41 protein-coding genes (3 of these 41 running past the window's edge) are annotated in these 57,671 nt (G+C 72.9%); 28 read left to right on the top strand and 13 right to left on the bottom strand.

Annotated elements, in window-relative coordinates:
* Window positions 1-1,868 carry the 5' portion of an NPCBM/NEW2 domain-containing protein gene (locus tag BLA60_RS35745; protein ID WP_245812376.1) on the bottom strand. It extends 67 nt beyond the left edge of the window, so the window shows 1,868 of its 1,935 coding nt (coding positions 1-1,868); its start codon is at window positions 1,866-1,868; its stop codon lies beyond the left edge, outside the window.
* Between the two features lie 52 nt (window positions 1,869-1,920).
* On the opposite strand from BLA60_RS35745, the gene BLA60_RS35740 reads away from it, so the two are divergent.
* The 6 genes from BLA60_RS35740 (at window position 1,921) to BLA60_RS35715 (ending at window position 12,738) form a co-directional block, all read left to right on the top strand.
* Window positions 1,921-2,766, top strand: coding sequence for an NTP transferase domain-containing protein (locus tag BLA60_RS35740; RefSeq protein ID WP_211288958.1), 846 nt, complete (start codon window positions 1,921-1,923; stop codon window positions 2,764-2,766).
* A 17-nt stretch (window positions 2,767-2,783) separates the two neighbouring features.
* On the top strand, window positions 2,784-4,583 hold the full coding sequence (locus tag BLA60_RS35735) for an aldehyde ferredoxin oxidoreductase family protein (RefSeq protein WP_075137492.1): 1,800 nt from the start codon (window positions 2,784-2,786) through the stop codon (window positions 4,581-4,583).
* A gap of 48 nt (window positions 4,584-4,631) precedes the next feature.
* Entirely contained in the window at window positions 4,632-7,520 is a 2,889-nt protein-coding gene (gene fdhF / locus BLA60_RS35730; RefSeq protein ID WP_075137491.1) for a formate dehydrogenase subunit alpha, read from the top strand.
* Window positions 7,517-9,166 carry an NAD(P)H-dependent oxidoreductase subunit E gene (locus BLA60_RS35725; protein WP_075137490.1) on the top strand — a complete coding sequence of 550 codons (1,650 nt, stop codon included), beginning with the start codon at window positions 7,517-7,519 and terminating at the stop codon, window positions 9,164-9,166. The genes fdhF and BLA60_RS35725 overlap by 4 nt, the downstream gene beginning before the upstream one ends.
* Window positions 9,163-10,395: a molybdopterin molybdotransferase MoeA gene (locus tag BLA60_RS35720; RefSeq protein WP_075137489.1), complete on the top strand. Its 1,233-nt coding sequence runs from the start codon at window positions 9,163-9,165 to the stop codon at window positions 10,393-10,395. Before BLA60_RS35725 ends, BLA60_RS35720 begins: the two co-directional genes overlap by 4 nt.
* Before the next feature lie 435 nt (window positions 10,396-10,830).
* Window positions 10,831-12,738: a molybdopterin biosynthesis protein gene (locus BLA60_RS35715; protein WP_075137488.1), complete on the top strand. Its 1,908-nt coding sequence runs from the start codon at window positions 10,831-10,833 to the stop codon at window positions 12,736-12,738.
* Window positions 12,739-13,158: 420 nt separating this feature from the next.
* Here the strand turns inward: BLA60_RS35715 and BLA60_RS35710 are convergent, their stop codons facing one another.
* On the bottom strand, window positions 13,159-14,103 hold the full coding sequence (locus BLA60_RS35710) for a helix-turn-helix domain-containing protein (RefSeq protein ID WP_075137487.1): 945 nt from the start codon (window positions 14,101-14,103) through the stop codon (window positions 13,159-13,161).
* 77 nt (window positions 14,104-14,180) lie between these two features.
* On the opposite strand from BLA60_RS35710, the gene BLA60_RS35705 reads away from it, so the two are divergent.
* The 7 genes from BLA60_RS35705 (at window position 14,181) to BLA60_RS35675 (ending at window position 25,219) form a co-directional block, all read left to right on the top strand.
* A complete protein-coding gene (locus BLA60_RS35705) occupies window positions 14,181-17,444 on the top strand; it encodes a S8 family serine peptidase (RefSeq protein ID WP_075137486.1) in 3,264 nt (1,087 codons plus the stop codon).
* Between the two features lie 44 nt (window positions 17,445-17,488).
* On the top strand, window positions 17,489-17,968 hold the full coding sequence (locus BLA60_RS35700) for a nuclear transport factor 2 family protein (protein ID WP_075137485.1): 480 nt from the start codon (window positions 17,489-17,491) through the stop codon (window positions 17,966-17,968).
* Window positions 17,969-18,055: 87 nt separating this feature from the next.
* Entirely contained in the window at window positions 18,056-20,494 is a 2,439-nt protein-coding gene (locus tag BLA60_RS35695; RefSeq protein ID WP_075137484.1) for a polysaccharide lyase family 8 super-sandwich domain-containing protein, read from the top strand.
* 88 nt (window positions 20,495-20,582) lie between these two features.
* Entirely contained in the window at window positions 20,583-21,521 is a 939-nt protein-coding gene (locus tag BLA60_RS35690) for an asparaginase domain-containing protein (protein WP_075137483.1), read from the top strand.
* 37 nt (window positions 21,522-21,558) lie between these two features.
* On the top strand, window positions 21,559-22,797 hold the full coding sequence (locus BLA60_RS35685) for a protein kinase domain-containing protein (RefSeq protein WP_084735794.1): 1,239 nt from the start codon (window positions 21,559-21,561) through the stop codon (window positions 22,795-22,797).
* Between the two features lie 66 nt (window positions 22,798-22,863).
* A complete protein-coding gene (locus tag BLA60_RS35680) occupies window positions 22,864-23,049 on the top strand; it encodes a PspC domain-containing protein (protein ID WP_075137481.1) in 186 nt (61 codons plus the stop codon).
* A gap of 88 nt (window positions 23,050-23,137) precedes the next feature.
* A complete protein-coding gene (locus BLA60_RS35675; RefSeq protein WP_245812375.1) occupies window positions 23,138-25,219 on the top strand; it encodes an acyltransferase family protein in 2,082 nt (693 codons plus the stop codon).
* Here the strand turns inward: BLA60_RS35675 and BLA60_RS35670 are convergent.
* The 4 genes from BLA60_RS35670 to BLA60_RS43895 all read right to left on the bottom strand — a co-directional run bounded on the left by BLA60_RS35670 (window position 25,209) and on the right by BLA60_RS43895 (window position 33,877).
* Complete coding sequence (locus BLA60_RS35670) at window positions 25,209-26,891, bottom strand: coiled-coil domain-containing protein (protein WP_075137479.1); 1,683 nt, start codon at window positions 26,889-26,891, stop codon at window positions 25,209-25,211. The genes BLA60_RS35675 and BLA60_RS35670 overlap by 11 nt on opposite strands.
* A gap of 176 nt (window positions 26,892-27,067) precedes the next feature.
* Entirely contained in the window at window positions 27,068-29,815 is a 2,748-nt protein-coding gene (locus tag BLA60_RS35665) for an alpha-L-rhamnosidase (RefSeq protein ID WP_075137478.1), read from the bottom strand.
* A gap of 495 nt (window positions 29,816-30,310) precedes the next feature.
* Window positions 30,311-33,124, bottom strand: coding sequence for a helix-turn-helix transcriptional regulator (locus BLA60_RS35660; protein ID WP_075137477.1), 2,814 nt, complete (start codon window positions 33,122-33,124; stop codon window positions 30,311-30,313).
* A gap of 444 nt (window positions 33,125-33,568) precedes the next feature.
* Window positions 33,569-33,877, bottom strand: a complete 309-nt coding sequence (locus BLA60_RS43895; protein WP_154814827.1) for a hypothetical protein — start codon at window positions 33,875-33,877, stop codon at window positions 33,569-33,571.
* 216 nt (window positions 33,878-34,093) lie between these two features.
* On the opposite strand from BLA60_RS43895, the gene BLA60_RS35650 reads away from it, so the two are divergent.
* The 3 genes from BLA60_RS35650 to BLA60_RS35640 all read left to right on the top strand — a co-directional run bounded on the left by BLA60_RS35650 (window position 34,094) and on the right by BLA60_RS35640 (window position 35,898).
* Entirely contained in the window at window positions 34,094-35,071 is a 978-nt protein-coding gene (locus BLA60_RS35650; RefSeq protein WP_075137475.1) for a hypothetical protein, read from the top strand.
* 117 nt (window positions 35,072-35,188) lie between these two features.
* The gene (locus BLA60_RS35645; RefSeq protein WP_075137474.1) at window positions 35,189-35,551 is read left to right on the top strand and encodes an anti-sigma factor antagonist; all 363 of its coding nucleotides are present in this window, start codon (window positions 35,189-35,191) and stop codon (window positions 35,549-35,551) included.
* A gap of 134 nt (window positions 35,552-35,685) precedes the next feature.
* The gene (locus BLA60_RS35640) at window positions 35,686-35,898 is read left to right on the top strand and encodes a hypothetical protein (RefSeq protein WP_075137473.1); all 213 of its coding nucleotides are present in this window, start codon (window positions 35,686-35,688) and stop codon (window positions 35,896-35,898) included.
* Window positions 35,899-35,901: 3 nt separating this feature from the next.
* On the opposite strand, the gene BLA60_RS35635 is transcribed toward BLA60_RS35640, so the two are convergent.
* Window positions 35,902-36,567, bottom strand: coding sequence for a hypothetical protein (locus BLA60_RS35635; RefSeq protein ID WP_084735792.1), 666 nt, complete (start codon window positions 36,565-36,567; stop codon window positions 35,902-35,904).
* 110 nt (window positions 36,568-36,677) lie between these two features.
* Here BLA60_RS35635 and BLA60_RS35630 point away from each other — a divergent pair, with 110 nt between their 5' ends.
* A complete protein-coding gene (locus tag BLA60_RS35630) occupies window positions 36,678-39,476 on the top strand; it encodes an AfsR/SARP family transcriptional regulator (RefSeq protein WP_075137472.1) in 2,799 nt (932 codons plus the stop codon).
* Between the two features lie 86 nt (window positions 39,477-39,562).
* Here the strand turns inward: BLA60_RS35630 and BLA60_RS35625 are convergent, their stop codons facing one another.
* From BLA60_RS35625 to BLA60_RS35610, 4 genes are all read right to left on the bottom strand, one after another.
* Window positions 39,563-40,075 (bottom strand): GNAT family N-acetyltransferase, encoded by a 513-nt coding sequence (locus BLA60_RS35625; protein WP_075137471.1) that lies wholly within the window; start codon window positions 40,073-40,075, stop codon window positions 39,563-39,565.
* Window positions 40,076-40,205: 130 nt separating this feature from the next.
* On the bottom strand, window positions 40,206-41,288 hold the full coding sequence (gene rsgA / locus BLA60_RS35620) for a ribosome small subunit-dependent GTPase A (protein ID WP_075137470.1): 1,083 nt from the start codon (window positions 41,286-41,288) through the stop codon (window positions 40,206-40,208).
* A 294-nt stretch (window positions 41,289-41,582) separates the two neighbouring features.
* Window positions 41,583-42,749 carry a cytochrome P450 gene (locus BLA60_RS35615; RefSeq protein WP_075137469.1) on the bottom strand — a complete coding sequence of 389 codons (1,167 nt, stop codon included), beginning with the start codon at window positions 42,747-42,749 and terminating at the stop codon, window positions 41,583-41,585.
* Complete coding sequence (locus BLA60_RS35610) at window positions 42,746-43,315, bottom strand: TetR/AcrR family transcriptional regulator (protein WP_075137468.1); 570 nt, start codon at window positions 43,313-43,315, stop codon at window positions 42,746-42,748. Before BLA60_RS35610 ends, BLA60_RS35615 begins: the two co-directional genes overlap by 4 nt.
* Before the next feature lie 101 nt (window positions 43,316-43,416).
* Here BLA60_RS35610 and BLA60_RS35605 point away from each other — a divergent pair, with 101 nt between their 5' ends.
* Entirely contained in the window at window positions 43,417-44,241 is an 825-nt protein-coding gene (locus BLA60_RS35605; RefSeq protein ID WP_075137467.1) for an SDR family NAD(P)-dependent oxidoreductase, read from the top strand.
* Between the two features lie 162 nt (window positions 44,242-44,403).
* Window positions 44,404-46,314: a tetratricopeptide repeat protein gene (locus tag BLA60_RS35600; RefSeq protein WP_162293061.1), complete on the top strand. Its 1,911-nt coding sequence runs from the start codon at window positions 44,404-44,406 to the stop codon at window positions 46,312-46,314.
* A 1-nt stretch (window position 46,315) separates the two neighbouring features.
* Here the strand turns inward: BLA60_RS35600 and BLA60_RS35595 are convergent, their stop codons facing one another.
* Complete coding sequence (locus BLA60_RS35595; RefSeq protein ID WP_084735784.1) at window positions 46,316-47,914, bottom strand: hypothetical protein; 1,599 nt, start codon at window positions 47,912-47,914, stop codon at window positions 46,316-46,318.
* Between the two features lie 75 nt (window positions 47,915-47,989).
* Between BLA60_RS35595 and dhaK the strand changes: the two genes are divergently transcribed.
* Genes dhaK through BLA60_RS35570 form a run of 5 tightly spaced genes read left to right on the top strand, consistent with a single transcriptional unit; the run spans window position 47,990 to window position 53,159 of the window.
* Window positions 47,990-48,991: a dihydroxyacetone kinase subunit DhaK gene (gene dhaK / locus BLA60_RS35590; protein ID WP_075137465.1), complete on the top strand. Its 1,002-nt coding sequence runs from the start codon at window positions 47,990-47,992 to the stop codon at window positions 48,989-48,991.
* Window positions 48,991-49,617: a dihydroxyacetone kinase subunit DhaL gene (gene dhaL, locus BLA60_RS35585; RefSeq protein WP_075137513.1), complete on the top strand. Its 627-nt coding sequence runs from the start codon at window positions 48,991-48,993 to the stop codon at window positions 49,615-49,617. The genes dhaK and dhaL overlap by 1 nt, the downstream gene beginning before the upstream one ends.
* Window positions 49,614-50,285: a dihydroxyacetone kinase phosphoryl donor subunit DhaM gene (gene dhaM, locus BLA60_RS35580; RefSeq protein WP_075137464.1), complete on the top strand. Its 672-nt coding sequence runs from the start codon at window positions 49,614-49,616 to the stop codon at window positions 50,283-50,285. Before dhaL ends, dhaM begins: the two co-directional genes overlap by 4 nt.
* Before the next feature lie 36 nt (window positions 50,286-50,321).
* Entirely contained in the window at window positions 50,322-52,259 is a 1,938-nt protein-coding gene (locus BLA60_RS35575; RefSeq protein WP_075137463.1) for a Xaa-Pro dipeptidyl-peptidase, read from the top strand.
* 15 nt (window positions 52,260-52,274) lie between these two features.
* Window positions 52,275-53,159 carry a hypothetical protein gene (locus BLA60_RS35570; protein WP_245812373.1) on the top strand — a complete coding sequence of 295 codons (885 nt, stop codon included), beginning with the start codon at window positions 52,275-52,277 and terminating at the stop codon, window positions 53,157-53,159.
* A 5-nt stretch (window positions 53,160-53,164) separates the two neighbouring features.
* Here BLA60_RS35570 and BLA60_RS35565 read toward each other — a convergent pair whose 3' ends face one another.
* Entirely contained in the window at window positions 53,165-55,165 is a 2,001-nt protein-coding gene (locus BLA60_RS35565) for a hypothetical protein (protein ID WP_154814826.1), read from the bottom strand.
* A 158-nt stretch (window positions 55,166-55,323) separates the two neighbouring features.
* On the opposite strand from BLA60_RS35565, the gene BLA60_RS35560 reads away from it, so the two are divergent.
* Window positions 55,324-56,898, top strand: coding sequence for an ATP-binding protein (locus tag BLA60_RS35560; RefSeq protein ID WP_075137511.1), 1,575 nt, complete (start codon window positions 55,324-55,326; stop codon window positions 56,896-56,898).
* The gene (locus BLA60_RS35555) at window positions 56,895-57,296 is read left to right on the top strand and encodes a roadblock/LC7 domain-containing protein (RefSeq protein WP_075137461.1); all 402 of its coding nucleotides are present in this window, start codon (window positions 56,895-56,897) and stop codon (window positions 57,294-57,296) included. The genes BLA60_RS35560 and BLA60_RS35555 overlap by 4 nt, the downstream gene beginning before the upstream one ends.
* Before the next feature lie 5 nt (window positions 57,297-57,301).
* A protein-coding gene (locus BLA60_RS35550; RefSeq protein WP_075137460.1) for a DUF742 domain-containing protein crosses the window boundary here: on the top strand, window positions 57,302-57,671 show its 5' portion. Its footprint extends 17 nt past the window's final position; 370 of the gene's 387 nt are visible here — the first part of the coding sequence; the start codon lies at window positions 57,302-57,304; its stop codon lies beyond the right edge, outside the window.
* A protein-coding gene (locus BLA60_RS35545; protein WP_075137459.1) for a GTP-binding protein crosses the window boundary here: on the top strand, window positions 57,669-57,671 show its 5' end (the start). 606 nt of this gene lie beyond the right edge of the window; the window shows 3 of its 609 coding nt (coding positions 1-3); its start codon is at window positions 57,669-57,671; its stop codon lies off the right edge, out of view. The genes BLA60_RS35550 and BLA60_RS35545 overlap by 20 nt, the downstream gene beginning before the upstream one ends.

Below are 57,671 nucleotides of genomic sequence, written 5' to 3'. Positions count from 1 at the left end.
TCGTCGGTCAGCAGGACCAGCTCGGTGACGCCGGTGACGTCGACGTCCAGCGCCACCGGGCCGTCGGCGCCAGTGACCACTTCGGACTCCGCGAGGGTGACGCCGTCACCCCGCACGGTGAACGTCGACGAGCCCCGGTCGCCGACCTCGTCGTCGATGCCGGCCGCCGAGGTGAACCGGGTGCACGCCCCGCCCAGGTGGTAGCGCAGTTCCGACTCGGCGTGCGGGGCGACACCCCGGGCGTAGGTGAGGCCGCCGATGGTCAGCGGGTTGCCGTCGACGCTGCGGTCGACGCCCAGCTGGCCCCAGCCGACCTGGGTACTGACCGGGGGCAGGGCCGACAGCCACGGGCTGCCCGACGGGGTGGTCGCGATGATCACCGCGCCGTAGCCGGTCAGCCGGCGGACCAGCTGGCCCGCCCGGTAGTTGATCTCGGCGCTCAGGGCGTGCGTACCGGTCGGTTCGCCCGCCGGCACGGTCACCGTGAAGTCCACGGTGGACTCACCGCCTGGGCCGACCGCCGGCACGGTCGCGCCGCCGGCCGGGCTCACCAGCCACCCGGGCGGCGCGTCGAGCAGCACCCGCACGCCGCGCGCCGGGACCGGGCCGTCGTTGCTGACCCGCACGGTCGCGGTGAGCGTCTGCCCGGGGTCGGCGTAGCGGTCGGTGACGACCTCGGCCGACACCGCCGGCTCGCCCGAGCCGCCACCGGGCGCCACCACGTACATCCGGGCGCCGTGCGGCGGGACCGACGCGCGCACCGGGCCGTCGGTGACCACGATCGTGTTCGCCCACAGGTCACGCATCGTGTACGCGGGGGAGTCGGGCAGGCCAAGCGCCCCGGCCGTGGTCGACACCCGCGCGCCGGTGAGGCCCCGGTTGAACAGCACCACGGCCGCGCCGCCGTCGGAGGTCGGCTTGGCCCACACCTCCAGGTCGCCGTCGTCGGCGAGGCGGTGGCCCTGGACGCCGGCCCAGTCCTGGTTGACGGCGATCACGTCGGGGTCGGTGAGCAGGGCGCGGGTGGTGGGGTCCATGGCGCGCAGGTCGTTGCCGGCGATCAGCGGCGCGTTGAGCAGGCTCCACAGGCTCAGGTGCGCGCGGTACTCCTCGGTGGTCATGCCGCCGTTGCCGACCTCCAGCATGTCCGGGTCGTTCCACGCGTTGGGCCCGGAGAACGCCTCCAGGCCGACCTGCTGGTCCAGAATGGACATCACGCTGCCCCAGTTGTCGGCGATGTCGCCGGTGGTGCGCCAGTAGTGGCCGCCGACCCGCGCCGCCCACTCCCACGGGTCGTTGGCGCCCCACTCGCAGATCGAGTAGACGATCGGGCGGCCGGTGGCCTCCAGCGCGTCGGCCATCGCCGTGTACCGCTCCAGCGCCGGGCGGCCCTCGTTGTGGCAGTTGTCGTACTTGAGCAGGTCCACGCCCCACTCGGCGAAGGTCCGGGCGTCGGTCACCTCGTGGTCCAGGCTCGCCGGCAGACCCTGGCAGGTGTGGGTGCCGGCCGAGGAGTAGAGGCCGAGCTTGAGGCCCTTGGCGTGCACGTAGTCGGCCAGGGCGGCGATGCCGTTCGGGAAGCGCACCGGGTCGGGGGCGAGCCGACCGGCGGCGTCGCGGGTGGGCGCCATCCAGCAGTCGTCGATGTTGACGTACTCGTAGCCGGCGGCGGTCATCCCGGAGGTGACCATCGCGTCGGCGGTCTGTCTGATGAGGTTCTCGTCGATGTCGCAGCCGAACCGGTTCCAGCTGTTCCAGCCCATCGGCGGGGTGGGGGCCAGCGGGGGTTTCTCGGCGGTCGCCGGTGGTGCGAAACCGATCAGCAGGGTCAGAACGGTAACCAGAAGCGCACTCTTCGTAGTCGACACTCGTTCAGTCCAGCACAGCGACGGCGAAATTCCGATGGCTACGATCGAAACCGTGCGAACAGCGGCGGGAGTGGTGCTGGCCGGCGGGCGGTCCAGCCGCATGGGCGAGGCGAAGGCCGGTCTGGACTGGCACGGGTCGACGCTGCTGTACCGGGCGAGCGCGGTCCTGGCCAGGACGGTCGACGGGCCGGTGGTCGTGGTCGCCGCACCCGGCCAGGACCTGCCCGATCTGCCGGCCGGGGTCGCGGTCGTCGAGGACCCGGTCGAGGGTCTGGGGCCCATGCAGGGCCTGGCCGCCGGGCTGGCCTCGGTCGCCGACCGGGCCGGCGCGGCGTTCGTCTGCTCCACCGACCTGCCGTTCCTGCACCCCGCCTACGTCCGCCGGGTGCTGCGCGCGCTGACCGAGGGCGTCGACGTGGTGTTACCGCTGGCCAAGGGCTTCCGTCAGCCGCTGGCCGCCGCCTACCGCACGGGCCTGGCCGACCTGGTCGGCACGCTCATCGGCGAGGGCAACCTGCGGCCCGGGATGATCTTCGAGCACTGCGCGGTGACCAGGCTGACCGACGAGGACCTGCTGGCCGACACCGACCTCGCCCGGCACGACCCCGACCTGGACTCGGTGCTCAACGTCAACACGCCCGCCGACTACGCCGCCGCCCGCGACCGGCCGCCGCCGCTGGTGGCCGTCGAGTGTTTCGGGGCGCTGGCCAAGGGCGGCACGCACCGGCCGCGCGAGGTGCGGGCGGCGACCATCGGGGCCGCCGCGACCGCCGCCGGGCTGACCCTGGACCGGCACGTGGTGGCCGCCGTCAACGGCGACCAGGTGACCCGCGACGGCCGGCTGCCGCTGGTCGCGGGGGACACCGTGGCCTTCCTCTCGGCCGACGCCGGCGGATAGGGCATACAGTCGACACCATGGCCGGCGGACTTTTCGGGCAGGCGCTCGTGATCGACATCGAGGGTGACCGGGCTGCCGGCACACCGCTGCCCCTGGACGAGCGGGTGCTGCGCCGCTACCTCGGCGGCGTCGGTCTTGGCACCTGGCTGATGCACCGCCTCGCCCCACCCGGCGGTGACCCGCTCGCGCCGGCCGCGCCGCTGGCGTTCGTGTTCTCCTCGCTGGTCGGCACGCCGCTGACCACCAGCGCGAAGTTCGCGGTGGTCGCCAAGTCACCGCTGACCGGCCTGCTGACCGATGCGCTGGCCTCCAGCCAGTTCGCCATCGCCGGCAAGCTCACCGGGAACGACGCGCTGGTCCTGCGCGGGCGCGCCGACCGTCTCTCGGTCCTGCTGGTCGACGGTGACGGCCCGCGCCTCGAACCGGCCGACGACCTCGCCGGGCTGCCAGCCGCCGAGGCGGAAACCCTTGTCCGGCAACGGTTCGGCCGGGGCTGGCGGACCGCGGCGATCGGTCCGGCCGGTGAACGCGGCGTGCGGTACGCGACGATCAGCCACGACGGCCGGCACGCCGGGCGGGGCGGGCTGGGCGCGGTGCTCGGCGCGAAGAACATCAAGGCCGTGCTCGTCCGGGCGGCCACCAAGGTCGGGGTCGCCGACCAGGCGGGGGTGCTGGCCGCCGCCCGTGACCTGCGCGCCCGCAGCTTCGGCCCGGCGACCGCGAAGTACCGCGAGCTGGGCACGCTGGCGAACCTGCTGGCGTTCAACGCGGTCAGCACGCTGCCCACCCGCAACTTCACCGCCGCGACCTTCGACGGCGCGGCCAACCTGGCCGCCGAGGAGCTGCACGACCTGCGCGGGGTGGCCCGCAACAGCTGCGCGTCCTGCTCGATCGGCTGTGAGCACATCTACTCCCGCAAGGGCGGCGGCAGCCAGCGGATGGAGTACGAGAACGTGTTCGCGCTGGGTCCGCTGTGTGGGGTGTCCGACCCCGACGACGTGTTCGCGGCCAGCGCCCGCTGCGACGAGCTGGGCATCGACACGATCTCGGCCGGCGGCACGATCGCGTGGGCCATGGAGTGTGTCGAGCGCGGCCTGATCGACGAGCCGTGGCTGCGTTTCGGCGACGGCGCGGCGCTGCTGCGCGCGCTGGACGCGATCGGCGCCCGCACCCCGGGGCTGGGGGAGCTGCTGGCGCACGGGTCGCGGCACGCGGCCGCGCGCGTCGGTCACGGGTCGATCGAGTTCGCGCCGCAGGTCAAGGGCCTGGAGCTGCCCGGCTACGAGCCGCGCAGCCTGCAGGCGATGGCCCTGGGGCTCGCGGTGAACGCGCGCGGCGCCGACCACAACCGCTCCGGGGCCTACGAGGCCGACCTGTCCGGTGACCTCGACCGGTTCGACGGCGGCGCGGCGCACGTCGCGGCGGCCGTGGACACCGAGGACCGGGCCGCGGTGATGGACTCGATGATCCTGTGCAAGTTCCTGCGCGGGGTGTTCGAGGACCCGTTCACCGAGTGGGCGCGGCTGTTGGCCTTGGTCACCGGCTGGGACACCGACGCGGCCGAGCTGCGGGCGGCGGCCAGGCGGATCGTGGCGGCCAAGCGGGCGTTCAACACGCGCGAGGGCGCCACCCGGGCCGACGACACGCTGCCGCCCCGGATGCTCGCCACCCCTCTTGAGCTGGGTTCGGGGCGGACGGCGGCGTTGAGCGCGCAGCGGCTGGCGACCATGGTGACCGGCTACTACGCGGCTCGCGGGCTTGACGAACAGGGCAGGGTGACCTCGGATGACCTGGCGGATCTGCTGCTGGATGCCTAGCCTCAGCGGTAACGGTATGCTGTATGCAATGCCGAGGATGGAGCGACGATGACGACTCTCGAGGAGCGGACGGCGGTCCGCACGGTGACCGCGCGGATCGACGGCCACTCGGTGACCGTGCCCGACGGCACCTCGATCTACGACGCCGCCAAGCAGGCCGGCGTCGACATCCCCGTGCTGTGCCACAACGAGCGCTACGACCCGGTCGGCGTGTGCCGGATGTGCGTCGTCGACACCGGCGGCCGGACCTTCGCCGCCGCCTGCGTGCGCCCGTGCGAGGACGGCATGACCGTGAAGACCGACACGCCGGAACTCAACCGCAACCGCGCCACCCTCACCGAACTGCTGCTGTCCGACCAGCCGGCCCGCGCCGAGGACCCCAAACAGACCACCACCGGCGACAACCTGCTGCTCGAACTCGCCGACACCTTCGACGTCGCCCGCGAGACCACCGCCCTGCCCTGCGGCTCCGGCCGGGGCCAGGACTCGTCCAACCCGGTCATCGACGTCAACCACGACGCCTGCATCCTGTGCGACCGCTGCGTCCGGGCCTGCGACGACCTGCAGGGCAACGACGTCATCGGCCGCTCCGGCAAGGGCTACTCGACCAGGATCGCCTTCGACCTCGACGACCCGATGGGTCAGAGCTCGTGCGTGACCTGCGGCGAGTGCGTCCAGGCCTGCCCGACCGGCGCGCTGACCAACAAGTCGATCAACCTCATCCCCATCCAGCCCAAGGAGCGACTCGACGCCGTCGACAGCGTCTGCCCCTACTGCGGCGTCGGCTGCGCGCTGACCTACTACGTCGACCGCTCACGCGGAGCCATCGCCTATGCCGAAGGCCGTGACCAGCCCGGATCGCAGAGCCGGCTGTGCGTCAAGGGCCGCTACGGCTGGGACTACGCCGCCTCACCGCAGCGCCTGACCACCCCGCTGATCCGCGTCGACGCCGCCTACCCCAAGGGCCCGCTGTCGGCCGACGTGCGCGGGGACATGGCCAAGGACGGCGGTCGCCGCAAGGGCAAGGGCAAGGGCCGCCGGCCCGGCGGCCTGGTCGACTACGACGAGGTCATGCCGCACTTCCGCGAGGCCACCTGGGAGGAGGCGCTGGACCTGGTCGCCCGCCGCCTCAAGGAGATCCACGCCAAGGGCGGGCCGGGCGCGATCGCCGGCTTCGGCTCGGCGAAGTGCTCCAACGAGGAGGCCTACCTCTTCCAGAAGCTCATCCGCACCGGCTTCGGCACCAACAACGTCGACCACTGCACCCGCCTGTGCCACGCGTCCTCGGTCGCGGCGCTGTTCGAGGGCGTGGGTTCCGGCGCGGTCTCCACCACCTACGGCGACGTCGCCAACGCCGAGGTCGTGATCATCACCGGCTCCAACCCGACCGCCAACCACCCGGTCGCGAGTTCCTTCTTCAAGCAGGCCCGCCGGCGCGGCACGAAGATCGTCTACGTGGACCCCAGGGCCAGCACGGTCGCCGAGCACGCCGACTACCACTGCCAGGTCAAGCCCGGCACCGACGTGGCGTTCTACAACGCGATCATGCACGAGGTCATCCGCCTCGGACTGATCGACCGCGAGTTCATCGCCGCACGGGTGTCCAACTACGACGAACTCGCGCGCACAGTCGCCGAGTACCCGCCGGAGCGCGCCGCCCAGATCACCGGCGTGGACGCCGACCTGATCCGCGAGGTCGCCCGGGTCTGGGGCGAGGCCGGCTCCGGGGTCATCTACTGGGGGATGGGCATCTCCCAGCACACCACCGGCACCGACAACGCCCGCTGCCTGATCGCCCTGTGCTCGATCACCGGCAACGTCGGCCGGCCGGGCACCGGCCTGCACCCGTTGCGCGGCCAGAACAACGTGCAGGGCGCGTCCGACGCCGGCCTGATCCCGATGTTCTACCCCGACTACCAGGGCGTGGACCGCGACGGCACCCGCGAGCGGTTCGAGCGGGCCTGGGGCACCAAGCTCGACCCGAACCGGGGGCTGACCGTCACCGAGATCATCGGCTCGGTGCTCAAGCCAGGTGGCGTGCGCGGCATGTACATGCTCGGCGAGAACCCGTTCCTGTCCGACCCGAACATCAACAAGGTCCGCAAGGCACTGTCCCAGTTGGACTTCCTGGTCGTGCAGGACATCTTCCTCACCGAGACCGCCGAGTTCGCCGACGTGGTGCTGCCGGCGTCGTCGTACCTGGAGAAGGACGGCTCGTACACCAACACCGACCGGCGTGTCCAACTGGGACGCAAGGTCCTCGACCCGCCCGGCCAGGCGCGGGTGGACTGGGAGATCGTGCAGGACATCGCCCGGCGTGTCGGCCTGGACTGGAACTACTCCGGGCCGAGCGAGGTGTTCGACGAGATGGTCGCGCTGATGCCCTCCTACGCCAACCTGCGCCACGAGAACCTCGGCCTGACCGGCAAGCTCTACCCCAACGCCGACCCCGAGCACAGCGACGGCACCGTCGTGCTGTTCGACGAACGGTTCAACACCGACGACGGGCTCGCACACCTGGTGCCCGCGCAGTGGTTGCCCGCCAAGGAACTCCCGGACGCGGAGTACCCGCTGGTGCTCAACACCGGGCGGCTGCTCGAACACTGGCACACCGGCTCGATGACCAGGCGCTCCTACGCGCTGGACACGATCTCGCCGGAGGCCGAGGTGTACATGCACCCCAAGGACGCCGCCGACCGGGGCCTCGCGCACGGCGAGCTCGTGCAGGCGCGGTCGCGGCGCGGCGCGATCCGGCTACGGGTGCGGATCTCCCACCGCGAACAGCTGGGCAACTGCTTCATCCCGTTCCACTTCCGGGAGGCGGCGGCCAACCTGCTGACCATCGACGAGATCGACCCGTACGGCAAGATCCCCGAGTTCAAGTTCTGCGCGATCCAGGTCGAGTCGCTCGGCGCGGCGGTTGGAGTTGGCGAATGACGTCAGTGGTACCCGGTGTCGAGGCGCGGGCGGGCAAGTTCCCCGGGCCGTCGCTGATCCCGGCGCTCAACGCGATCCAGGCCCGGCTGGGCTGGCTGCCCCGCGAGGAACTGGAGGAGCTGGCCCGCGAGACCCGCCGGCCGCGCTACGAGATCGAGGGCCTGATCTCGTTCTACCCGCACTTCCGCACCACGCCGCCGGCGAAGGTCTCGCTGCACGTGTGCCACGACCTGTCGTGCTGGCTGCGCGGCGGCCAGGAGCGGATCGCCGAGGTGAAGAAGCGTTACGGCGCGGACACCGACGTCGAGCTGGTCGAGGTCTCCTGTCTCGGCCGCTGTGACGTCGCGCCGGCCGCCGACGTCAACGAGCACCCCGCGCCGGTGTCCGAAGTGGACGATCTGGTCGCGGCGGCGCGGGCCGGTGGCGTCGGCGAGGCGGGTGCGACCCGGCGCACCGAACCGTGGCCCAACGACCCCTACCCGGCCGGGTCCGGGGTGGGGCAGCGGTACCAGTCGCTGCGCGCGCTGCTGGCCGGCGAACTGGACCCGATCGAGATCGTCGGCACGCTGTCGGCCTCCGGTCTGCGCGGCATGGGCGGCGCCGGCTTCCCGACCGGCAAGAAGTGGGAGCTGGTGGCGGCGGCCCAGCCGGGCACGGTGAAGTACGCCATCTGCAACGCCGACGAGTCCGAGCCGGGCACGTTCAAGGACCGGCAGATCCTCGCCGACCAGCCGCACCTGGTGATCGAGGGCCTGCTGCTGGGCATGGCGGTGGTCGGCGCCGAGCAGGGCTGGGTGTTCATCCGCCACGAGTACGGCCCCGAGGAGCGCGTACTGCGCGCCGAGATCGACGCGCTGCGGGCCGCCGGGGTGATCGGCCCGGACGCCTGCGGCAGCGGCCGGCGGCTGGAGCTGGACATCTTCGTCTCACCCGGCGGGTACATCCTCGGCGAAGAGACAGCGTTGCTGGAGTGCATGGAGGGCCACCGCGGCGAGCCGCGCAACAAGCCGCCCTTCCCCGGCAACTACGGCCTGCACGGGCGGCCGACGCTGATCAACTCGGTGGAGACCTTCGCCGACGTGCCGGTCATCCTGCGACGCGGCGCCCAGTGGTGGGGCGAGCAGGGCCGGGGCGACTCGGTCGGCTGGAAGTTCTTCGCGGTGTCCGGCCACGTCGAGAACCCCGGCGTGTACTGCGTGCCGATGGGCACGACCGTGCGCGAACTGATCGACGAGGCCGGCGGCGTGCTCGACGGGGCGGCGGTCGGCGCCGTGCAGCCCGGCGGGGCGTCGTCCAACTTCATCGGCCCGGAGAACCTGGACCTGGCGCTGGACTTCGGCACCCTGGCCAAGGCCGGGACGATGCTCGGCTCCGGTGCGCTGGTGGTCCTGGCCGAGGGCACCGACCTGCTGGCGGCGGCGACGAACGTGCTGCGCTTCTTCCGCAACGAGTCCTGCGGCAAGTGCGTCCCGTGCCGGGTGGGCTCGACCAAGGCCCACGCCCTGCTCGACGGAGCGTCCACACTGGACGACGAGCAGCGGGCGCAGGTGCTGCGGCTGGAGGAGGCCATGCGCAAGACGTCGATCTGCGGCCTCGGGCAGGTGGCGCTCGGCCCGGTGGTGTCGGTACTCGGCCTGGAGAGGTGAGCGAGGCGACCGGTAGCCGCGAGTTCTTCACCGCCCGGACCGTCTCCGAGGCCCTGGCGGGTTTCCGTCCCGCGCGCCGCAGCGCCGTCGAGCGGGTGCCGTTGGCCGCCGCCCTGCACCGGGTCCCGGCCGCCGCCGTCGCCTCGCCGTCACCGCTGCCCGGCTTCGTCCGCTCCACGGTGGACGGCTACGCCGTGCGCGCGGCCGACACCTACGGCGCCTCCGAGGGCCTACCGTCCTACCTGGACCTGCGGGGCGCGGTCCGGATGGGCGCCGCCCCCGACGTCACGGTCACCCCCGGCGCGTGTGTCGCCATGCCCACCGGCGGCGTCCTGCCCGAGGGCGCCGACGCGGTGGTGATGGTCGAGTACACCGCCGCCACCATGCCCGGCACCATCGAGATCACCCGCCCGGTCGCCCCCGGCGGCGGCGTGGTCCGCGCCGACGAGGACGTGGCGGCCGGGGCGGCGCTGGTCCCCGCCGGCCGCCCGCTGCGCGCCCCCGACCTGGGCCTGCTCGCCGCCGCCGGTGTCACCGACGTCGCCGTCCACGCCCGCCCCCGGGTGGCCATCATCTCCACCGGCGACGAGGTCGTCCCGTCGTCCACAGTGGACCTGGGGCCTGGTCAGGTCCGCGACGCCACCGCCCCGGCGCTGGCCGCCCTCGTCCTCGACGCCGGCGGCGACCCCGTCCAGGCCGGCATCGTCGACGACGAACCCGGCGCGCTCACCGACCGCCTGAGCGAGGTCCTGGCGGACGCGGACCTGGTCGTGGTGTCCGCCGGCTCGTCGGTCGGGGCCCGCGACGAAACCGCCGGTGCCGTCGCGGCCGTGGGGGAGATCTGGTGCCACGGCCTGGCGATCAAACCGGGCAAACCGACGCTGCTGGCCGACTGTGGGGGAGTGCCGCTGATCGGCCTGCCCGGCAACCCGCTGTCGGCCCTGGTGGTCTTCGGCCAGATCGGCGTGCCGCTGCTGTGGCGACTGTCCGGTTGCGACACCCCACCGCCGCTGCCGGTGACCCGCGCGCGGCTCTCACGCGACCTGGCGTCGGCGGCCGGCCGGCTCGACGTCATCCAGGTGACCCTGGCCGACGGGGTCGCCGAGCCGCTGTTCGGCCCCTCGGCGCTGCTGTCGGTCCTGGCCAGGGCCGACGGGTACGTCGTCATCCCCGAACCGGCCACCGGTCTGCCGGCCGGCACCGAGGTGGACGTGATCGGCCACCGATGAGCCCTTCCTGGATCGACACCGTCGACCTGACCCGGCCCGGCACCGCCGGACCGGGCGTCGGTGGGGCGCGGCGTGCTGGTCCCGCGACGGGGTGCCGCGCGGGTTCGGGAACTCGCACGGGTCTGTCCGCCGGGGCTCCGCCGCGTGGTTCGTCGCGGGTACGGGCGTCGCGGCCCACCGCCGGAGCGTCCGGCGCGGACGGTGGGACGACTTCGTCGCCAGCGGAGATGACCACCCGGAGACGGGCACGGCCGGCGACGGCCGGCACGCCCGGATCGGCGCCGTTCGGCGGGCGGCCAGCGTGTGCCGTGTCTGGTGTGGATGGTCGTGGTCGGTCGTGTGCGCGGACCGCGTGCGACGGTCGGGTTCTCGCCGGGATGTCGGGGGTCACCGCGTTCGTGTCGGGTGGTGCGGTTGTGCGAGGGGTCGGTTCTGATGGGTAGTCCGTTCGTGTCCGATGTGCCGGCCGCGCAGGCGCTTGCCGCGTGGCGGGAGGCGCGGGTCGCCGCCGGGTGCCCGGGGCGGGTCGACGTGGTGCGGGTGCCGGTGGGCGAGGCGGTGGGGAGGGTGAGCGCCGAGCCGGTGTGGGCGGTGCGGTCCTCGCCGGCGTTCGACGCCTCGGCCATGGACGGGATCGCGGTGCGCAGCGCGGACACCGTCGGCGCGGCGGAAACCACGCCGGTGGTGTTGGGGTGCGACGATTTCGAGGTCGTGGACACCGGGGATCCGCTGCCGCCCGGCTGTGACGCGGTGGTGATGCGCGAACACGTGCACCGCACGGCCGACGGCGGGGCGGAGCTGCGGGCGGCCGTCCCGCCCTACCAGCACGTGCGGTCCATCGGTGAGGACATCAGTGCCACCGAGCTGCTGCTGCCGGAGGGGCACCGGCTGCGGCCGGTCGACGTCGCCGCCTGTGCGGCGGCGGGCGCGTTCGAGCTGGCGGTGCGGCGGGTCCCGCTGGTCGTGGTGGTGCCGACGGGCGACGAGATCCGGCCGCCCGCCGCCGACCTCGCGCCGGGCGACATCCCGGACACGAACTCGCTCATGCTCGCCGCGCAGGCCAGGGAGATCGGGTGCGCCGCGACCGTGACCGACATCGTGCCCGACGATCCCGAGCTGATCAGGGCGGTTCTCGACGAGGCGGCCGCACGCGCGGATCTCGTACTGCTGATCGCCGGGTCGAGCGCCGGCCGCGACGACCACACCGCGCGGGTCGTCGCGCGGGCCGGGTCGGTGGCGGTGCACGGGGTCGCGGTGCGGCCGGGACATCCGGTGGTCCTCGGGACGACCGGCGCCACGCCGGTGATCGGCGTGCCGGGGTATCCGGTGTCGGCCGCGTTGACGTTCGACATCTTCGCCGCGCCGCTGCTGGCCGAACTGGTCGGCGCCGCCCCGCCCGAGCGCCCCACCGCCACGGCCCGGCTGGCCCGCAAACTCCCGTCGGCGATCGGGATGGACGACTGGGTGCGGGTGCGGCTGGGCCGGGTCGGTGACCAGGTCGTCGCGACCCCGCTGCCGCGCGGCGCCGGCGTCCTCACCTCACTGGTCCGCGCCGACGGCCTGCTCGTCGTCCCGTCCGGAGTGGAGGGTCACCACGCTGGTGAGACCGTCCGGGTGGACCTGCTGCGTGGCCTGCGCGAGATCGACCGCACCATCGTGGCCATCGGTTCGCACGACCTTGTGCTGGACCTCGCCGCGTCCGCGCTGCGCGCCGCCGACCCGCTGTGCACCCTCGCCTCCTCGAACGTTGGCTCCCTCGGCGGCCTCGTGGCCCTGCGCGACGGCCTCTGTCACATCGCCGGCTCCCACCTGCTGGACCCGGCCACCGGCGAGTACACCCTGCCCTATGTGGACAGACTCCTCGGCGCCGACGTGGCCGTCGTGCGACTCGTCCACCGCACCCAGGGCCTGCTCGTCCGCCAGGGAAACCCGTTGGGGCTCAAGGACATCAGCGACCTGACCGGTGAGGGCGTGCGCTACGTCAACCGCCAGCGCGGTGCCGGCACCCGCGCCCTGCTCGACCACGAACTCGCCCGCGCCGCCATCGACCCCGACCGGATCCAGGGCTACGCCAGGGAGGAACACACCCACCTCGCCGTCGCCGCCGCCGTCGCGGCCGGCCGGGCCGACACCGGCCTGGGCATCCTGGCCGCCGCCCGCGCCTTCGACCTCGACTTCGTCCCGGTGGCCGAGGAACCCTACGACCTGGTCCTGCGCACCGAGGACCTCGACAACCCCCAACTGAGTCCACTGTGGACACTCCTGGACCGAGCCGACTTCCGCGTCCGCGTCGAGTCCCTCGGCGGCTACTCCTGCGCCGAAACCGGCAAACGCATCCGCTGACGACCACCGCCCACCGTGCGACGCGCGGCAGCGGACCGAAGCCGCGTCCTCCAGCAGCCGATCGTCGTGAACACCGCCGTGGCTTCGGTGCGGATGATCGCGTCAGCCGGCCGGACAGGACAAGGGCGATGCGCTACTCGCCGCGGAGCAGGTCCATCAACTCGTCGGTGGACATGGTGGTCGTCGCCTTGCCGCGCATGGATTCGACCAGCTGACGCCCCCGCGCGTCACTCTCACCCACTCGACCAACCCCCGCCCCGTCATCACCGCCGACACACTCCACCAATGCCGCCGCCTTACCCAGGTCACGTCCCCCACCCTCACCGGGGGCACCCCTCAGCGCCATTCTACCCGGGAGAAGGTGGGGGAAGGGGTTGTCGGGGTTTGCCTGTGGACAACTTGTCGCCTGTGGAGTGGGGGTCACCGGAGCCAGTTCTCGCGTTGGGCGAAGACGCCGGCCTGGAAGCGGGTTCGGGCACCCAGCTCGTCGAGGAGTTCGCCGACGCGGCGGGTGACGGTGCGGGAGCTGATGCCCAGTTCCCTGGCGATGGTCTCGTCCTTGGCGCCGGCGGCCAGCAGGGCCAGTAGTCCGGCGTCGGGCGGGACGGCCGTGCCCGGTTCGGGGATCAGCGGCGTTCCCTGGTCCCACAACAGTTCGAACAGCGCCACCAGGGCGTCGAGCAGCGCGCAGGGGCGGATCACCAGCGCGCTGGCGACCATGTCCTCCATGACCAGTGGCAGCAGCGCCGTCGAGCGGTCGGCGATGGCGAGTTTCATCGGGACGCGGGGGTGCATGCGGGACTGTTCGCCGTTGGCCACCGCCCTTTTCGCGGCGGCCAGGGCTCCGGGGTACTCCAGGGACTCCGGGGCGTAGAGGCCGCGCACGGTCAGGTGTTCGCGCAGTCGGCCGGACACCTCCTGCTCGGCCTGGGGGACGTCGGCGGCGTAGGGCGGGCGGTCGAAGACCATCAGCTCCCGCTGGCAGTGGGTCACCAGTTGGGTGAACCGGTCGGCGACGGCCTGTTGGCCGACGAGGATCTCGAACAGCTCGTCGGGTTGCTGGCGTTCGTCGGCCATCTCTCTGGCCAGCGCCCGGGCGTTGCGTTGCATGGCGTCGAGTTCGGAGCGGCGGCGGGCCACCAGCAGGTCGATGGCGGTGTCGGGGCGGGCGGCGGCGAGGCGCACGGGGCGGCCGGGCAGGCGGCTGGCCAGACCCAGGTGCTCCAGTTCGGCCACCGCGCGGCGGACGGCGCGTTCGGAACGGTCCAGGCGCCTGGTCAGCTCGGGTGTGGTACTGCCGGGCTCGGCCAGCAGCGACCGGTAGACGGTTTCGGCGAACTCGGTGATCCCCAGCGGCTCCAGCATGTCCGATTATGGACATGGCGACAATCCGACATCACACACCCGTTCCGCCGGCCTCGACCGTCCAGTAGGAACAGTCCATGCCAGCACGAGGTTTCCGCAGACGTTCCGCCGCGCTGTTCGGGTGTTTCGCGATCATCGCGGGCGGAATGCTGGCCGGGGCCGTGGCCGCGCCGCCTGCGGCCGCGGCCCCACCCTCCCCGGCGAGCCCGGCACCGGCCGGCGTCGTCACGCTGATCACCGGTGACGTGGTGACCGTCGCGGGGGACCGGGTGTCGGTGCGTCGGGTCGCCGGCACCCGCGAGGTCGTGACGCTGCGCATGGGCGCGGACGTCTACGTGGTGCCCGACCAGGTCGAACACCTGGTGCCCGACGTCCTGGACCTGGAGCTGTTCAACGTCACCGGTCTGGTCGGGATGGGTTACGCCGACGCCGAGCGCGACACCCTGCCGGTGATCGTGCGTGGCGCGGCGCCGCTGGCCAGGACCGCCGGCGCCCGCGCGCTGCCCAGCATCGGCGCCACCGCGCTCGACCTGCCCAAGGGCGCGACGCCGCTGCGCACGTTCGGCGCCACCGGCAAGGTCTGGCTCGACCGTCGGGTCGAGGCGTCCGAACTGGACTGGAACCTCACCGGCATCGGCGCGCCCGAGGTGTGGGCGGGCGGCCTGTCCGGCGCCGGCGTGGACGTCGCCGTGCTGGACACCGGGGTCGACGCCACCCACCCCGACCTGGCGGGGCGGATCGCCGCCGAGGCCGACTTCACCGGCGCCGGCGACCCGGTCGACGGCCACGGGCACGGCACGCACGTCGCGTCGATCGTCGGCGGCAGCGGGGCCGGGGCCGACGGCGCCCGCCGGGGCGTCGCGCACGGCGCGCGGCTGCTGTCGGGCAAGGTCCTCGACAACGAGGGCTCCGGCCAGCTGTCCTGGGTGATCGCCGGCATGGAGTGGGCCGCCGGGCAGGGCGCCGACATCGTCAACCTGAGCCTGGGTGCCCGCGCGACCGGCGCCGACGACCCGGTGACGCTGGCGCTGGACGCGCTCACCGAGTCGACCGGCACGCTGTTCGTGGTGGCCGCCGGCAACAGCGGGCCCGGCCAGCTGTCGATCGAGAGCCCTGGCACGGCCGCCAACGCGCTGACCGTCGGGGCCACCACCCGCGCTGGCAGGGTCGCGCGGTTCTCCTCGTGGGGGCCGACGGTCGACTCGTACCGGGCCAAGCCCGACCTCGGCGCGCCCGGCGACGGCATCGTCGGCGCCGCGCTGGGCGGCGGCTACACCGAGGCCAGCGGCACCTCCCAGGCGACCCCGCACGTGGCCGGCGCCGCCGCGCTGCTGCGCGAGCTGCACCCCGACTGGGACTGGCGGCGGATCAAGAGCGCGCTGGTGTCCACCGCCGACCCGAAGTGGGGTGAGCGCCCGATGATCGACGGCGAGGGCGCCGGCGTGCTCGACCTGCCGGGCGCCACCACCGAGACCCTGGCGCTGAGCGTGCCGTCGATCGACTTCGGCTACCTGCGCTACCCCGAGGGCCGCGAGCCGCGCAGCCTGGAGGTGACGCTGACCAACACCGGCACGACCGCCGAGTCGGTGACCGCCAGTGACTTCGCCTACGACGGCCTGGACACCCGCGCCCCCGACGACCTGGTGACGATCGTCCCGCCGACCCTGGACGTGGCGCCCGGCGCGTCGGCGACGTTCACCGTCACCGTCACCCCGCGCAACGCCGAGCCCGGCCGGTACGTCGGTGCGGTGACCCTCGACCGGGTCGACCGGGAACCGATGGTGATGCCGTTGGCGTTCTACGCGGAGGCCCCGCGGGCCGACCTGCGGCTGACCGTGCTCAACCGCCGGGGCGAGCCGGACGCCGGGGGCACGGTGTGGCTGGGCAACGTCGAGGAGATCCACCCGACGACCGGCGGCGGGTTCACCATCGTGCAACTGGACGAGAACGGTCAGGGCACCGCGAGGCTGGTGCCCGGCCCGATCAGCGTGCTGACCACGATCGAGACCCCGGCGGCCGGGGACGCGCCGGCGACGGTGACCCTGGCCGGCGAGCCGGAGGTCATGCTGACCCAGGACCGGGACTACACCGTCGACGCGCGCCGGGCCAAGAAGCTCGAACCGGCGACGGTGACCGGCAAGAGCACCACGGTCGCGGTGGCGGCGGTGCACTACGCCCACCACGACGAGGCGAACACCGGCTCGATCGGCGAGGCGTTCCCGGTCACCGCCGAGGAGATCGCGCAGGGCCGGGTGTTCCTCCAGCCGACGACGCGCAAGCCGAGGTACGGCCGCACCGCGCTGCACACCCAGTGGGAGCTCGACGGCACCGGCCGCGACCGGGGCGAGCGGTTCGAGCTGCTCCTTGGCCAGGACGTGGTGCCCGACCCGCCCGCCTACCGGACCTCCACGCGGGAACTCGCGCGGCTGGACTCCGACTTGCGCACCGCCGGCCCCGGCGAGCAGGAGTACGTCGGCTCGTGGGAGATGCTGGGCTCGCTCTACCCCGGTTTCGGCTTCTACCGGCCGGAAACCGCGCCGCAGCGGCGGACCGAGTGGGTCAGCGCCCGGCCGGACGCGCAGTGGACGCAGTGTGTCGCCGGGCCGCGCTGGCTGCTCACCCAGTGTTCGCCGCCGACCAGCTACCGCGCCGGGTCGCGACACGCGCCGGTGTGGTTCCGGGCGATGACCCCGGGGGTGTTCCAGGGCTCGCACGACCGCACCCGGATGGACCTGCTGGTCGGGCTGACCGACGGCGAGCACCGGGGCAACCCCGATCCGGCGGCGATGGGCGAGACCTCCCTGCGGCTGTTCCGCGACGGGGTCGAGCAGCCGGCGGCGTTCCCCGGCAGCTCCTGGTTCGACATCGACTCGCCGGAGCGGGCCGAGTTCCGCCTGGAGCACACCGCCCGGCCGACGGGCGCGCTGCGACTGGGCAGTCGGATCGACACGACGTGGACGTTCCCGTCGGCCGCGCCGACCAACCCCGACCAGTGGGCCACCGATCCGAAGCTGCTGGCGGTGCACCAGCAGCCGCCGACCGACGCGCAGGGCCGGCTGGCGGCGCGGGTGCCGCTGGTGATGGGCGCGCGGCTGATCAGCAACCACAACCCGCTGCTGCCGATCACCACCGAGCGCGGCTCGCTGCGGCTGTGGACCTCGACCGACCAGGGCCGGCGGTGGGAGCGCGCGCTGGTGCTGCCGATGCCGGACGGCACGTTCCTGGTCGCCGCGCTGATCTCGCCCCGGTCGGGGCAGGCGGTGTCGGTGCGGGTCGAGGGGTCGGGCGAGCAGGGCAGGTCGATCAGCCAGACGATCGTCGACGCCTACCCCGTTCGCTAGAACACGTTCTTGTTTTGTCGCGCTTTCCGGCGCAGGCTGGAGGAATGGACCTCGTCGCACTCGAAGAGATCAGGCGCCTGAAGTACCGCTACCTGCGCTGCGTGGACACCAAGGACTGGGCCGGGGTGGCGGCGACCCTCACCGCCGACGCGACCGCCGACTACGGCACCCCGGCCCTGGGGGAGCCGCTGGCGCTGTCCGGGCGGGAGGCCGTCGTCGGCTTCCTGCGCGACCACCTCGGCCAGGACATGATCACCACCCACAGTGCCGGCCAGCCCGAGATCGACGTCGACGGCGACACCGCCAGTGGGGTGTGGAGCTTCGAGGACACGGTGATCGCGACCCGCCACCAGGTGGTGATCGCCGGCGCGGCGTTCTACGAGGACCGCTACCAGCGCACCGACGGCGTCTGGCTGATCCGGCACACCGGCTACCAGCGCACCTACGAGTACCGCCTCTCGCTGGCCGACCTGCCGGGGTTCCGGCTGACGGCCAACCGGTGGGCAGCGCACTCCGCCGGCTGAACCTACCGGTGTGGACGATCGCTGCCTATCGTTGCCAGAGTGCGCATCACCCGGAGACAAGCCCTTTCCCTGGTCCCCGCAGCCGGTATGACGGCACTGTCGGTGCCGACGGCCACCGCCCAGCCAGCCCGGCCCACCCCGCGCGCCGACGCCGACCGCCTGTTGGCCAACACCGTGGCGATCGTCGCCGGCACACCGGAGTCCAACGCCCGCCAGGAGGTCGCCGGCAAGCTCGCGCTGATCACCGACACCGCCCGCGCCCGGCTCGCCGGCCTGGACGCCGCCGGTGACGGCGAGCTGTTCGCCGGCGTGCCGCTGGGCACCGACGACGCCAACCTCAACCGCAGCTTCCAGTACCTCTACGAGATCGCGCTCGCCACCCGCGCGCCCGGCAGTGCCCTGCTCGACGACGAGGCGGTCCAGGACCGGGTCCTCGACGGCCTGCGCTGGCTGCACGAGCGGTACTACGGCGACCAGTCCGCCGGCTACTACGGGAACTGGTTCCACTGGGAGATCGGCATCTCCGCGTCGGTCACCAGGACACTGGTCCTGCTCGCCGGCCGGACCGGCGACCTGACCACCACCTACGTCGCGTCGATGGACGCCTACCTGCGCAACGGCAAGGACGGCGACGTCGACCTCGACTCGCGCTTCCACACCGGCGCGAACCTGGCCGACATCACCACCAACCGCGTCCTGCAGGGCGCGCTGCTGGGCGAGGACGCGCGGATCACCAAGGCGCTGGCCGACCAGCGCACGGTGTTCGCCACGATCGACCCGTACCACCTCCAGCACGGCGTGACCGACGGCTACTACGCCGACGGCTCGTTCATCCAGCACCACTCGGTGGCCTACACCGGCTCCTACGGCAAGGGCCTGCTGACCAGGGTCGTGCAGACGATCAAGATCCTGGACGGCACCGCGCACGCCGGCGGCGGCGACCTGGTCGAGGTCGTGCGCGGCTGGGTGGTGAACGGGTTCGCGCCGCTGATCTTCGAGGGCTGGATGATGGAGGTGGTCAAGGGCCGCGCGGTGTCGCGGACCACCACCGGTTACACCGACGTCGCGGTCGTGCTGGAGGCGATCGTCGACCTGGCCGACCACGTGCCGGACGCCGCCGCGCTCAAGGGCTACGTCAAGCACCTGCGGGAGTCCTCGGCCGCGCCGCTGGACCCGACCGGGTTCGTCTCGCCGGGCAGCATCCAGCGTTACGCCGACATCATGGCCGACCCGTCGGTCCCGGCCGGTGACCTGAACCCGCCGGCGCGCACGGTCGCGTTCAACGCCATGGACCGCACCGTGCACCGCCGCCCCGGCTACGCCTTCGCCCTGGCCCGCAGCTCCGACCGGATCAGCCGCTACGAGTACATGAACGGCGAGAACCTGGTGCCCTGGTTCTCCGGCGACGGCGCCCACCACCTGTACCTGTCGGGGCAGGACCAGACGGCGGCGCACGGCGTGGACTTCCTGACCACCGTCTCGCCCTACCGGCTGCCGGGCACGACCGTGCCGGTCGAGGAGCGGTCGACGATTCCCGAGCTGTACGGGCGGTTCTGGTACGAGAACCCGGGGCATCCGCTGGGCTTCACGTCCTCCTCGGAGTCGCAGAACACCTACGTCTACTTCCCGCGCGCCACCAACACCCACTCCGGCGGTGTCACGCTCGGCGCGTACGGGGCGGCGTCGATGGTGCTGGCCGACGACGTGCCCTTCGTCGACAAGGCGGCCGGGATCCTGCCGGACGACTTCGTGGCCTACCGCAACGCGCGGGCGACGAAGTCCTGGTTCCTGCTCGACGACGAGATCGTGGTGCTCGCCGCCGGCATCCACGACCCGGACGGCCGGGCCGTCGTGACCACTGTGGACAGTCGGATCGCCGCGCCGGCCGACCGGGTGGTGCTCGGCGGCGCCGTCCCCGGTACCAGCCGGCCCCGCTGGCTGCGCTACGCCAACGAGACCGAGGGCACGGCCGTGGGCTACGTGTTCCCGGACCGGCCGCGGGTCACCGTGGAGCTGGCGCCGGTGACCCGTAGCCGGCGGGTGGTGCGCGCGGCCAACCCGGACACCGCGGTCACCAAGAACGTGTTCACGGTCACCGTGGCCGGGGCGGGGGAGCTGGCCTACCTGCTGGTTCCCGGCGCGACCGAGGCGGCGTTGCTGGCGTATGCCAGGGGGCCGGTGCGGGTGCTGGCCAACGACCGGCGCGTGCAGGCGATCACCCACACCGGCCTGGGGCTGGTCGCCGCGAACACCTTCGCCGACGGCTGGGCGCACACCGGCCGGTTGTCGGTGCACGGCCCGGCGTCGGTGATCACCCGGCGGCTGCCGGACCGGCGGGTCGCGGTCGCGGTGTCGGACCCGACGATGGGCCGCGACGAGATCACGGTCCTGCTGCGCGGTCAGCGGCTGCGCCCGCTGGCGGTCGACGAGGGCGTCGAGGTGCGCCGGGTTCCGGGTGGTACCCAGGTCCGGGCCAGGACCCGGCAGGCCCACGGGGCGTCCTTCACCGCGACACTTGGCATATAACCCCTCAGCGGGTTATATATGGGGGCATGCGTTGGGTGCTGGTGCCGCTGGTGGTGGCCGTGCTGGTGGTCGTGGCGGTGGGCGCCGTATGAGCCCACCGCTGTTGCTGCTGGCCACGGGCGACACGATGGCCCACCGGGCGTCCTCGGTCGCCACCGGCGCCGAACTGCTGGCCGAGTCCGGGTACACCGGCGCGCGGGTCGTGGTCGAGGACGTGCTGGCCGAGCCGTCCTGGGACATCTCGACCGCCACCCAGTTCGCGCTGGCCAGGCGGGTGCGCCAGGCGCTGGCGGCCGACGGGTTCGCCGGTGTCGTGGTCACCCACGGCCTGGACACCCTGGCGGAGAGCGCATTCCTGGCCGATCTGACCGCCGGCCCGGCCGCCGCGCGCGGCGCGATCGTGTTCACCGGCGCCACCACCACCCTGGCCGTGGCCGACCCCGACGGCCCGGCCAACCTGGCCGCCGCGCTCACCCTGGCCGCCGACCCGGCCGCCCGGGGAGCCGGCGCGCTGGTGTGCCTGGGCGGGCAGGTGCACGCCGCCCGCTGGGCCACCCTCGCCGACCCGGTCGGCGCCACCCCGTTCACCTCCGGGTGGCACCCGCCGCTGGGTCGGGTCGACGGCGGCGCGGTCCGGCTCGACCGGCGCGGCCCCCGGCCACCGCGCGGCCCCGCCGAACCGGAGTCCGACGTCGCCCTGCTCGCGGTGTACCCGGACATGCCGCCCTCGCTGGTCACCACGGTCACCGACGCCGGGGCGCGCGGGCTGGTGCTGGCCGGTACCGGTGCCGGCAACGTTCCGGTCGAACTGTTCACCCAGGTCTTCGGGGCCGTGTCGATGGATGTCCCGGTGGTCGTCGCCTCCCGGGTACCGACCGGCTCAGTGGGCCTGGTCAGCGGTCTCGGCGCGATCGGCGCCGGAGGACTGTCACCCGAAAAGGCGAGGATCGGCCTGATGGTCGCCCTCGGTGACGGTGGTGGCGTGGTCGCGGCCCAGAAGTGGTTCGCCGCGCTGAACGCGCTGTAATCGTCAGACAGGGCACGGAAAACCGCCGGTACCCCCGGTGCGGGGGAGTCGCCGTCACGTGGGTTTCGGGTTGCATTCGGGGTGGTACGCATCGTCCACATGGGAGAGGGGGTGCGTGCCTGTGGAGCTTCGGAATTCGTCTCCGGCCACTTCTGGCCCCGTCACCCTGCTGGACGGCCGATACCGGATCGGTGAGGTTCTCGGCCGCGGTGGGGTGGCTACCGTGTACTCGGCGGTGGATGTCCTGCTCGGACGGGACGTCGCGGTGAAGGTGTTCCGGCGGGAAGGCAGCCGCCTGTCGCTCTACCGGTTCGCGGCCGAGGCCCGGCTGCTCGCGGGCCTGTCCCATCCCGGCCTCGTCACCGTGCACGACGTGTGCCTCGACGGCGACCAGCCCTACCTGGTGATGCAGCTGGTCGACGGCGGCACCCTGCGCGGCCAGATGGACCGCGGCCCGCTCGACCCGGTGGTCGCCGCTCGGGTCGGCACGCGGATCGCCGACGTGCTCGCCTACATCCACACCCGCGATATCGTGCACCGCGACGTCAAACCGTCCAACGTGCTCGTCGACGAGGGCGGCGAGGGCTTCCTCGCCGACTTCGGTATCGCCAGGGCCATGGGCGCCGCGCACCTCACCCTCACCGGTGAGCTGATCGGCACCGCCGCCTACCTGGCCCCCGAACAGGTCACCGACGTGGACGTCACGCCAAGGGCCGACATCTACGCGCTGGGCCTGGTCCTGCTGGAGTGCCTGACCGGCCGGCCCGAGTACACCGGCACGACCGTGGAGGCCGCGGTCGCCAGGCTCTCCCGCCAACCCCGGATCGGCGACGAGATCCCCGCGCCGTGGCGTGGCCTGCTCACCGCCATGACCTCCCGCGAACCGGTCGAACGCCCGGACGCCGCGACCTGCGCCGGCCTGCTCGGCGCCCTGGTCCGCGACCCGACGACGATCATCCCGGTGCTGCCGCTGCGGCGGGAGCCGAGGTTGGCCCGAGCCGGGCTGTTGATGGCGTCGCTGGCCGGCGCCCTGGCCATCGGCGTCGCCGGCTCGACGATCGTCGCCCCGGAACGCGGCGACGGGTCGACACCGGCGCGCAGCACACCGACGGTGTCCACACCGGCCCCGCTCGCCCCGGTCGCCAACTCGACCGCCGGCGAGCCCGAGCCCGCCGTCGAGCCGTCGCCGGCGACGCCGCTGCCGGCCGACACCCAGGCCAGGGTCGTGCCGAGCCTGTCCGGCCAGCCGGGACCCGGCCCCTGGCCCGGCCGGTAGCGGGTCAGGGACGAAACCAGGGTCATCAACGATGGCGCCGCGTCCGGGGAAGGGGACGGTGGAGGCATGACCACCACGTTGGCGAGGCCGCAGAGCAAGAAGATGATCGCCGGTGTGTGCGCCGGGATCGCCGACCGGTACGGCTGGCCGGTCGGCCGGGTGCGACTGGTGTTCGTGTTGTCCTGTTTGCTGCCCGGACCGCAGTTCGTCCTCTACCTGATCCTCTGGTTCGTGATGCCCAAGAGGTACTGACCCCACCCACCCGCAGGCCGGCACGTCCCACCAGTAGGTACGGTGCGGTGGAAAATCGTCGCCGGGAAACATGGGGGATGGCACTCAGGTGGGCACCGTTGTCGAGCAGCGGGTGGGTGAGCGGGCACCCACCGGGCGGCGGGGCGGGTTCCGGGCCGACATCCAGGCACTGCGGGCCGTCGCGGTGCTGGCGGTGGTGCTCAACCACCTGTGGCCGCAGTGGCTGACCGGCGGGTACGTCGGCGTCGACGTGTTCTTCGTCATCTCCGGGTACCTGATCAGCTCGCACCTGAGCCGGGAGATCACCGGCACCGGCCGGGTCCGGCTCGGCCGGTTCTACGCCCGCCGGGTGCGGCGACTGCTGCCGGCCGCGTTCCTCGTGCTGGGCGTGAGCCTGGTCGCCGCCTACTACCTGCTGCCCTACCCGCGCTGGGAGGCCACCGCGCAGGAGGCGTTCGCCAGCGCGCTCTACTTCGAGAACTGGTTGCTGGCGGCCAACTCCGTCGACTACTCGGCGTTCAACTCGGTCGCCAGCCTCGTCCAGCACTACTGGTCGCTGTCGGTCGAGGAACAGTTCTACCTGGTCTGGCCGCTGCTGCTGCTCCTGCTGTTCAAGCTGCGCGGCCGGCGCGCCCAGCTGATCGGGATCGCGGTCGTCGGCGTCGCCTCGCTCGGCTACAGCGTGTACCTGACCGAGGTGTCGCCGAACGAGGCCTACTTCGTGACCCCCGTGCGGGTGTGGGAGTTCGCGCTCGGCGCGCTGATCGCCCTGGCCGGCGGGCGGCTCGGGCTGCCCAGGATCACCGCCGCGCTGGCCGCGTTCGCCGGGTTCGCGCTGATCATCGGCACCGCCGTGCTCTACGGGCACGACACGCCGTTCCCCGGCTATCTCGCGCTCGGGCCCACGGTCGGCACCGCGCTGGTGATCGTCGCCGGCAACGGGCGGGACCGGCAGTGGCACTCGCCGGTGACCGGGTCGGCGCCCGTGCAGTTCCTCGGCAACGTCAGCTACTCGCTGTACCTGTGGCACTGGCCGCTGATCATGTTGGCGCCGTTCGTGCTCGGCGTCACCGACCTGGACGTGCCGACCCTGCTCGGCGTGTTCGCGGTCGCCGTGGTGCTGGCCTACCTGTCGAAGGTGCTGGTCGAGGACCGGGGCATGTCGTGGGGGCGGCTCACCCGCAGCTCCGGGCTGACCTTCACCGCCATGGTCGCCGGGCTCGTGGTCGTCGCCGTCGCCGCCGGGCTGCTGAACTGGACCTACGGCCGGCACGTCACGCAGGCCGAACGGGAGATGGCCGCCCAGCGCGCCAGCCTCTGCCACGGCGCCGGCGCCCTCGACCCGGCCAACGGCTGCCAGGACCCGCTCGGCCCGGCGAAGATCGTCGAGATGGGCCCGGCGAACCAGTACTACAAGACCCCGGACGAGTGCGAGCAGCTCGACGAGTACGCGGCCGGCGACACGAAGACCACGTCGATCTGCGACTTCAGCCGGGGCGCCGCGTCGCCCAGGACCGTGTGGCTGGTCGGCGACTCGCACGCCCAGCAGTGGCAGGGCGCGCTGTTCGAGCTGGCGCGGGAGAACCGCTGGGTGCTCAAACTGGGCTACCTCGGCGCCTGCCCGTTCGCCGACATCGACTACGTCGGCTACCGCACCCGCGCGCCCGAGGGCAGCACCGGCGCGTGCATGGACTGGACCGAGCGGATGGTCGACGTGATCGCCGCCGACGAACCGGACATCGTGGCCGTGTCGTTCTTCGCCCGCGAGGAGTTCGCCGACGACGGCAGCGACCGGGGCCAGCTCGACCAGTACCGCGACGGCCTGGAACCGTACTGGCGAACCTGGACCGAGGCCGGTGCCCGGGTCGTCGTGCTGGCCGACCCGCCGTACAACAGCAAGGTCCGCGACCGCGACTGCGTCACACTCAACCCGACCGACCCGCTGGCCTGCGCGGTCGACCGGGACACCGCGCACCCGCCGGACCCCCTGACCGAGGTCGCCAGGACCACCGACGGGGTGACCCTGGTCGACCTGTCAGACCACTTCTGTGACGCCGACCGGTGCTACGCGGTGGTCGGCAACGTCGCCGTGTACTACGACGGCGACCATCTGAACCTAGAGTTCGTCCGCTCGCTCACACCCCTGCTGGCCAGGGCTTTCACGGGCTGACGGGCGTCAGCCGCCGGGTGGGTCCGTCGATGGTTCTGTCGCCCTCGGCGGTGTCGGCGTCCTTGCCGGCCACCGTGCTCGCCACCGTGCCCGCCGGCTGCCGCTTCGGCGGTTGCGGCTTCGCGCCGTGCGGTGGCCTCGGCTTCGCACCGTGCGGTGGTTGCGGCTTGGGCGGTGTCTTCGCCCCGGCCGGTGGTTGGGGCTTGGCGTTGGGGCGGCCCTGCTGCCGGGCACCGTTGGACTGCTGCGCCTTGCCCTTGCGGGCCTGGGGACCGGGCCGGGACGAGGACTGCCGCTGCACCTGGGACGAGCCCTTGACCTGCGCCTTTCCGTTGGTGTTGGCGTGGTCGGTCGGTGTGGTGCTGTTGGCCTTGGGTGCGCTGGTGGTGGTTGGTGCCGGGGCCTTCGGTGGGGTGGAGCTGGTGCCGTTGGTGGCCGGCTCGGCCGGCGGCTGGGTTGGCGTGGTGCCGTTGGTCTGCGGCGTGCCGTTGGTGGTTGGCGCTGGGGCCTTCGGCTCGGAGGCGGTGGGCCTGGTGCCGTTGGTCCGCGCTGTGTCGTTGGCGGCTGGGGCGGTGTTCGCCGGCGCGGGGTTGGCTGGCCGCGTCTCGTTGACCTGCGCTTTTCCGTTGGTGTTGGCGTGGTCGGTCGGTGTGGTGCTGTTGGCCTTGGGTGCGCTGGTGGTGGTTGGCGCTGGGGCCTTCGGCTCGGAGGCGGTGGGCCTGGTGTCGTTGGTCCGCGCTGTGTCGTTGGCGGTCGGGGCGGTGTTCGCCGGCTCCGGGTCGGCCGGCTTCGTGCCGTTGACCTGGGTCTTTCCGTTGGTGGCTGGCTCGGGTGGGGGAGCGGCGGCCTGGAGGAGGGGTTCGGCCTTGGCCAGGATGTCGCGGGCGCTCTGGATGCGGGAGGCGACCTGCTCGCGGACGTCGTGCAGGGCGTTGACCTTGCGTTGGGCGGACTCGACGCGGTAGGTGGCGTCGGATTTGGCCTCGGCGACGCGGTTGGCGGCGTCGGCCTTCGCGACCGCCAGCAGGCGGGCGGTCTCGGTCCTGGCCTGCAGTTTCTGGCTGGCGATCTCCTGCATGGCCTCGGAGCGGCGCGCGGCCATGGCGACGTCGAAGTCCGACTCGATCCGCGCGCGGCGCTCGGCCGACCGGCGGTCCAGCTCCTCACGGCGACGGTCGGCCTCGGTCGTCATGTCGGCGACCTCGGCCCTGGTCTGGGCCAACAGCGTGCGGTGCTCGGTCTCCATCGCGCGGCGGCGGGTGTCCAGCTCGGCGATCGAGTCCTCGTAGCGCGCCCGCAGGCGCCCGGCCGCCTGCTCGGCGGTCGCCCAGCAGTTCTCGGCGGCGGCCTGGGCGCGGGCGGTGATCTCGGCCGCCTCCTCCTTGGCCAGCTCCAGCATGCGCCGTAACCGCTCCGGCAGGGCGGAGGGGTCGATCGGCGCGCGACTGAGCTCGTCGATGCGGCGTTCCAGCGTGTCGCGTTCTGCCCGGAGTTTCTCGACCTCCCTGGTGAGGCTCTCGGCGTGGTGGGCGTTCGCGTCGCGATCGGCGGCCAGCATGCGGAGCTCCTCCTCGACGCTCTGCACGTACTGGCGAACCGGACCGCGCCGGTAACCGCGCATCACCACGTCGAAACCGGTGTGCAGTGGTACCAGCTCCCTGCCGTCAGCCACCCGGCCATCACTCCCATCGACCCCGACTGTCTCAAATGGACAGATCAGGTTTGTCGCCAACGAACACTGTGTTGATTCCACGTATACCAGCAGAAGCAGCAGGCAGTGAAGGCCCTTCGGCGCATTGGATGATCAATTAACCGGACATTGAACCAGCTGATTTCCGAAATCGGTGGCTAGTAAGGAAAGTCGCCGATCCGGCGGCGAAGTTCCTCGGCGTGCGGCGCGAAGCCCATGGTGATCGAGTCGACAAGCCGCGCCGCCGGCTCGTCCAGGTGACGGGCCAGCCGGCCCGCCACGCGCCGCTCCCCGTCGGCGATCCCCACCTCGGTCGCCGCCTCGACCACCCGCCGCCAGAACGGTTCGTGGTCGAGCAGGTCACGCACCGTCGGCTCGTCCGGCGCGGTCCGCGCCACCACCGGGTCGGGCACCTCCCACGTGTGCTCGCCGTGCGCGACCCGCTCCGGGTCGACGCGCCCCGGCACGTGCACCGTCGCACCGGCGCCAACCGGTACGGTGACCCGCAACGTGAGCCGGCCACCGGCCCGCCGCCAGGTCACCGACGCCATCCCGTAGGGCGTGCGGTGGCTGGCCGACGCGTGCGTGAGCGCCGGCCCGGGCAGCGGGCGGACCAGCAGTTCGCGGTAGCCGGGCGCGGCGGGCGCGAGGCCGGCGACCGACCGGTGCAGCCAGTCGGCGACCGCGCCCAGCGCGTAGTGGTTGAACGAGGTCATCGCGCCCGGGTTGATCGACCCGTCAGGCGCCAGAGCGTCCCAGCGCTCCCACACCGTGGTCGCCCCGACGGTCACCGGGTACAGCCACGACGGGCAGCCGGTCTGGGTCAGCAGCCGGTACGCGACGTCGCTGTGCCCGGTCGCGCACAGCGCGTCGGTCACCAGCGGGGTGCCGACGAACCCGGTCGCCGTGCGGAAACCGGCGGCGCGCACCAGGTCGGCCAGCCGCTCACCGGCGCGGCGGCGCTGCCCGGCGGTCGGCAGCAGGTCCCCGGTGATCGCCAGCGCGTAGGCCGTCGGCGTCTCGCCGAGCACCCGGCCGCTCTCGGTGACGAACTCCCTGGTGAACGCCGCGCGGACCTCGTCGGCCAGCTCGTCGTAGCGCGCGGCCAGCGCGGTCTCGCCGAGCAGGCCGGCCACCTCGGCCAGCGCGCCCGCCGACCGGGCGAGGTAGGCGGTGGCGACCAGGTCCGGATCGGTGAGCGCGGCGAACGGGTCGTCGGGCGGTGCCGACGGGTCCAGCCAGTCACCGAACTGGAAGCCGCCCGACCACACCCGGTCCTCGCCGGCCAGGGCGGCGGCGTGGTCGACCCACGCGCACATGCCGGGCAGTTGCCGGCGCAGCAGACCGAGGTCGCCGGTGCGCTGGTGGAGCACGCGGGGCACCAGCACGGCGGCGTCGCTCCAGGCCGCCGCGCCGGGAGTCGGCCAGGGGAACACGTCGGGCACCACCCAGGGCACCGAGCCGTCGGCGCGCTGGTCGGCGGACAGGTCGGCCAGCCACGAGGTCAGGAAGCCGGCGCTGTCGAACAGGAACGCGGCGGTGGGGGCGAAGATCTGCGCGTCGCCGGTCCAGCCGAACCGCTCGTCGCGCTGCGGGCAGTCGGTCGGCACGTCGACGAAGTTGCCGCGCGCGCTCCACACCACGTTCTCGTGGAACCGGTTGAGCAGCGGGTTCGAACACTCGAACCAGCCGGCGCGCTCCAGATCGGTGCCGACGACCGCCGCGGTGACGTCGCCCGCGCGCAGCCCCGGCACGCCGGTGACCTCGGCGTAGCGGAAGCCGTGGCAGGTCAGGGCGGGTTCGAGCAGCTCGTCGCCGCCGGCGAGCAGGTAGCTGTCGGTGGCCTTCGCGCCGCGCAGCGGGCCGACCGCCAGCTCGCCGCCGTCGAGGACCTCGGCGTGCCGCACGGTGACCTCGGCGCCCTCGGTGCCGGCGCGGGACCGCAGCCGCACCCAGCCGACCAGGTTCTGCCCGAAGTCGACGATCGTGGCCCCCGACGGCGAGGTGCTGACCCCGACGGCCGGGACGGTCCCGGTCACCCGCACCGGCGGCCCGTCCGGGGCGACCAGCCGGGTCAGGTCGGTGTCCAGCTCGACCACCGGAACGTCCGCCGATGTGTCCACTGTGGATCTGTGGCGGAGGTCGGTGCGCTGACCGTCGTACAGGTCGTCGGCCAGCACACCGCTCTCGGTCGCCGTCCAGGCCCGGTCGGTGGCCAGCACGTGCGTGGCGCCGTCGACCGTGGTCACCTCCAGCTGGGCGAGCAGCCCGAGCCGGTCGCCGTAGTGCGCGCGCTCGCCGCGCCAGCCCAGCCGCCCCCGGAACCACCCGTTGCCCAACAGCACCTCGACGACGTTGTCCCCGGCGCGGACCAGGTCGGTGACGTCGTGGGTGTGGTAGCGCAGGCGGTGGTGGTAGCTGGTCCAGCCGGGGGCGAGCACGTGGTCACCGGCGCGCCGGCCGTTGACCCACGGCACACACAGCCCGTGCGCCGTGATCCGCAACCGCGCGGTGCGCACCTCACCGGGCACGGTCAGCCGCCCGGTCATGACCGGCGCGTGTCGGGTGTCCGCGCCGATCATCGTGGCCGACCAGTCCGCCGCCGACAGCAGCCCGGCCTCCACGACCGCCGGCTCACTCCACGGCGACCAGTCCGCGCCGAGCACCCGCACCCGCACCTCGACCCGCTCACGCGAGACCAGCGGCTCACCCGGCCACGGCACCAACACCTGCTCGGCGGACTCGACGACGAACCGCCGCCCACCGGCCTCGACCTCGTAGGCACGCTGCCGAAACCCCGGCTCGGCCGCCGGCACGTGCCAGGACAGGCGAGGCGCCGGGGTGCCGATACCCAGCACCGGCGCGGGTTGGTGCTCGAAACGGAGACCAGCGGGCGCGTCGACCATGTCCTCGGTGGTAGCACATCGCCGGCGGGGCCGGCGCGCGTCAGCGGGTGCGGCGACGTGGGTTGTCGAGTGGGTTCCGAGTGGCGGCCCAGACCCGCCCGGCGTGGGCCGGGGGAGCGTCGGCCGGCGTGGTTCGGGGTGGCGCGCCCCGCGTGCGCGGCGTCGCCCCGCACGAGTTTGGCGACCGTTTCGCCCGTGTCCTCGCCGGTGTCTTCGCCGATGTCTTGGCGCGTGTCTTCGCGCGTGTCTTCGCGCTTCGCGGTGTTCTCGCCGTGTCTTGGCGCGTGTCTTCGCCGGTGTCTTCGCAGGTCTTCGCGCAGGTCTTCGGCAGGTCTTCGCGCAGGTCTCGCCCGTTTCGCGGCGTCCAGGGGCGTGGGGATCCCCCCGTTTTCCAGCGTACTTGGCGGGGACGACATTTTCTGGTGGCGATGGGGAGGGCTGTGGACAACCGGCCACCCGTGGGGCGGGGCCGGGTGGTGGCGCGTCGGTGTGTGGTCAGGTGAGGACGTGGTCGGCGGCTTCGCGGGCGATGTCGATGCGTGACCGGACACCGAGCTTGGCCAGGATGTGCGAGACGTGCGTGCCGACGGTGCGTGGCGAGAGCACCAGTCGCTCGGCGATCTGCCGGTTGGGCAGGCCCGCCGCGACCATGCCGGCGATCTTGGTCTCGGTCGGTGTCAGGCTTCCCCAGCCGGATTTGGCCTGGCGGTGTTTGGCGCGCGGGCCTCGCCGTATGCCGTAGCGGCGCAGGCTGGCCCGCAGGTGGGTCTGGTCCCAGTTCGCGCCCAGGTGGCTGTAGAGGTCGTCGGCGGTGGTGAACGCGGCGCGGGCGGCCTCCCGGTCACCTCGGCCGACGTGGGTGATGGCCGCCGCCTCCAGGGCCTTGGCGCGTAGCAGGGGGCGGCCGGCCTGGTCGTAGCGTTCGGCGGCGTGCAGCAGCAGGGCCGGGTCCCGGTCGAGCAGGCCCCGGCAGTACGCGGCGGCCGCCAGCCGGTGCGGCACCTGCGACTGCCGCGCCAGCATCGTGGCCTGCGCGGCGATGTCCGACGCGGTGCCGGTCGTGCCGACCTGGGCGGCCAGCCGCGCGGCCTCGGGCAGCAGGTCCTCCATCTCGTCGAGTTCCTCGGCGTGGCCGGTGACGCACGCGGTCAGCTCGGCCAGCGCCTCGGCCGGCGCGTCGTTGATCTCGTGGTGCAGGCTGCGGGCCAGTGTCAGCGACGCGATCACCCGGTTGCCGATCTTGTCGGCGCTCGGCGCGGCCAGGCGCAGGTGTTCGCGCGCGGTCGCCGGGTCGCCCCGGTGGAAGGCGATCACCGCGGCGATGCCCCGGTCGCAGCAGGTGACGCCGGGGTCCTTGAAGTCGTCGGACAGGGTCTCGATCTCGGCCTGGGCGTCGTCCCAGCGGCCCACCTCGAACAGCAGCTCGGTGAGCGCGGTCTGCGCCTGGGCCAGCCGCACCAGGCTGCCGGAGCGGTCGGCCTGGTCGCGCACCCGTTCGGCCACCCGCAGCGCGTCGTCGTAGCGGTCGAGGTCGCCGAGCGCGACCGCCTTGTTGATCTGCAACAGCAGGCCGAGATCGGTGAGCAGGGTGTCGTCCTCGACGACCTCCAGCGCCCGCTCGAACAGCGGCAGCGCGTCCTCGACGTTGCCCTGCATCATCGACACGATGATCAACACGTGCAGCGCCCACGCGACCGCCCAGCTGTCGCCGGTCTGCTCGGCGGTGGTGAGCGCCTCGGCGGCCACTCGCCCGGCGACGGTGACCTCACCGAGATCACGGTGGGCCCGGGCGGTCATCACCAGCAGCCGGGCGCGGTGGCGGGCGGAGATGTCGGGCAGGGTGAGCGCGCGGGCCAGTGACTCGAACGACTCGTCCGCCCGGCCGGCCAGCGCGCGGCACTGGGACACCGTCCAGTGCAGGTCGGTGAGCAGATCGGGGTTGGTGATCACGGCCATCGCGCGGTGGGCCACCCGTTCGGCCTTCACGTGGTCGCCGGAGCGGAACAGCGCGTCGGCCAGCCGGCAGGTCAGCACCGCGCCTCTCGGGGTGCTCGCGGGGGAGCGGCGGGAGGCCTGGCGCAGCAGGTCGATGGCGGTCCTGGGGGTCTGGGCGATGAGCGTGGGTGCCGCCTCGGCCAGCCAGTCCAGCAGCGCCTCGTCGAGCGGACCGGCGCCGGGCGCGCTGACCGCCGCGAGCAGTTGGCGGGCGACGCGGTCGTGCGGCGCGCCGGCCTCGGCCAGTGCGCGGGCGGCGTCACGGTGCCAGGCGGGACGCACGGAGTCGGCGATGTCGTCGTAGAGGGCCTGGCGGATCAGCGGGTGGCGGAAGGCGAGTTTCTCGCGGGCCTCCTTGAGGACGCCGGCCGTGCGGGCCTCGTCGATGGCGGGCACCAGGTCCACGATCCGGCTGTTGAGCACCAGGGCGAGGTCGGAGACCAGGAACTCCGTGCCGAGCAGGGCGGCGGCCTGGAGTGTGCCGCGCAGGTCGCGGGGCAGGAAGTCGAGTCGGTGGGCGATCGCGGCGTAGAGGGAGTCGGGGACGGGGCCACCGGTCACCTCGACGGTGCCGGAACCGTTGACCTTCAACCGGTTCGAGCGCAGCAGTGCCTCCATCAGTTCGGTCACGTACAGCGGGTTGCCGGCGGCCCCGTCGGCGAGCCGCAGCAGATCCTCGCCGGGGCTGCCGGCGGCGATCGCGGTGACCAGGTTCGCGACCGCCTTGGGGGGCAGCCCGCCGAGGCGGACGGTGCCGGGCTCGCCGACCGCGCGCCGAACCGCGTCAAGTTCGTCGCGCTGGGGGATCGGCCGGACGATGCCGATCAGCAGCAGGGCGGACCGGTCGACCAGTCTGGTGAGGTACTCCCAGACCCCGATCGTCGCGGCGTCCGCCCATTGCAGGTCATCGACCACGATGACGGTCGGGGCCGCGCTGCAGAGTTCGGTCAGCAGGGTGAGCATCTGTTCGCAGGCCGCGACCGTCGGGTCGGCGCCGGCGTTGACCTCGCCCCGCAGCAGTCGCTGGATGGTCACGAAACGGGGCTCGTTGTCCAGTTCCCTCGCCCGCAACGCATCCAGCAACGGCCGCAGGGGCAGTGCCTGGCCGAGTTCGTCGCCTTCGGCCCAGAACGCCTGGCAGCCGTGGGCCTCGGCGACCGTGACCACGGTTCGCACGAGGGCTGACTTGCCGATGCCCGGCTCGCCCTCGACCAGGACCGCCCGCCCTGTCCCGGCGGTGAGATCCTCGGCCCATTCGGCGAGTTTGAGGAGTTCGGCGTCACGGCCAACAAGCGCAGACGCACCACCCGGCATGGTTCGACGATATGACGTGCCGTGGCCGTGAGCATCGGCCATCCGGGCGGTATGTGCGAACCCGCCCGTAGTGGGGGTACACCACATCACCCGTGAACCACACCGTGTTCGGTTGAGCGGCTCCAGTCGTTAGCCGCTCGTTAGCTGCTGGTTATTTCCCTTATTGCACCTCGCATGCCATAGTTAATTTTGTAAGACGATATGTTGGGCCCCTTCTAAACCCTCTGCGCGCTACCGGCATGCCGCCCGTTGGATTGTTGTGCTGTTTTCTCGGTAGGGAAACCAAGGGAGGCGAGATGAGAATCGCGCGAATGGTCACAGCCCTTGTCGCAGCTATTCTGTTGGCGTTCGCAGGTGCAGGTGCAGCGGCGGCTGACCCGCCGCCGATGACCCACAACGGCGCTACGCCGGACATGACACACAACTGAGTGGTATTTCTCTTCATCAGTGGATCGCGCACCTGGGTCGTGCCAGAAAACCGTCCAGATCGAGCTGCGTCGGCCGCAGGTCTTCATCGTCGATGGCCCCACCATCTCCGTTCAGACCTGCGGCCCGGTGCACCGCACGATTCTGCAGTGCATAGCCGAGGTCGACGAGCCGCCCGCCCAGGGCGCATTCATCCGCGACGCCCACCTGATCACGTCTTCCGGCGTCCGCGTCGAGAAGCCGGAGAACGTAGCGGGCAATCTGGTTGTTGACGCTGGACAGTTCGGCCACGAGCACCAGCTCGTCGTGCCAGTCCGGAGCGGTCACCGCTTCACCCATCTCGTGTGCGCTCTTCCACTGTTTTGACCTGTGCCACTCTTGACCTGTCTCAGGGCTGAGACATCGGTCAGGTGACGTATGTGTTGCGCCGGCACGCCCGGCTCCGATCGCGGCGACACCGCGCTGACCAGCGAGAACGCCGAACCCTGGGATTGTGCGAAGATGTGCCGGCCAGAACGCGACTGCCTGGGGGGCGTACTCGATATGGCCGGATGGTTACCGCTGTCGTTGGTCGCCATGGCGGCGGCCACGACCCTCGCCGGATGCGCCGACGAGTCCGAGAACCTGCTCGGCGACCTCACCACGATCGACCCGTGCAGTCTCACCTCGCCGGAGGTGTTCGCACGGTTCGGGTCGGCCGAGTTCGGCGAGCCGGAGGGCTTCGGCTCCTGCCGGATCCTGGTCACCGTCGCCGGTGACGAGCCGGGCGACGAACCCGAGGAGATCTCGGTCTTCGTCGGTGAGCTGATCCGGCCCAGCGAGCTCACCTGGGAGCTGGAGCCCGCGCGCGAGGAGGTCGCCGACTCGGTCCACCTCACCGAGCTGCGCGACCTGGGCGGCAGTTGCGCCCAGGAGCTGGTGTTCGCCGACGAGGACCTGGCGCTCACCGTCCAGACCCGCCAGGACACGACCGTCCGGGCGATGCCCACCTGTGACCTGGCCGAGGCCGGGATGGCCAGGGTCGTCGAGGTGATCCTGGACGGGAAGGTGAAGCACCGGACACCGCCGCCGAACTCGCTGACCGGCGTCGACGCCTGCGACCTGCTCGACGAGGACCTGGTCACCGGTCTTCCCGGCTACGCGGACGCGCGGCGGCTCACCCCGCCGGGACGGCACGAATGCCGCTGGCGGGCCGAGGTCAGCCTCGCGTTGCGGTTCCTCGTCGGCCCGCCGTCGCGACCGGGTACCGACGGCGTCGGTGAGCGTGGCTCCACCGTGATCGCCGGCCGGCCGACGGCCACCCAGATCGTGGGGGCCACCGCGACGTCGGGCGGGTTCTGTCAGGTGTGGACCCAGCACATCTCCTACGGAGCTTCCGAGGTCGTCGAGATCGTGCGGGTCGACGTCGAGCTGCCCGTCGGCACGCTGGACGAGGTCGCGCAGGGCCAGTGGCTCTCCGTCGGCTGTGAAGGGGCGCTCGCGATCGCCGAACACGCGTGGGCCAAGCTGCCGGCGATCTGACACTCTCCGTGACAAAACTGCCTCATGCAGGGCGCTGACCACTCGAAAGGCGCACTGGCGGATCTGACGCTACCGTGGTTTTGGTTCAGCCAGTAGCCGGCCTTCTGTGAGGTGGCCATGGTGGTCCACATCGAACGAGAGATCCACGACTTCGTCGTCCTGACCCGGGTCCACGGGGAACTCGACCACGACAGTCTCGACCAGCTGCGCCGCGCGTTCGCCACCGCGCTCGCCCTGGCGACGCCGCCGTTCCCGCTGGTCGTCGATCTCGACGGGGTCACGTTCCTGACCTCGGCGGGGCTCAACGAGCTGTACCTGACCGACCAGCGGGCCCGCGCCCGCGGCGTCGACCTGCGCATCGTCGCCACCCGCCGCGAGGTGCTGCGCCCGATGGAGATCACCCGGCTCACCGACCTGCTCGACGTCCGGGAGACCCTCCAGGACGCCCTGTCCACCGCCGTCACGGCGAAACAGCCCTGACGTGTAACGCGGGGCGACCCGCTCGCGATGAGCGGGTTGCCCCGTGTTGCTGACGGACCCCCGACCTGGCAGCAACACGGGGTTTCCTCGTTCGTGGCGGCGAAATTCACCCGGTCGCGTGGCAGACTGGGATCGTGCCGCACATCCCGTTCGGCCATGGGCGCCGACTGCCGGCGTGGGCGATGCAGCTGGCCCTCGCGGTGGTGGCCTGCGCCCTGGCCCTCGGCGGCGCCGCGCTGCTCGCCGACCACCGGTGGATGGGCGGCACCGTGCTGTTCGGCCTGGCCGTGCTGGCCGCCCTCACCGCCGCCGTGCTGCGCCGCCCGTCGACCGGCCGGCGTTCCTGAGCGCTACTTCCACACGATCGGCTCGCTGTCGTAGTCGACCGTCGCCCCGGCGGCCACGTCGGTGTGGCTGTCGTCGCCGTAGGCGGCGCCGGTGACCTTCGCCGAGGCCGGCGCCAGCGCCAACGTGCACGTCTCGTAGGTGGTGCCGGCCGAGGTGAAGTCCTCGCCGCCCTCACCCTTCACACACGGCGTGAACGACGAGGGCACCGAGAACACGCCGCCGGCCTCCGACCCGTCGGCCAGCAGGCCGTCGATCGACGGAATGCTCGTGAACGAGAAGTCGCCGCCGCTCTCGTTGCTCACCGTGATCCGCACGTAGAACGGCACCATGCCCTCGACCTGCGCGCCGAGGTCCAGCGGCGCCAGGTCGGCCGCCGCGCCCGCCTCGATCGCGGTCACCGTCACGCCCAGCGCACCGTCGACGCCGGACGACTGGTAGGGCACGACCGCCTTCTCGCCGAAGGCGAGCGCGGTGCCCTGCGGCGTGAACTCCACGTCGCCGGCCGGCGCGGCCGGCTCCTCGGACTCCGCCGGCTCGCTCGGCTCCTCGGTCTGGTCGACCGTCGCCTCCGGGGTGTCGGTCGCCGCCGGTGAACCCGACTCCTCCGCGCAGGCGGACAACGTGGTGAGGGCGGCGACGGCGGCCAGGGCCGGCAGGACACGTGACATGGTGGAACTCCCCTGTGGAAATCGACTGATGCCGGGGAGCGTGCCGCCGCGTGGCAACCCAACGGTTACCCGAGGGCTAATCCGCAGCGTGAAACGGTACTTTTGGGCGGGTGATCCGGTTCCGGGTACTCGGTCCGCTCGAGGTGCTGCGCGACGGGCAGCCGCTGGCCGTGCCGGCCGGGCAGGCCAGAGGGCTGCTCGGGACGCTGCTGCTGCACGCCGGCCAGGTCGTCACCACCGAGACACTGGCCCCCGCGCTGTGGGACGGCCCGCCGCCGCCCACGTTCCGCAAGCTCATCCAGGTCCGGCTCTCCCAACTGCGCACCCTGCTCGGCGCCGACGCCGACCTCGACGGCTCCCGCCAGGGCTACCGGCTGACCATCCCCGACGGCTCGCTGGACCTGCTGGAGTTCCGCCGGCTGGCCGCCGAGGGCGACGTCGACTCGCTGGACCGGGCGCTGACCCTGTGGCGCGGCCGCCCGCTGCCCGAGCTGGCCGGCACGGTCCTGGGCGCGCGGCTGGTCACCGGGCTGACCGAGGAACACCTCGCCGCCGTCGAGACCCACGCCGACGCCGCGCTGGCCGCCGGCCGCTGCCCCGACCTGGTCGCCCGGCTGACCCCGGTGGTGGCCGACCACCCGCTGCGCGAACGGGTCCGCGCCCAGCTGATGCGCGCCCTGCACCGCGACGGCCGGCAGGCCGACGCGCTGGCCGTGTTCGCCGACGGCCGCCGGCTGCTGGTCGAGGAACTGGGCACCGACCCAGGGCCGAGGCTGCGAGAGGCGCACGCCGCCGTCCTGGCCGGCGAACCGGAACAGCGGGCCGACACCCCGACCGTGCCGCGCCAGCTGCCGCCGGCCGCGCGGGTGTTCGTCGGCCGGGACACCGAGCACGCCGCGCTGCTCGACGCCGCCGGGCGCGGAGTGCCGGTGGCCGTGCACGGGCCCGGCGGCCAGGGCAAGTCCGCCCTGGTCGTGCAGGCCGCGCACGCGCTGGCGCCGGAGTTCCCCGACGGCCAGCTCTACGTCGACCTGCTCGGCTCGACGCCGGGCGCGACACCGCTGGCGCCGGTGGCGGCGCTGCGCCGGCTGCTGCGCGGGCTCGGTGTCGCGCCCACCGCGCTGCCCGACGACCCGGTGGAGGCGGCCGCGCTGTACCGGTCGACCGTCGCCGCGCGCCGCGTGCTGGTGGTGTTGGACAACGCGGTCGACGGCGCCCAGGTCGCGCCGCTGCTGCCGGCCGCCCCCGGCAGTGCCGTTCTGCTGACCAGCCGGCGGCTGCTGGCCACCGTCGAGGCCACCCACCTCGCGCTCGACCCGCTGCCGGTCGTCGAGGCCGTCGACCTGCTGGTGCGCCACTCCGGGCGGGTGTTCGACGGGCACGACCGGGTGCTGGCCGAGCGGATCGCGCGGCTGTGCGACCAGCTGCCGCTGGCGCTGCGGATCGCCGCCGCCCGGCTGCGCAGCCGTCCCGACTGGACGGTCGAGGACCTCGCGTCGCGGCTGTCCGACGAGCGCCACCGCCTCGACGAGCTGAACTTCGACAACCTGGCCGTGCGGTCGAGCCTGGAGCTGAGCCAGCGGGACCTCGACGCGCCGACCGCCCGCGCGTTCCGGTTGCTGGCCCAGCTGCCGGTGCCGTTCCTGTCGACCCCGGTGGCCGCGGCGCTGCTGGACGTCGACGAGCCGGCGGTCGACCGGATGCTGGACACGCTCATCCGCGGCCGGCTGGTCGAAACCAGTGCCCCCGGACGGTTCCGGCTGCACGACCTGGTGCGGCTGTTCGCCGTCGAACAGGACTTCGAGTCGGCCGCTGACCGCGCGGCGGCCGTGACCAGGGCGTTGGACCACTACCAGAGCCAGTTGGAGGAGGCGCACACCCGGCTGCGCCCGCACACCACGCGCGGCGGCCCGCGCGGGCGGCTGCCGGGCCTGCGCGAGGCGGTGCGCTGGATCAGCGACGAGACCCAGAACCTGGTGGCCGCCACCCGGGTGGCGGCCGAGTCGGCGGAGCTGGCGCCCTACGCGCTGACCATCACCCACCGCCTGCGGCTGTACCTGTGGGGCCAGGAGATGCGCACCGAGGCGATCGAGATCGGCCAGGTCGCCGGCGCCGCCGCCACCCGCATCGGCACCGACGAGGCGGTGGCGACCGCGCTGGACGTGCAGGCCGCCGCCAACCAGCGCCTGGGCCGGCTGGACGTGGCGCTGATCCAGTTCCGCACCCAGCTGCGCATCCACCGCACCCTGGGCGACCCGATCGGCCAGGCCCGGTCGCTGGGCAACCTGGGCATCGTGCTGCGCGACCTGGACCGCCTCGACGAGGCGATGGCCTCGTTCACCGAGGCCGGTGCCCTGTTCACCGAACACGGCCGCACCGACACCCGCCCGCTGCTGCTGTGCTGTGTGGCCGACGTGTACCAGCAGGCCGGCCGCTACGCCGAGGCACTGGCCCAGGCCAGCCAGGCCCTGGACCTCGCGGCCGGCGACCCGACCTGTGTCGCCTACGCACACGTGAACCTGGGCCTGGCGCACTGCCAACTCGGCGACCTGCCGGCGGCCATGGCCGCGTTCGACCGCTGCGTCGAGCTGTACCGCGAACTGCACCTGCCGCACGACGAGTGGGAGGTGCTGCTGTGCCGCTCCCAGGTCCACCTGCGCCTCGGCGACCCGAACGCCGCCCTGGCCGACGCCTACCACGCCCTGGAACTGGTGGGCCAGGACGGCGACCAGTACGGCCTGGGGGCAGCGCACCGGCAGATCGCCCGTGCGCTTCGCCTGCTGCACAACGATTCCGCCGTCCACCACGAGTGGACGGCGCGCACGATGCTGGCCGCCTCGCACATCAACCTGCTGCTCGAACCCGTCCTGTCACCGGTGGAGACACCGGCGACACTCGCGCCCCGGTAGATCTCGCCGCGTCCTGGGCCGGCCTGCCTGTCCGCAGGTCGGCCCAGGTCGACGGGACTGGGCGGACCGAAGTGTTTCGGCTCGGTTCAGATACCGAACGGTGCCGCGTAGCGGACGGTGCCGCTGGGCAACTGTTCAGCGTTGAGGCTCAGCGCCATCAACGCCTCGTCGGGGACGTCGATACTGAGCCGGATGCCGTACTCGGATGCGCGGGTGAACCCGAATCGCGGGTAGTAGGTCGGATGCCCGAGGACGATCACGAAGTGCTCGCCCGCCTGCTGGGCGGCTTCGAGAGCGGCACGGATGGCGGCCGAGCCTGCCCCGGTCCTCTGGTGCGTGGGTACGACGGCGCACGGTCCCAGGCACAGCGCCGGGGTGTCGTCGACGTGACAGCGAGTCAGCAGCGCGTAACCGACGGGGTTGCCGTCCGGTCCTGCGCTGAAGATGGACAGGCCGTCCATCCACGCCGGGTCGGTGCGCAGTGCGTCGACGAGGTCGGCCTCCTCGGCGGTGTCGAACGCGGCGAGGTTGATCTCGCGGATCGCGGGGATGTCAGCGTCGGTCTCGGCGCGAGTGATCCAGTCGGTACCAGTGTTCACAACAGTGTGCTCCGATTCGTGATGGTGAGTTGCTCGGCGAGGACGTCGGCGGGCCGGCGGGCGCGAGCGCCGCCGGCCTGCCGACTCGCGGGCCGGGAGGTCCCCTGGCCGCGTGATGCCACCGGTGGCGTCAGCGCTGGCGGTCGCGGAAACGGTAGGTAGCGCGCAGATCCCGCGTGATCGCCTTCTTGGTCCTGCTTCCCTTGCTCGACTCGCGGGCGTTGCCCCGGGCCGCCGCCCGCTCGCTTTCGCGCAACAGCTTTCGGTAGCGATCGAGGCGGCCCACGTCCAACCTGCCGTCGACCACGGCTTCCTGGACGGCGCAGCCGGGTTCGCTGCGGTGTTCGCAGTCACGGAAGGTGCAGTCCCGGGCGTAGGCCTCGATCTCGGAGAACACCAACTCGACCCCGTCGGCGGCGTCCTGCAGTCCGATACCGCGCAAACCCGGGGTGTCGATGAGCACCCCGCCGCCGGGCAGTGGCAACAACTCGCGGTGCACAGTGGTGTGCCGGCCCTTGCCGTCGCCGGCCCGAACTTCGCTGGTGCCCATGTGTTCCCGCCCGAGCAGGGCGTTGGCGAGCGTGGACTTTCCCGCCCCCGACGGGCCGAGCAGGACCGTGGTTCCGGTCACCACCTCCGACAGGACGTCCAGCCCCGCCCCGGTCGTGGCGCTGGTGGTGACGATGTCCACCCCGGGCGCCAGGGCGGTGACGACGGCCAGGGCCGTACCGGGGTCGTCGGCGACGTCGGCCTTGGTGAGTGCGACGACCGGTGTCGCGCCGCTGTCCCAGGCCAGCGCGAGCAGGCGCTCGACCCGGCCCGCGTTCAGCGGTGCCGCCAGCGAGACCGCGATGACGACGGAGTCGACGTTCGCCGCCAGGACCTGCTGGTGGGAGGTCCGATCCGACGAGGCCCGGGTGATCGCACCGCGCCGTGGCAGCAGCGCCACCAGTTCCGGTTGCTGGCCGGGGCGCAGCGCCGCCCAGTCGCCGGTGCACACGGAACGGGCGGGGTCGGGGGAGGCGACCGCCGCGCTGTCGGCGCGGACAGGACCCGACGCGGTCAGCGTGTCACAGCGGCCGCGGTCGACCCGCACGACACGAGCGGGAACGAGACCGGCCGCCGCGTGCTCCACGAACAGTGCCGCGAACGAGTCGTCCCAGCCGAGCGCGGACAGCTCGAACGAGGACGAGGAAGATCGAGATGAGTACATGGTGAGACCCTTGGGAAAAGGGGCCCCGCACGGAGACCGACACCATCGAGCCGGCGAACCGAGGTGGTTCGCGCCGCTGGCGGCGATGGGAGTCGATCAGACCGGAGCCCGGGACGTGAGGATGATCTGGGCGCCGCGCAGTGCGGCGGTCTTCACCGCGATCATCAACACACCTCCCGCTCTCTCGCATCATGCCGAACTCGGACGCGTGACCCTAACACCTGACGGCCGCACCCCACCAGCCGTGCCTCACGGAGCCGGACGGGGGACCACGGTTCGCTGGCCGACGTCGGGTCACTGGTCCCAGGTGACGGGGAGGCGGCGCACGCCGTAGGTGACGGTGTCGGTCGCGAACTGGATCTCGGCGGCGTCGACGGCGAGGCGCAGGCTCGGGAACCGGTGGAGCAGGGCGTGGTAGCCGACTCGCAGTTCGACCCGGGCGAGTTGCTGGCCGAGGCACTGGTGGATGCCGTGGCCGAACGCGAGGTGGCCGGAGGTGGTCCGGGTGAGGTCGAGCCGGTCGGGTCGCGGGAAGCGGGCGGGGTCGCGGTTGGCCGAGGGCAGGGAGACCGTGACGTTCTCGCCAGCCGTGATGTGGTGGCCCGCGATCGTGAGATCCTCGAGCGCGGTCCTTGTCGGTCCGATATGGACGATCGAGAGATGGCGCAGCAGTTCCTCGACCGCGTTGTCGGTCAGCGCCGGGTCGGCGCGCAGTGCCGCCAGCTGGTCGGGGTTGGTCAGCAGCGCGTACAGGCCGAGCGCCAGCATGTTCGCGGTCGTCTCGTGGCCCGCGATGAGCAGCATGACCGCGATGGCGGTGAGCTCGTTGTCGTCGACCTCGCCGCCCCGGACCAGGTCGCTGATCAGGTCACCGGTCGGCCTGGCGCGCTTGTGTGCCACCAGTTCGCCGAGGAACCCGGTGAGGTCGGCCATCGCCGCGGCGGTCCGCGCCGGGGTCGTGTCCAGGCTCGCGATCACGGCCGTGTCCCGCTGGAAGCGGTCACGGTCGCTGTGGGGAACACCGAGGAGGTCGCAGATGGCCAGCGACGGGATCGGCAGCGCGAACGCCTCGACCAGGTCGACGGGTGGTCCCTGACGTCGCATCGCGTCGAGGTGCTCGGTGGTGTGGCGCTCGATCAGCGGTTCGAGCAGGCGCATCCGCCGCACGGTGAACTGGCCGGTGAGCAGCCGGCGATACCGGGTGTGGTCCGGCGGATCCATGGCGATGAACACGCCCGGCGGCGCGGGGTCGGCCGGCCCCGTCGCGCTGACCGGCGAGTGCCGCAGCTCCGCCCTGGCGCTGAGCCGGGGATCGGCGAGTACCGCACGTGCGGCGTCGTGCCCGGTCACCAGCCAGCCGAGGTGACCGTCGGGATAGGGCAGACGGCTGACCGGCGCCCGCGCACGGAGCCCGACGGGCGGGTCGAGCGGGTGTGCGCGATCGGTGGGCAGGCCGGTCACCGGGTGCCGCCCTGACCGTGGTGGGCACGGAGTGCGGCGGCCAGCAGTTCGGCGCGTTCGGCCTTGCGCAGCCCTCGGTCGCGGCCGGCCAGGATCATTCGGGTGCCGTCCTTGGCGACGGCGATCGCCGCCTGGGCGCGGATCCTCGCGGCCGTGGTGGGTCTCGGGCCGGCGAGCGCGGCGACGATCCTGGAGTCCTTGTCCCGCAGTCGGTAGTCGGACTCGCGCTGGGACAGTGCGGCGACCACCGACGGGTCGTTGCCGAACACGGCCAGTACCGTCCCGGCGCCGGCGACCAGGTCGACGAGCGCGCCGAGCAGTTCCTCGGCGGTGGCGTTGCCGTCGGCGAGCTCGGCGATCCTGGCGTGGGCGGCGAGCGAGTCGCCCAGGATCGCGTCGAGGATGTGCTCCTTGGACGGGAAATGGTAGTAGAGCGCGGCTTTGCTGGTGCCGAGCCGTCCGGTGATGTCGGCGATCGATGTCCCGGCGTAGCCCTTGGTCCGGAACAGCTCCCCGGCGATCTCCAGGATCCGTGATCTCGTGTTGGCGGCGTTGCGGTCGGTCATGCGCACCTCTTCCTGACAATCCACTGAGACTCTACTTGACGAACGATCGGTAAGTGCGGACAGTTCCACTTAACGATCGGTCAGCAAGTAGAGGAGGCGTGATGCACAGCGCGGTACTGGTCACCGGGTGCTCCACGGGCATCGGACGGGCGAGCGCTCTGGCCCTGGTGCGTGCCGGACTGCCGACCTGGGCCACCGCCCGCCGACCCGACACGCTCACGGAGTTGGCGGACGCCGGCTGCCGGACACTCGAACTGGACGTCACCGACGAGGAGTCCCGGGTCCGGGCGGTCGCGGCGGTCGAGGCCGAGCACGGCGCGGTCGGCGCGTTGGTCAACAACGCCGGTTACAGTCAGATCGGGGTCGTCGAAGAGCTTGCGATGGATGCGCTGCGGCGGCAGTTCGAGACCAACGTCTTCGGACTGGTACGGCTCTGCCAACTGGTGCTGCCCGGCATGCGCGCGGCGGGCGCGGGCACGATCGTCAACATCGGTTCGGCGGCCGGCCTGGTCACCCCACCCGCGTCGGCGGCCTACAGCATGACCAAGTACGCCCTGGAGGCGCTCTCGGACGGCCTGCGCCTGGAGGTCGGGCCGTTCGGTGTCCGTGTCGTTCTGCTGGAACCCGGGGCCGTGCGCACGGAGTTCATGAGCACCGCCTGGGCGACCGTTCGACACGAGGCCGCCAGCCCGTACGCCGACTTCCAGAACAACGTCGACCGGATGGCCGAGCGGGCGCACCGGCGGGGCGCCGCGGGCGTGCTGTCCCCGCAGGACGTGGCCAGGGTCGTGGTCAGGGCCGTCGCCTCCCGCGGCCCGAGGACCCGCTACCGGATCGGGCCGCAGGCCCGGGTCATGCCACCGATCCGGCGCCTGCTGCCCGACCGGTGGTGGGACGCGTTCCTGCGGCGGGTCATCGCCCCGTAGGGGGGTGTCTTCGCGCGTGGGTGCGCGGGGGATGGGCAGGGTATGTTCTGGCTCTCAACGATTCGTGTGCTGGGTGGGACGGTGAGAGTGAGCGACGCATTGGTCGGCGTGCCCCATCAGGTTCCGCCGCCGCCGTTGAGGTTTGTCAACCGGGTGGAGGAGTTGGCGGCTGTCGGGGACCTGCTCGGGGGTGGGCGGCGTACGGCGATCGCCGTGCTCACGGGGTTGCCGGGGGTTGGCAAGTCAGCGCTTGCCCGGCAACTGGTCGAGGTCAGTCGCGGGGCCTATCCGGGGGGCGAGTTGTTCGTCGACTTCGGTGGGGGTGCGGGGGAGACCGCCGTTGGCGACGCGTTGGCCTCCTGCCTGCGGGCGTTGGGGGTGGCGGACGCCGTCATTCCGCCGGGGCGGGCCGAGCGGGCCGGGCTGTTCCGGACTCGGACGTCGGCGGCGCCGATGTTGGTGGTGCTGGACGACGTGACCGAGCCGGCGCAGGTGCGGGCGTTCCAGCCACATGCTCCAGGTAGTGCCGTCCTGGTGACCAGCAACGCGCGGTTGACCGAGCTGCGGCTCGACGGGGCCGGGGTGGTGGCGCTCGAACCGTTGGACGACGACGCCGCCGCGACGCTGCTGGGTGAGCTGTCCGGGCGGCGTGCCGAGCCGGACGATCTGCTCGCCCTGGTCAGGGAGTGCGGTGGGTTGCCGGTCGCGCTGCGGGTCGCGGCGGCCCGGTTGGCGCGACGTTCCGGTCTGACCGTGCGTGCGCTCGCCGAGGAGATCGCCGACGCCCGGCGGGCCGCGTTCTCGGTCCGTGGCGAGGACAGCGTGGCGGCGGTGTTCGCCACCAGCTACCGGCGGTTGCCGGCCGGGGCGGCTCGGCTCTACCGCCTGCTCGGCGCCGCGCCGGCGGTCGACTACACCGTCGAGGTGGCGGCCGCGGTGGCCGGGCTCGACGAGGACACCTGCGCGGATCAGCTCGACGTGGTGGTCGAGTCGGGGCTGCTGCCCTCGGAAACCGACGGGTGGTTCCGGCCGCACACCCTCGTCCGCCGGCACGCGCGGGAACGGGCGGTGGCCGAGGAGACCGAGCGGGACCTGGCCGCCGCCGCGCGGCGGCTCGTGTGGTTCCTGGTGCAGCGGGCGGCCCTCGCCGATCTGGTGATCAACGGGACCGGTCGGCTGCGCGTCACGCCCGTGGCGGACGTCGTCGGTGACCGGCCCAACCCGTTCGCGGACAGGCCCGCCGCCCTGGACTGGCTGGACGCCCAGCGGGCCAACCTGCTGGCCGCCGTGCGGGCCGCGCTCGACAGCGGGTGGAACGACCTGGCCTGGCAGCTCGCGGAATGCGCGACCGCGCTGTACGCCAACCGCCGCTACCTCGTCGACTGGACCGAGACCAGCGACCTCGGTGCCACCGCCGCCGGGCTGGCCGGCAACGCCGCCGCCGAGGCCCGGCTGCGTAGCTACGCGTCCCGCGCGTGGCTGGACCTCAACCGCCCCGACCGGGCCAGGGCCGAACTGGACGCCGCGTTCGCGCTGGCCCCCGACGACGTGCGGCTGCGCGCCTCACTGTACGAAATGGACGGTCGGTTTCATGAGGCCGCCGGGGATCACCGGCGGGCGCTGGTGGCGTTCGAGCGGTCGCTGGCGTTGTTCGAGAGCGTCGACGACCGGCGGGGAGCGGCCTCGCTGACATTGTTCATCGGGCGGGCGCTGGGGGAACTCGGGGAGCCGGAGCGGGCGTTGTCGACGCTGACCGTCGCGCTGCGGCTGCTGCGGGCGGTCGACGACACGAAGATGGCCGGGCGGGCGCTGATCAGCCTCGGGCGTGTCCACGAACGCCTCGGCGGTGACGGCGACGCGCACGAGGCCTACACGTCGGCGGTCGAGACGTTGAGCGCGAGCGGGGACCTGTTCCACGAGTCGTGGGCGCGGGACGCGCTCGCCGCCCTGGCCGAACGGACCGGGGATGTGGACGCCGCCCGCGTCCACGTCGCCCGCATGGTGGAGATCCACACCCGGCTCGGTGGTCCGGACGTCGAGACGGTGACGCGCCGGTTGGCCGACCTGGGCTGACCTACCCCGGTCGGGTGATCTCCAGGCGGATCGGTGCCCGACTGTGACCCGTGTCGACGGTCAGGGCGCTCGGGCCGGGGGCGAGCAGGCAGTGGTGGGCCACCGACGCCAGCACCGGGACCTCCGGGTGCGGGGCCGACGAGGTCAGCACGATCCGGGTGCCGTCGCGGGCCACGGCCAGGCAGCGGCCCCGGCCGGCGTCGGTGGCGGTGAGGGTGGCGAACGGGAACGCGTCGAGCATCGAGGCGGCCCAGGTGTCGGCGGTCGCCGGGTCGGCCGGGAGGTCGCGGTAGATCACCGACGCCTTCTCCGTCAGGCGGAGGTTGGACTCGGTCTCCTCCACCGCCAGGTGACGGTCGTCGCTGGGCGGGTGGACGGCGGCGGGCCGGCGGTCCACGGCCAGGACGCCGGGCGACCGGCTCGTGACGCGGACGCGGAATGCGCTTACCCGGTGGTGACCCAGCGGAGTCGGGTCGGGGGCGCGGCGCAGGGCCGGTCCACCGTCCGGGGGATCCAGGCCCAACAGGCGGTACAGGACGTCCTGGAGGCGCTCGGTGGCCTCCCCCCGGTGGGCGAACACCCGATCGGCCACCGCGCGGGTCTCCGACGGGTCGGCGGCCGACAACTGGGCCACCAGGTCACCGCTCGGGTCCAGCCGGGGGGCGGCGTGGCGCAGGTCGTCGACCGGCGAGCCGGGGACCGTCTCGTCGGCGGCGCCGGTCAGCAGCAGGGGACGGCCCAGGCCGGCGGCGTAGAGGGCCAGCGAGCCGTGGTCGGTGATCACGTGGTCGGCGGCGACCAGCGCGGCGTGCCACCCGGCCTGCGGCGGGAGCAGCAGCAGGCCCGCGTCGAGCTCGTCGGCGTAGTAGACGGCCAGCTGGCGGGCGTCGTGCTCGGCCCAGATGTTCGGGTGCGCGACGAGGGCCACCCGGTAGGTGTCGGCCGGCAGCCCGGCCAGCAGCCGCCGGGGCAGGTCGGGGCGGCGGCCCAGCGCCGACTCGCCACCCCAGGTGGAGGCGAGAACCACCAGGCGGCGGCCGGTCGTGTCCAGCAGCCGGCGGTAGTGCGCGCGCAGCGGCAGGCTGGCGACCAGCCGGTCGAACGTCGGGTCGCCGGTGACCAGGGTGGCGCCGGCGGCCTCCGGGCAGGTCGCCCGCAGCTGCGCCTCCTGGTCCGGATGCGACAGTACGATGTGGACTCTTCCGGTGCGCAGCGCCGACGCGTCCGGCAGCCCGGCCAGTCCACCCGGCACGGTCTTGTTGAACCCCAACCCGTGTGGCAGCAGCGCGACCGGCCCGGTGATCGTCGCGAAGTCGACGTTCTCGCTCGCGGTCAGCGCCAGGTCGTAGCGCTCCTTCGCCAGCGCGTGCCACGGCACCACCCGGTCAACGCCGGCCTCCCGCAGCAGCCGGGGCACCCCCGACCCGAACCGCGACGCCTCGCCGAGCACCACCACGAACCGCACCCGGAAATCGCCCCGGAACAGGTCCTGGGCCTCCAACAACCGGTTGACCGACGTCTGGTTGTGACACAGCAGCGCCACCACGTGGTCCGCCCGGAACGTCCGGGTGTCACCGCCCGGGTCCGGCTCCGCGACCATGCTGCCGGATGCTATACGACGGTACATTGCAGTCTGTCGGACAACGGTGTCTCCCAGGTCTGGACGGTGCTGGCAGTGAAGAAGATCATCAATGACCCGTCGGCCGTGGTGGCCGAGTCGTTGCGCGGGTTGGGGCTGGCGCACGCGGACCTCCTGGAGGTCGTGGACGAGCCGGCCGTCGTGGTGCGGGTGGACGCCCCGGTCGCCGGCAAGGTCGCGGTGATCTCCGGCGGCGGCTCGGGCCACGAACCCATGCACGGCGGGCTCGTCGGCCCCGGGATGCTCGACGCCGCCTGCCCGGGCGCGGTGTTCACCTCACCGACCCCCGACCAGGTGCAGCTCGCCGTCCAGCGCACCGACGGCGGCGCCGGCGCGCTGCTGATCGTGAAGAACTACACCGGCGACGTGCTGAACTTCGAGACCGCCGCCGAACTCGCGGCGGCCGAGGGCACCCGGGTCGAGTCGATCGTCATCGACGACGACGTGGCGGTCAAGGACTCGCTGTTCACGGCCGGACGGCGCGGCGTTGGCGGCACGGTCCCGCTGGAGAAGATCGTCGGCGCCGCCGCCGACCGGGGCGAGGACCTGGACGGCTGTCTGGCCATCGCCCGGCGGGTGGTCGCCAACGTGCGGTCGATGGGGCTCGCGCTCGGCGCGCCGACCGTGCCGCACGTCGGCACACCCAGTTTCGAGCTGGCCGACGACGAGATGGAGGTCGGCATCGGCATCCACGGCGAACCCGGGCGGGCGCGGATGCCGGTGGAGAACGCCGAGGGGGTCGTCGCGCGGCTGCTCACCCCGATCCTGGAGGACCTGCCCTTCACCGAGGGCGACCGGGTGCTGCTGTTCACCAACTCGATGGGCGCGACGCCGCTGCTGGAGCTGTACCTGGCGCACGGGATCGCCGAGCGGCTGCTGGCCGAGCGTGGCATCGTCGTCGAGCGGCGGCTGGTGGGCCCGTTCGTGACGAGCCTGGAGATGCAGGGCATGAGCCTGACGCTGCTCAAACTCGACGACGAACTGCGCGACCTGTGGGACGCCCCGGTGCGCACCGCCGCCCTGCGGTGGGGCTGCTGATGGGCTGCACCGCCGAGGACCTCGCCGCCGCGCTGCGCTCGGCCGCCGTCGTCGTCCGCGAGCACCGCGACGAACTGGTCGAACTCGACCGGGCCATCGGCGACGGCGACCACGGCGAGAACCTGCGGCGCGGCTTCGACGCGATCGTCACCGCCCTGGACGCGGCCACCCCGCCGACCCCCGGCGCTGTGCTCAAGCTGGCGGCCACGACGCTGATCTCCAAGGTCGGCGGGGCCGCCGGGCCGTTGTACGGGACGGCGCTGCTGCGCGCGTCGACCGCCGTCGGGGACGCCGCCGAGATCGGCCCGGCCGAGGCCGTCGCCGCGCTGGAGGCCGCGCTGGGCGGCGTGGTCGCCCGGGGCAAGGCCGAGCCGGGGGACAAGACCATGGTCGACGCGCTCACCCCGGCGGTGGCGGCGGCCACGGCCGTCGACGGGTCGCTGGCCGAGGTCCTCGCGGCCGCCGCTCGGGCCGCCGACGCGGGCGCGGAGTCGACCGTGCCGCTCGTGGCCCGCAAGGGCCGGGCCTCCTACCTGGGCGAACGCAGCGCCGGGCACCTGGACCCCGGCGCCCGCTCCACCGCCCTGCTGCTCGCCTCGCTCGCCGCGACGGCAGCCGGCCGATGACCGCCAGGGTGGGGCTGGTCGTCATCTCGCACAGCGCTCGGCTGGCCGAGGGGGTCGCCGAGGTGGCCGGGCAGATGGCGCCACGGGTCACCGTCGCCCCGGCCGGTGGGGCGGACGGGGGGATCGGCACGGACTTCGACGCGGTCACCCGGGCGGTGGAGACCGCGCGGGGCGGGGCCGGGGTGGTGCTGCTCTACGACCTGGGCAGCGCCCGGATGGTCGCCGAACTGGCCGTGGAGGCGCTGGACGACCCGGCGACGGCCGTCGTGGTGGACGCGCCGCTGGTGGAGGGGGCGGTGGCCGCCGCCGTCGCGGCCGAGGGCGGGGCCGACCTGGCCTCGGTGGTCGCGGCCGCGCGGGACGCGGCGACCGCCGCACCGTCCACGGTGGCGGAGGCGGCGCAGGCGCAGACCCTGCGGGTCGAGCTGACCAACGAGGTGGGACTGCACGCCCGGCCGGCGGCGCTGCTCGCCCGCGCTGTGTCCGAAGTGGACGCGACGGTGACCGTGCGGTTCGGTGACCGGGCCGCCGACGCCACCAGTGTCCTCGCGCTGATGGCGCTGGGCGCCAGGGGCGGTGACGCCATTGAGCTGTCAGCCACCGGCCCCCAAGCGGACGAAGCGCTACGCCGGGTGGCCGACCTCGCTGGTCGGGGATTCGACGACTGATTCCATGTGGACGCCCGCCGACGTAAATTCAGTCGCATGGTTCGCGTCGCGCTCGGGATCCTCGTCTGCCTGTCCGGTCTGCTGGTTCCCGCGCCCGCCTCGGCGGCGCGGCCCGACCAGCCGGCGCACATCCAGGGGACCCGCACGGTCCCGGCCTACGACTACGCCGACGCCATCCGGGAGAGCGTCTGGGTGCGCACCTCCCGCGACGACGACGGCGACGGCGAACGCGACACGATCGCCGTCGACATCATCCGACCACGGGGGGTCGACGGCCGGGTCCCGGTGATCATGGACCCGTCGCCGTACTACCTGTGCTGCGGGCGGGGCAACGAGCCGGAGTACAAGGAGTACGACGCCGACGGCACGGCCACCCGGTTCCCGCTGTTCTACGACAACTACTTCGTTCCGCGCGGCTACGCCTACGCCGCCGTCGACCTCGCCGGCACCGGGCGCTCCACCGGCTGCGCCGACGTCGGCGGGCCGGGCGAGATCCTGGGCACCAAGGCCGTCATCGACTGGCTCAACGGCCGGGCCAGCGCCACCGACGCCGACGGCAACCGGGTGCGCGCCACCTGGACCACCGGCAAGGTCGGCCTGATCGGCAAGTCCTGGGACGGCACGGTCGCCAACGGGGTCGCCGCCACCGGGGTCGAGGGCCTGGAGACGATCGTGCCGATCGCCGGCATCACCAGCTGGTACGACTACTTCCGCGACAACGGCGCGCTCTACACCACCGAGTTCGGCCCGTCCTGGCTGTCGAGCCACGTCGACGGTCGGCCGCCGGCGGCCTGCCAGGCGGTGCGGGACGCGCTGGCGGCCGGCGCGGCCGACGACACCGGCGACTACAACTCCTTCTGGCACCAGCGCAACTACCAGCCCGACGCGAGCAAGGTCCGGGCAAGCGTGTTCCTGGTGCACGGCCTCAACGACGTCAACGTCGAGACCAAGCACCTGCTGCCCTGGTGGGAGGCGCTGGGCCGCCACCGGGTGCCGCGCAAGCTCTGGCTCGCCCAGCCCGGCCACGTCGACCCGTTCGACTACCGCCGCGCCGAATGGGTCGACACCCTGCACCGCTGGTTCGACCACTGGCTCCAGGACCTGCCCAACGGTGTCCAGCGCGAACAGCCGGTGTCCATCGAACGCAGCCCCGACACCTGGGTCGACGAGCCGGCCTGGCCGGCGCGCGGCACCGTCGGACTGCCGGTGTCCCTGCGCGGGGGGACCGGCGGCGCCGGCACCCTCGGGCTGCTGCCCGGCCGGGGCACCGTCAGCCTCACCGACGACCCCGGCCTCGGCGAGCACCCGGCCGTCGCCGAACCGAACGCCCCGGTGCCAGGACGGCTGGTGTTCCTCACCGCCCCGCTCGCCCGTGACCTGCGGATCAGCGGCGCGGCAACGGTTTCGCTGCGGATCAGGGCGAACCGGCCGAACACCGAGCTGTCGGCGCGGCTGGTCGACTACGGCGACGCCACCCGCATCCACGCGTTCACCCACGGCGTCGGCATCCGCAACCTGGACACCCGCTCCTGCTGGGGCCAGGCCAGCGCGACCGACCACGCCTGCTACCTCGACACCGCCAAGAACCTGCTGACCTCGGGTTACGGCGTGCTGACCCGGGGCTGGGTGGACGCCGCGCACCGCGACTCGCTGACCCGGCCGACGCCGCTGCGCCCCGGCCGGTGGCACACGGTCACCTGGGACCTCAACCCGCACGACGCCGTCCTGCCGAAGGGCCGGGTCCTCGGCCTGGTGATCACCTTGAGCGACCCGGACTTCACCCTGCCGACGAACACCGGCGCCACGGTCGACGTCGACCTGGCCCGCAGCCGGCTGGCCCTGCCGGTCGTGCTGGGCCACCGGGGGGCGGCACTCCCCGGGACGGTACTGCCCGAGACGGCGGTCGCGCCTCGGGTGGCGGCGCCGGAGACCGCCGGGGACCCGGCCGACGTGCGGTGGCGCGACCATCCCTGAGCTACCGTGGGGCTGGTGGTCGTGGAGATCGCCTGTGACGAGTCCGGCTCGGAGGGCGAGAAGCTGGTCGGCGGGGTGACCGACGTGTTCGCCCACGCCAGCGTCGGGCTGAGCCTGGCCGCCGCGACCGACTGCGTGGCGCGGGTCCGCGACCGGATCCGTTCACCGGCCCAGGAGTACAAGGCCAACCACCTGCTGCGTGACAAGCACCGGGGCGCGCTGGTGTGGCTGCTTGGCGAGTCCGGGCCGATGCACGGCGAGGCGTTCGTGGTGCTGGTGGACAAGACGCTGTTCCTGGTGTCGCGGATGGTCGGCCTGCTCACCGGCGACGACTCCCGGGCGGCGGTTCTCAACACGGGTGGCCCGGCGGCGTTCGGCCAGCAGCGGTGGGCGGCGTTCCTGGAGTCGTTCAACAGTGTGGTCCGGGTGCGCACCCGGCGCGGCGACCAGGTGACCATCGACTCGTTCTTCCAGGACCTGGACTACCTGCTGCGGTTCCGTGTGGACGACCAGGTGCGGTCGATCCTCGCCGAGATGTCCGGTGGGCGGCAACGGATCGAGAACTACCGGACGAGCATCGCGGTCGACCCGACCGTAGTGTCCACTGTGGACCCGATGGTCTCGTCGATCGTCCGCACGGTGACGCACTGGAGCGGCGGCGAACCGGTCGAGATCGTGCACGACGAACAGCTCTCGTTCACCGAGACCCGCATCGCCCAGCTCAAGCGCCTGTGCGCCGGACGGCTCGCCGGGCTGCGGCTGGTCGACTCCCGCGACGACGCCAGGGTCCAGGTCGCCGACTTCCTGGCCGGCGTGGCCAGGCGGATCGCCTCCGAGGAGCACAACGGCCGAGGCGACCCCGAGCTGATCGCCCTGCTGAGGCCCTACGTCGTGGGCTGAGCGCCTCAGCTGGACTGGGCCACCAGGTGCTCGGTGAGCCGGCGCAGGCCCTCGTTGAGCCGCCGGAAATAGGTCGCCTTGCTCATCGACAGCGCGCGGGCCGTCGCGCCGGAGGTCGAGCCGGCCTCCACGTAGCGCAGCCACAGCACCCGGCGCAGCTCCTCCTCCTTCGGGCTCTGGCCGAACGCGCCGGCGATGCCCGCGCGCAGCGTCTCGCGGACCGACTCCGCCCGCTGCTCGACACCGATGCCCACCGCCAGCGGGTGTTCGGCCAGCGACACCGCCACCGAGAACGACTCCAGCGCGGCGCGCACGTCCTCGATGTTGAGCGCCGGCGGCAGACCGAGCTCGCGGTAGACCTGGTCGCGTTGGTGGGAGCGCAGTCCGCCGGCGCCGTAGTCGATCCAGTACGCGCACAGCGGCCGGCCGTCGACCGTGCGGTCCAGCTCCGGCACCACCTTCCCGCCGGCGGCCAGGCAGAACTGGTGCAGCCGCTGGTTGTGCTGGAACAGCGGGACGATCGCGTGCCGGGGGTTGGCCACGTCCGCGCGCAGCGCCACCGCGATGTTGAGCATCGCCAGCGCCAGGCCCTCCTCGTCGGACAGGTCGATGCTGTCGCGCCAGATCACCACGTCGGTCGACGCGCACACCCGGTCGGCGAAGCTCAGGCAGTCGCGGCCGAACTCGTCGCCGGCCAGCACCTCGAGCGGCGCCGACCCCGGTGTGATCCACACCGCGTAGCCGACGGGGGTGCCGGTGTCGTTGCGGGCGACGACGACGTTGCGCGGCGCGAGCCGGTGGTAGGGCTCGCTGGCCGCCCACCACTGCGGGTAGCCGCGGGCGATCAGGCCCTCGCCGAGTACCTCGGTGTCCCCGGCGCGCAGCCGGTCGGCGTGGTAGCGCGAGCTGCCGTCCCAGCAGTAGGTCCAGCGCAGCACGGGGTTGCGCAGCAGGTGCGCGAGGTCGGTGAGCACCGAGCGGTCGCCGAGGGTCCCCAGCCGGTACAGGTGGTCGGTGACCCGCCGGCGCAGCTCCCGTTCCCGCGCGGGCCGGGCGCCCAGCAGGTGTTCGCGCATCGGCTCGCGCACGGCGTCGTGCAGGGTGACCGCGTCGCCGACCTGGTCGACGAAGGGCAGCCCGGCCAGCCACGCGTGCGCGGCGGCGGCGTCGGCCTTCGGTTCGAGGGTGTCGGCCAGCAGGTCCAGCGTGGTGCGCCGGGCGATGGCGCAGGTGGCGAGGGCGTCGAAGTGCGTGGTGCCCCAGCGCACGGCGGTGGTCAGCCGCACCAGGGTGGCGACCAGTCTGGGTTCGGGGGTGATGTGGCCGTGCCGCTGCCAGGCGCCGGCGGCCAGGACGAGGGCCAGCGGTGAGCCTGCCGCCCAGCGGGTGATCTCGCGCGCCGGGGCGGGCGGCACGCCGTGCGCGCCGAGCAGCTCGACCGCCGTGCCGGTCTCCAGCGCGGCCAGTTCCATGGCGAAGGACACGTGGGCCCAGCCGCCGGCGAACCAGCCGGCGTCGGGCCGGTCGCGTCCGGCGATGACCACCAGGGCGTCGCCGGGCAGCCGGGGGACGACGTCGTCGCGCAGTTCGCGGGCGCCGGCGGCGATGCGTTCGAAGCCGTCGAGGAACACCACGGTCGCCGGGGCGATGTCGACCAGGGCGGCGGCGATGGCCTCCGGTCGTGGTTCGATGGAGCGGGCGTCGATCCAGCGGGTGGGCCGGCCGGCGGCGGTGGCCGCCGCTGACCAGGCACGCAGCAGCTGGGTCTTGCCGATGCCACCGGGTCCGTGCAGCAGCAGCACGTTGCGGTCCAGCTCACCGCGCAGCAGCCGCGTGAACAGCGTCAGCTCCTCGGATCTGCCCACCAGCACGGCGGTGCGCCCGCTCACCCGATCGCCGATCGTCACGTCCATGCCCGTCCCGCCCTCGTCGACCGATGTCCGGTGGACACCAGGAAACCAGTTCCGCGCGGTGATCCGCCACGTGCCACCTGCCGCTCCGGTCATCGCCTGTCCACTGTGGACAGTTAGTCGGACGCCCGTTCCGGCGGCCTTGACTCCTGGGATAATCTCGTGTCTCGCTGCTTTCGGGGAAGCACGGACCGTGAGATCTCAGTCGAGCAGCTGATACGTACCCGCTCCTGCGATCCGGACATCTGGTGATCATGGCATCTCCCACGCCCGCCCCGGCCCTGCCACGACGGGCCGGCCTGCTGATCAGCGTCGTCGGCGTCGCCGCCTACGTGCTCGTCTCACCGTTGCTGTTCGGCGACGGCCTCGACGGCACGCTGTGGTGGGTCGCGGCCGGCGTGGTCGCCGTCGGCGTGGTGGTCGCCGGCGCGCTCACCTCGGCCAACACCGCCCGCGACCACGACGCCGAGCTCAACCGGCTCGACGACCGGATCCGTGACCTGGAGCGGATCTGCGAAACCCGCCGGCTGACCCTGGAGAACCTCGTCGAGGCCCAACTGCCGGCACTGACCACCGGCGGTGCCGTCCCGCCGATGCCCGACCCCGCCGGCGACGAGGTCACCGCCGCGGTGATCACCCGGGCCGGTGCCCAACTCGCCCGCGTCCGTGACGACCGCCACGCCCGCCACGACGCCGTGCAGGCCGCCGTGGTCACCCTCGGCCGCAAGGTCCAGTCCTCCGCGCACCGCATCCAGGAGGAGGCCGCGCGGATGGTGCACCGCCATCCCGCCGACGCCGACGTCCTGCACACCAGCATGCGCCTCGACCACGCCGCCGCCCAGCAGGCCCGCAACGCCCAGAGCCTGGCCGCGCTGTGCGGGGAGTGGCCAGGCCAGCAGTGGCACCAGGCGCTGCCGCTGAGCGACGTCGTGCGCGGCGCCGCCGGCCGGATCACCGCCTACCAGCGCGTCGAGGTCTCCGGCGACCCCGGCGTCGCGGTCTCCGCGCGCGTGGTCGAGCCGCTGATCCACGTGCTCGCCGAACTGCTCGCCAACGCCGCCCAGTCCTCCCCGCCGACCACCCAGGTCCTGGTGTCGCTGCGGCACGTGCAGCGCGGCGCGGTCATCGAGATCGACGACGGCGGCGTCGGCCTCGACGACGTCCGCCTCGAACGCGTCCGCGACATCGCCTCCGGCCGACGGCCCGTCGGCCTGGCCGACCTCGGCGAGATCCCGCAGACCGGCCTGCCGGTCGTCGGCGCCTACGTACGCCGGCACGGCTTCCGGGTCGACATCACCGAGTCGGTCTACGGCGGCCTGCGCGCCATCGTGCTGGTGCCCACCGAGATGACCGAACCGGTGGCCCTGTCCGGCGTGCTCACCCACGCCCTCACCCGGCGCCCCGACCCGCTGCCCACCCGCGAACCGATCACCTCCGGCACCCTCGACCCGCTCGACGCGCCGCCCGGCGTCGACCTGGTCGAGTTCGCGACCCCGGTGCTCTCCTCCGGCGAGTCGACCGCTCCCGAGCCGCCGAGCCCCCGGCCACGTTCCGACCCCGCACCCGCCCGCGACCCGCGACCGGACCCGGAACCCGAGCCGGAGCCCTACGCCGGGGACCTGCCGGCGCTGCCCCGCCGCCGCTCCCGGCGCACCGAGGCACTGGCCGGCACCGTCGACTGGCCAGGTGAACAACCCGAGCCACCCCAGTCGGCCGAGGCGGCCGGCCAGTGGATGGGCGCCTTCCTCGGCGCGACCACGACCGACATGACCCACGACCTCATTCGCGACATCACCCATGACGCCACACAGGACACGGAGAACCGATGACGTCCTTCACCACCCCCGACGACAACAGCTGGATGCTGGAGTTGATCAGTACGGTGCGCGGTGTCCGGCACGCGGTCGTGCTCACCTCCGACGGCCTGCTCAAGGTCCGCACCGGGCACACGCCCGTCGACGTCGCCGACAAGCTCGCCGCCGCCTGCGCCGGCCTCAGCTCGCTGGGCCAGGGCGTGAGCAAGGAGTTCGGCAGCGGCACCGGCCCCCGGCAGGTCATGGTCGAGTTCGACGGTGGTTTCCTGTTCGTGCGCGGCGCCGGTGACGGGTCACGGCTGGCGGTGGTCACCGAGCAGGTGATCGACCCGGCCCTGATCGCCCAGCAGATGCAGGCGCAGGTGCTCACCATCGGTGAACGGACCCTCAGCACGCCCTCGCGCGCCCGCTGACCGCGATGGCGGACCCCGACTTCCACGACCACGTCGCCGACCACGCCGACCACTTCGCCGACCATCCCGTCCGGTCCTACGTCATCACCTCGGGCCGTGCCCGCCCCTCCCGCAACACCATCCGGCCCGAGACCCTGCTGCGCGTCGACCCGGAGGTGCCGGTGCCGGTGTCGGCCAGCCGGCGGACGCGGGAGCTGCTGGCGCTGTGCCGGGGGGTGCTGTCGCTGGCCGAGGCGGCCGCGTACCTGAAGCTGCCGGTCAGCCTGGTGGTGGTGATCGCGTCGGACCTCGTCGACTCCGGCCACCTGTCGATCCGCTCCGGCCCGCCGCGCCACGCGCTGCCCGACCGCGACCTCCTGGAGAAAGTGCTCAATG

This window comes from Actinophytocola xinjiangensis (assembly GCF_001921215.1).
GTDB classification, from domain to species: Bacteria; Actinomycetota; Actinomycetes; order Mycobacteriales; family Pseudonocardiaceae; genus Actinophytocola; species Actinophytocola xinjiangensis.
This window is presented reverse-complemented; position numbering and strand designations above follow the sequence as displayed.

Coding starts and splice junctions, on each gene's coding strand:
- BLA60_RS35735 (WP_075137492.1), top strand. CDS start 2,784: ATGGCCGGCGGACTTTTCGGGCAGGCGCTCGTGATCGACATCGAGGGT.
- fdhF (WP_075137491.1), top strand. CDS start 4,632: ATGACGACTCTCGAGGAGCGGACGGCGGTCCGCACGGTGACCGCGCGG.
- BLA60_RS35725 (WP_075137490.1), top strand. CDS start 7,517: ATGACGTCAGTGGTACCCGGTGTCGAGGCGCGGGCGGGCAAGTTCCCC.
- BLA60_RS35715 (WP_075137488.1), top strand. CDS start 10,831: ATGGGTAGTCCGTTCGTGTCCGATGTGCCGGCCGCGCAGGCGCTTGCC.
- BLA60_RS35710 (WP_075137487.1), bottom strand. CDS start 14,103: ATGCTGGAGCCGCTGGGGATCACCGAGTTCGCCGAAACCGTCTACCGG.
- BLA60_RS35705 (WP_075137486.1), top strand. CDS start 14,181: ATGCCAGCACGAGGTTTCCGCAGACGTTCCGCCGCGCTGTTCGGGTGT.
- BLA60_RS35700 (WP_075137485.1), top strand. CDS start 17,489: ATGGACCTCGTCGCACTCGAAGAGATCAGGCGCCTGAAGTACCGCTAC.
- BLA60_RS35695 (WP_075137484.1), top strand. CDS start 18,056: ATGACGGCACTGTCGGTGCCGACGGCCACCGCCCAGCCAGCCCGGCCC.
- BLA60_RS35690 (WP_075137483.1), top strand. CDS start 20,583: ATGAGCCCACCGCTGTTGCTGCTGGCCACGGGCGACACGATGGCCCAC.
- BLA60_RS35680 (WP_075137481.1), top strand. CDS start 22,864: ATGACCACCACGTTGGCGAGGCCGCAGAGCAAGAAGATGATCGCCGGT.
- BLA60_RS35665 (WP_075137478.1), bottom strand. CDS start 29,815: ATGGTCGACGCGCCCGCTGGTCTCCGTTTCGAGCACCAACCCGCGCCG.
- BLA60_RS35660 (WP_075137477.1), bottom strand. CDS start 33,124: ATGCCGGGTGGTGCGTCTGCGCTTGTTGGCCGTGACGCCGAACTCCTC.
- BLA60_RS35650 (WP_075137475.1), top strand. CDS start 34,094: ATGGCCGGATGGTTACCGCTGTCGTTGGTCGCCATGGCGGCGGCCACG.
- BLA60_RS35645 (WP_075137474.1), top strand. CDS start 35,189: ATGGTGGTCCACATCGAACGAGAGATCCACGACTTCGTCGTCCTGACC.
- BLA60_RS35635 (WP_084735792.1), bottom strand. CDS start 36,567: ATGTCACGTGTCCTGCCGGCCCTGGCCGCCGTCGCCGCCCTCACCACG.
- rsgA (WP_075137470.1), bottom strand. CDS start 41,288: ATGTACTCATCTCGATCTTCCTCGTCCTCGTTCGAGCTGTCCGCGCTC.
- BLA60_RS35610 (WP_075137468.1), bottom strand. CDS start 43,315: ATGACCGACCGCAACGCCGCCAACACGAGATCACGGATCCTGGAGATC.
- BLA60_RS35605 (WP_075137467.1), top strand. CDS start 43,417: ATGCACAGCGCGGTACTGGTCACCGGGTGCTCCACGGGCATCGGACGG.
- BLA60_RS35595 (WP_084735784.1), bottom strand. CDS start 47,914: ATGGTCGCGGAGCCGGACCCGGGCGGTGACACCCGGACGTTCCGGGCG.
- dhaL (WP_075137513.1), top strand. CDS start 48,991: ATGGGCTGCACCGCCGAGGACCTCGCCGCCGCGCTGCGCTCGGCCGCC.
- dhaM (WP_075137464.1), top strand. CDS start 49,614: ATGACCGCCAGGGTGGGGCTGGTCGTCATCTCGCACAGCGCTCGGCTG.
- BLA60_RS35575 (WP_075137463.1), top strand. CDS start 50,322: ATGGTTCGCGTCGCGCTCGGGATCCTCGTCTGCCTGTCCGGTCTGCTG.
- BLA60_RS35565 (WP_154814826.1), bottom strand. CDS start 55,165: ATGACCGGAGCGGCAGGTGGCACGTGGCGGATCACCGCGCGGAACTGG.
- BLA60_RS35560 (WP_075137511.1), top strand. CDS start 55,324: ATGGCATCTCCCACGCCCGCCCCGGCCCTGCCACGACGGGCCGGCCTG.
- BLA60_RS35555 (WP_075137461.1), top strand. CDS start 56,895: ATGACGTCCTTCACCACCCCCGACGACAACAGCTGGATGCTGGAGTTG.